General features: G+C 42.4%; 66 protein-coding genes and 5 tRNA genes (2 of these 71 only partly in view). 64 read left to right on the top strand and 7 right to left on the bottom strand.

From position 1 onward, the window contains the following. The 4 genes from R3O62_RS03370 to R3O62_RS03355 all read left to right on the top strand — a co-directional run. Positions 1–357, top strand: the 3' portion of a protein-coding gene (locus R3O62_RS03370; protein WP_005782143.1) for a porin family protein. The gene continues 222 nt to the left of window position 1, outside the view; 357 of the gene's 579 nt are visible here — the last part of the coding sequence; its start codon lies beyond the left edge, outside the window; its stop codon occupies positions 355–357. Between the two features lie 75 nt (positions 358–432). Continuing rightward, the gene (priA, locus tag R3O62_RS03365) at positions 433–2892 is read left to right on the top strand and encodes a replication restart helicase PriA (protein WP_044300984.1); all 2460 of its coding nucleotides are present in this window, start codon (positions 433–435) and stop codon (positions 2890–2892) included. Between the two features lie 40 nt (positions 2893–2932). Further along, on the top strand, positions 2933–4732 hold the full coding sequence (locus R3O62_RS03360; RefSeq protein ID WP_032539197.1) for a DUF4091 domain-containing protein: 1800 nt from the start codon (positions 2933–2935) through the stop codon (positions 4730–4732). Positions 4733–4844: 112 nt separating this feature from the next. Next, a complete protein-coding gene (locus R3O62_RS03355; RefSeq protein ID WP_005782146.1) occupies positions 4845–5318 on the top strand; it encodes a low molecular weight protein-tyrosine-phosphatase in 474 nt (157 codons plus the stop codon). Here the strand turns inward: R3O62_RS03355 and R3O62_RS03350 are convergent. Beyond that, positions 5293–7350 (bottom strand): HD family phosphohydrolase, encoded by a 2058-nt coding sequence (locus tag R3O62_RS03350; RefSeq protein ID WP_005822149.1) that lies wholly within the window; start codon positions 7348–7350, stop codon positions 5293–5295. The two genes, R3O62_RS03355 and R3O62_RS03350, sit on opposite strands and share 26 nt — an antisense overlap. Before the next feature lie 94 nt (positions 7351–7444). Between R3O62_RS03350 and gltX the strand changes: the two genes are divergently transcribed. Together gltX and R3O62_RS03340 are read left to right on the top strand one after the other, a co-directional pair. Then, positions 7445–8962 carry a glutamate--tRNA ligase gene (gltX, locus tag R3O62_RS03345; RefSeq protein ID WP_005782148.1) on the top strand — a complete coding sequence of 506 codons (1518 nt, stop codon included), beginning with the start codon at positions 7445–7447 and terminating at the stop codon, positions 8960–8962. A gap of 12 nt (positions 8963–8974) precedes the next feature. After that, a complete protein-coding gene (locus tag R3O62_RS03340) occupies positions 8975–10195 on the top strand; it encodes a 3-deoxy-D-manno-octulosonic acid transferase (RefSeq protein ID WP_005782149.1) in 1221 nt (406 codons plus the stop codon). A gap of 80 nt (positions 10196–10275) precedes the next feature. Here R3O62_RS03340 and R3O62_RS03335 read toward each other — a convergent pair whose 3' ends face one another. Together R3O62_RS03335 and R3O62_RS03330 are read right to left on the bottom strand one after the other, a co-directional pair. Next, on the bottom strand, positions 10276–10788 hold the full coding sequence (locus R3O62_RS03335; protein WP_005782150.1) for a gamma carbonic anhydrase family protein: 513 nt from the start codon (positions 10786–10788) through the stop codon (positions 10276–10278). A gap of 114 nt (positions 10789–10902) precedes the next feature. Continuing rightward, positions 10903–12681: an aminopeptidase P family protein gene (locus R3O62_RS03330; RefSeq protein WP_032536178.1), complete on the bottom strand. Its 1779-nt coding sequence runs from the start codon at positions 12679–12681 to the stop codon at positions 10903–10905. Positions 12682–12853: 172 nt separating this feature from the next. Here R3O62_RS03330 and rpsU point away from each other — a divergent pair, with 172 nt between their 5' ends. From rpsU to rpoC, 17 genes are all read left to right on the top strand, one after another. Continuing rightward, a complete protein-coding gene (gene rpsU, locus R3O62_RS03325) occupies positions 12854–13045 on the top strand; it encodes a 30S ribosomal protein S21 (RefSeq protein WP_005782152.1) in 192 nt (63 codons plus the stop codon). A gap of 73 nt (positions 13046–13118) precedes the next feature. After that, entirely contained in the window at positions 13119–14000 is an 882-nt protein-coding gene (gene xerC, locus R3O62_RS03320) for a tyrosine recombinase XerC (RefSeq protein WP_005811400.1), read from the top strand. Positions 14001–14014: 14 nt separating this feature from the next. Then, a complete protein-coding gene (gene hpf, locus R3O62_RS03315; protein WP_122143405.1) occupies positions 14015–14314 on the top strand; it encodes a ribosome hibernation-promoting factor, HPF/YfiA family in 300 nt (99 codons plus the stop codon). 98 nt (positions 14315–14412) lie between these two features. Further along, a tRNA-Thr gene (locus R3O62_RS03310) sits at positions 14413–14486 on the top strand. A gap of 71 nt (positions 14487–14557) precedes the next feature. Next, a tRNA-Tyr gene (locus R3O62_RS03305) sits at positions 14558–14640 on the top strand. Positions 14641–14672: 32 nt separating this feature from the next. Further along, positions 14673–14745: transfer RNA gene (locus R3O62_RS03300), tRNA-Gly, on the top strand. Between the two features lie 11 nt (positions 14746–14756). Beyond that, positions 14757–14828: transfer RNA gene (locus tag R3O62_RS03295), tRNA-Thr, on the top strand. 50 nt (positions 14829–14878) lie between these two features. Further along, positions 14879–16063, top strand: coding sequence for an elongation factor Tu (gene tuf, locus R3O62_RS03290; protein ID WP_005782155.1), 1185 nt, complete (start codon positions 14879–14881; stop codon positions 16061–16063). Positions 16064–16116: 53 nt separating this feature from the next. Next, positions 16117–16189, top strand: a tRNA-Trp gene (locus R3O62_RS03285). Positions 16190–16203: 14 nt separating this feature from the next. Beyond that, a complete protein-coding gene (secE, locus tag R3O62_RS03280) occupies positions 16204–16395 on the top strand; it encodes a preprotein translocase subunit SecE (RefSeq protein WP_005782157.1) in 192 nt (63 codons plus the stop codon). 16 nt (positions 16396–16411) lie between these two features. Beyond that, entirely contained in the window at positions 16412–16954 is a 543-nt protein-coding gene (nusG, locus tag R3O62_RS03275) for a transcription termination/antitermination protein NusG (RefSeq protein WP_005782159.1), read from the top strand. Positions 16955–17014: 60 nt separating this feature from the next. Beyond that, a complete protein-coding gene (gene rplK / locus R3O62_RS03270; RefSeq protein ID WP_004291286.1) occupies positions 17015–17458 on the top strand; it encodes a 50S ribosomal protein L11 in 444 nt (147 codons plus the stop codon). Between the two features lie 15 nt (positions 17459–17473). Further along, complete coding sequence (gene rplA, locus R3O62_RS03265) at positions 17474–18172, top strand: 50S ribosomal protein L1 (protein WP_005782161.1); 699 nt, start codon at positions 17474–17476, stop codon at positions 18170–18172. A gap of 15 nt (positions 18173–18187) precedes the next feature. After that, a complete protein-coding gene (gene rplJ, locus R3O62_RS03260; RefSeq protein WP_005782163.1) occupies positions 18188–18700 on the top strand; it encodes a 50S ribosomal protein L10 in 513 nt (170 codons plus the stop codon). Between the two features lie 48 nt (positions 18701–18748). Continuing rightward, entirely contained in the window at positions 18749–19123 is a 375-nt protein-coding gene (gene rplL, locus R3O62_RS03255; protein WP_005782165.1) for a 50S ribosomal protein L7/L12, read from the top strand. Between the two features lie 104 nt (positions 19124–19227). Then, on the top strand, positions 19228–23037 hold the full coding sequence (rpoB, locus tag R3O62_RS03250) for a DNA-directed RNA polymerase subunit beta (protein ID WP_317472983.1): 3810 nt from the start codon (positions 19228–19230) through the stop codon (positions 23035–23037). 146 nt (positions 23038–23183) lie between these two features. Continuing rightward, entirely contained in the window at positions 23184–27467 is a 4284-nt protein-coding gene (gene rpoC, locus R3O62_RS03245) for a DNA-directed RNA polymerase subunit beta' (protein ID WP_005811389.1), read from the top strand. A gap of 69 nt (positions 27468–27536) precedes the next feature. Here the strand turns inward: rpoC and R3O62_RS03240 are convergent, their stop codons facing one another. Together R3O62_RS03240 and R3O62_RS03235 are read right to left on the bottom strand one after the other, a co-directional pair. Further along, positions 27537–28673, bottom strand: a complete 1137-nt coding sequence (locus tag R3O62_RS03240; protein ID WP_005782172.1) for an acyltransferase — start codon at positions 28671–28673, stop codon at positions 27537–27539. A 76-nt stretch (positions 28674–28749) separates the two neighbouring features. Then, positions 28750–29313 (bottom strand): Crp/Fnr family transcriptional regulator, encoded by a 564-nt coding sequence (locus R3O62_RS03235; RefSeq protein ID WP_317472984.1) that lies wholly within the window; start codon positions 29311–29313, stop codon positions 28750–28752. Between the two features lie 191 nt (positions 29314–29504). Between R3O62_RS03235 and R3O62_RS03230 the strand changes: the two genes are divergently transcribed. The 38 genes from R3O62_RS03230 to R3O62_RS03045 all read left to right on the top strand — a co-directional run bounded on the left by R3O62_RS03230 (position 29505) and on the right by R3O62_RS03045 (position 50263). Next, entirely contained in the window at positions 29505–29750 is a 246-nt protein-coding gene (locus tag R3O62_RS03230; protein ID WP_005791529.1) for a GlsB/YeaQ/YmgE family stress response membrane protein, read from the top strand. A gap of 62 nt (positions 29751–29812) precedes the next feature. Further along, positions 29813–30073, top strand: coding sequence for a YtxH domain-containing protein (locus tag R3O62_RS03225; RefSeq protein WP_005782178.1), 261 nt, complete (start codon positions 29813–29815; stop codon positions 30071–30073). Positions 30074–30411: 338 nt separating this feature from the next. Then, positions 30412–30717 (top strand): DUF3467 domain-containing protein, encoded by a 306-nt coding sequence (locus tag R3O62_RS03220; RefSeq protein ID WP_005811382.1) that lies wholly within the window; start codon positions 30412–30414, stop codon positions 30715–30717. 250 nt (positions 30718–30967) lie between these two features. Then, on the top strand, positions 30968–31369 hold the full coding sequence (gene rpsL / locus R3O62_RS03215; protein WP_005675419.1) for a 30S ribosomal protein S12: 402 nt from the start codon (positions 30968–30970) through the stop codon (positions 31367–31369). A gap of 160 nt (positions 31370–31529) precedes the next feature. Next, entirely contained in the window at positions 31530–32006 is a 477-nt protein-coding gene (rpsG, locus tag R3O62_RS03210) for a 30S ribosomal protein S7 (RefSeq protein WP_005782183.1), read from the top strand. Positions 32007–32060: 54 nt separating this feature from the next. Continuing rightward, positions 32061–34178: an elongation factor G gene (gene fusA / locus R3O62_RS03205; RefSeq protein ID WP_005782185.1), complete on the top strand. Its 2118-nt coding sequence runs from the start codon at positions 32061–32063 to the stop codon at positions 34176–34178. Positions 34179–34260: 82 nt separating this feature from the next. Beyond that, the gene (gene rpsJ / locus R3O62_RS03200; protein WP_005782187.1) at positions 34261–34566 is read left to right on the top strand and encodes a 30S ribosomal protein S10; all 306 of its coding nucleotides are present in this window, start codon (positions 34261–34263) and stop codon (positions 34564–34566) included. Positions 34567–34584: 18 nt separating this feature from the next. Continuing rightward, positions 34585–35202 (top strand): 50S ribosomal protein L3, encoded by a 618-nt coding sequence (gene rplC / locus R3O62_RS03195; RefSeq protein ID WP_005782189.1) that lies wholly within the window; start codon positions 34585–34587, stop codon positions 35200–35202. Next, positions 35202–35828, top strand: coding sequence for a 50S ribosomal protein L4 (gene rplD / locus R3O62_RS03190; RefSeq protein ID WP_005782191.1), 627 nt, complete (start codon positions 35202–35204; stop codon positions 35826–35828). The genes rplC and rplD overlap by 1 nt, the downstream gene beginning before the upstream one ends. A gap of 16 nt (positions 35829–35844) precedes the next feature. Beyond that, complete coding sequence (gene rplW / locus R3O62_RS03185; RefSeq protein WP_005782193.1) at positions 35845–36135, top strand: 50S ribosomal protein L23; 291 nt, start codon at positions 35845–35847, stop codon at positions 36133–36135. Between the two features lie 5 nt (positions 36136–36140). After that, positions 36141–36965 carry a 50S ribosomal protein L2 gene (rplB, locus tag R3O62_RS03180; RefSeq protein WP_005782195.1) on the top strand — a complete coding sequence of 275 codons (825 nt, stop codon included), beginning with the start codon at positions 36141–36143 and terminating at the stop codon, positions 36963–36965. A gap of 20 nt (positions 36966–36985) precedes the next feature. Next, positions 36986–37255, top strand: a complete 270-nt coding sequence (rpsS, locus tag R3O62_RS03175; RefSeq protein ID WP_005782197.1) for a 30S ribosomal protein S19 — start codon at positions 36986–36988, stop codon at positions 37253–37255. A 35-nt stretch (positions 37256–37290) separates the two neighbouring features. After that, complete coding sequence (rplV, locus tag R3O62_RS03170) at positions 37291–37701, top strand: 50S ribosomal protein L22 (RefSeq protein WP_004291236.1); 411 nt, start codon at positions 37291–37293, stop codon at positions 37699–37701. 5 nt (positions 37702–37706) lie between these two features. Further along, positions 37707–38441, top strand: a complete 735-nt coding sequence (gene rpsC / locus R3O62_RS03165) for a 30S ribosomal protein S3 (RefSeq protein ID WP_005782201.1) — start codon at positions 37707–37709, stop codon at positions 38439–38441. A gap of 23 nt (positions 38442–38464) precedes the next feature. Next, positions 38465–38899, top strand: coding sequence for a 50S ribosomal protein L16 (gene rplP, locus R3O62_RS03160; RefSeq protein ID WP_005791549.1), 435 nt, complete (start codon positions 38465–38467; stop codon positions 38897–38899). Positions 38900–38904: 5 nt separating this feature from the next. After that, positions 38905–39102 carry a 50S ribosomal protein L29 gene (gene rpmC, locus R3O62_RS03155; protein ID WP_005782204.1) on the top strand — a complete coding sequence of 66 codons (198 nt, stop codon included), beginning with the start codon at positions 38905–38907 and terminating at the stop codon, positions 39100–39102. After that, a complete protein-coding gene (gene rpsQ, locus R3O62_RS03150; protein WP_005782206.1) occupies positions 39099–39368 on the top strand; it encodes a 30S ribosomal protein S17 in 270 nt (89 codons plus the stop codon). Before rpmC ends, rpsQ begins: the two co-directional genes overlap by 4 nt. 2 nt (positions 39369–39370) lie before the next feature. Next, a complete protein-coding gene (gene rplN / locus R3O62_RS03145; protein WP_004296340.1) occupies positions 39371–39736 on the top strand; it encodes a 50S ribosomal protein L14 in 366 nt (121 codons plus the stop codon). A 20-nt stretch (positions 39737–39756) separates the two neighbouring features. Next, positions 39757–40077, top strand: coding sequence for a 50S ribosomal protein L24 (gene rplX / locus R3O62_RS03140; protein ID WP_005782208.1), 321 nt, complete (start codon positions 39757–39759; stop codon positions 40075–40077). Next, positions 40077–40634 carry a 50S ribosomal protein L5 gene (rplE, locus tag R3O62_RS03135; protein ID WP_005782210.1) on the top strand — a complete coding sequence of 186 codons (558 nt, stop codon included), beginning with the start codon at positions 40077–40079 and terminating at the stop codon, positions 40632–40634. The genes rplX and rplE overlap by 1 nt, the downstream gene beginning before the upstream one ends. A gap of 6 nt (positions 40635–40640) precedes the next feature. After that, positions 40641–40940: a 30S ribosomal protein S14 gene (gene rpsN / locus R3O62_RS03130; RefSeq protein WP_005782211.1), complete on the top strand. Its 300-nt coding sequence runs from the start codon at positions 40641–40643 to the stop codon at positions 40938–40940. 54 nt (positions 40941–40994) lie between these two features. After that, positions 40995–41390 carry a 30S ribosomal protein S8 gene (rpsH, locus tag R3O62_RS03125; protein ID WP_005782213.1) on the top strand — a complete coding sequence of 132 codons (396 nt, stop codon included), beginning with the start codon at positions 40995–40997 and terminating at the stop codon, positions 41388–41390. 15 nt (positions 41391–41405) lie between these two features. Further along, complete coding sequence (gene rplF, locus R3O62_RS03120) at positions 41406–41975, top strand: 50S ribosomal protein L6 (protein ID WP_005782214.1); 570 nt, start codon at positions 41406–41408, stop codon at positions 41973–41975. Positions 41976–41996: 21 nt separating this feature from the next. After that, complete coding sequence (rplR, locus tag R3O62_RS03115) at positions 41997–42341, top strand: 50S ribosomal protein L18 (protein WP_005782216.1); 345 nt, start codon at positions 41997–41999, stop codon at positions 42339–42341. Between the two features lie 5 nt (positions 42342–42346). After that, positions 42347–42865: a 30S ribosomal protein S5 gene (gene rpsE / locus R3O62_RS03110; RefSeq protein ID WP_005782218.1), complete on the top strand. Its 519-nt coding sequence runs from the start codon at positions 42347–42349 to the stop codon at positions 42863–42865. A 10-nt stretch (positions 42866–42875) separates the two neighbouring features. Beyond that, a complete protein-coding gene (gene rpmD / locus R3O62_RS03105) occupies positions 42876–43052 on the top strand; it encodes a 50S ribosomal protein L30 (RefSeq protein ID WP_005782220.1) in 177 nt (58 codons plus the stop codon). A 30-nt stretch (positions 43053–43082) separates the two neighbouring features. After that, positions 43083–43529 (top strand): 50S ribosomal protein L15, encoded by a 447-nt coding sequence (gene rplO / locus R3O62_RS03100; protein ID WP_005782221.1) that lies wholly within the window; start codon positions 43083–43085, stop codon positions 43527–43529. Between the two features lie 4 nt (positions 43530–43533). Further along, a complete protein-coding gene (secY, locus tag R3O62_RS03095) occupies positions 43534–44880 on the top strand; it encodes a preprotein translocase subunit SecY (protein WP_005782223.1) in 1347 nt (448 codons plus the stop codon). Between the two features lie 14 nt (positions 44881–44894). Beyond that, the gene (gene map, locus R3O62_RS03090) at positions 44895–45692 is read left to right on the top strand and encodes a type I methionyl aminopeptidase (protein WP_005782225.1); all 798 of its coding nucleotides are present in this window, start codon (positions 44895–44897) and stop codon (positions 45690–45692) included. Between the two features lie 3 nt (positions 45693–45695). Then, complete coding sequence (infA, locus tag R3O62_RS03085; RefSeq protein WP_002558052.1) at positions 45696–45914, top strand: translation initiation factor IF-1; 219 nt, start codon at positions 45696–45698, stop codon at positions 45912–45914. Positions 45915–45922: 8 nt separating this feature from the next. Further along, the gene (gene ykgO / locus R3O62_RS03080; RefSeq protein ID WP_002558051.1) at positions 45923–46039 is read left to right on the top strand and encodes a type B 50S ribosomal protein L36; all 117 of its coding nucleotides are present in this window, start codon (positions 45923–45925) and stop codon (positions 46037–46039) included. Between the two features lie 33 nt (positions 46040–46072). Then, a complete protein-coding gene (gene rpsM / locus R3O62_RS03075; RefSeq protein ID WP_002558050.1) occupies positions 46073–46453 on the top strand; it encodes a 30S ribosomal protein S13 in 381 nt (126 codons plus the stop codon). 11 nt (positions 46454–46464) lie between these two features. After that, complete coding sequence (gene rpsK, locus R3O62_RS03070) at positions 46465–46854, top strand: 30S ribosomal protein S11 (protein WP_004296327.1); 390 nt, start codon at positions 46465–46467, stop codon at positions 46852–46854. Between the two features lie 119 nt (positions 46855–46973). Then, positions 46974–47579: a 30S ribosomal protein S4 gene (gene rpsD / locus R3O62_RS03065; RefSeq protein ID WP_005782227.1), complete on the top strand. Its 606-nt coding sequence runs from the start codon at positions 46974–46976 to the stop codon at positions 47577–47579. An 11-nt stretch (positions 47580–47590) separates the two neighbouring features. Next, a complete protein-coding gene (locus tag R3O62_RS03060; RefSeq protein WP_005782229.1) occupies positions 47591–48583 on the top strand; it encodes a DNA-directed RNA polymerase subunit alpha in 993 nt (330 codons plus the stop codon). A gap of 3 nt (positions 48584–48586) precedes the next feature. Beyond that, on the top strand, positions 48587–49072 hold the full coding sequence (gene rplQ, locus R3O62_RS03055; RefSeq protein ID WP_005811343.1) for a 50S ribosomal protein L17: 486 nt from the start codon (positions 48587–48589) through the stop codon (positions 49070–49072). A gap of 136 nt (positions 49073–49208) precedes the next feature. Further along, positions 49209–49616 (top strand): hypothetical protein, encoded by a 408-nt coding sequence (locus R3O62_RS03050; RefSeq protein ID WP_005782232.1) that lies wholly within the window; start codon positions 49209–49211, stop codon positions 49614–49616. A gap of 107 nt (positions 49617–49723) precedes the next feature. After that, a complete protein-coding gene (locus R3O62_RS03045) occupies positions 49724–50263 on the top strand; it encodes a hypothetical protein (protein WP_005782234.1) in 540 nt (179 codons plus the stop codon). 33 nt (positions 50264–50296) lie between these two features. Here the strand turns inward: R3O62_RS03045 and R3O62_RS03040 are convergent, their stop codons facing one another. Both R3O62_RS03040 and R3O62_RS03035 read right to left on the bottom strand, forming a co-directional pair. Beyond that, entirely contained in the window at positions 50297–52111 is a 1815-nt protein-coding gene (locus R3O62_RS03040; protein WP_032539207.1) for a MutS family DNA mismatch repair protein, read from the bottom strand. A 168-nt stretch (positions 52112–52279) separates the two neighbouring features. Next, positions 52280–52444, bottom strand: coding sequence for a hypothetical protein (locus R3O62_RS03035; RefSeq protein WP_157173565.1), 165 nt, complete (start codon positions 52442–52444; stop codon positions 52280–52282). 226 nt (positions 52445–52670) lie between these two features. Between R3O62_RS03035 and R3O62_RS03030 the strand changes: the two genes are divergently transcribed. The 3 genes from R3O62_RS03030 to ftcD all read left to right on the top strand — a co-directional run. Continuing rightward, positions 52671–53303: a DUF6563 family protein gene (locus R3O62_RS03030; protein ID WP_005782237.1), complete on the top strand. Its 633-nt coding sequence runs from the start codon at positions 52671–52673 to the stop codon at positions 53301–53303. Between the two features lie 148 nt (positions 53304–53451). Beyond that, a complete protein-coding gene (locus R3O62_RS03025) occupies positions 53452–55434 on the top strand; it encodes a urocanate hydratase (RefSeq protein WP_032539208.1) in 1983 nt (660 codons plus the stop codon). Between the two features lie 125 nt (positions 55435–55559). Beyond that, positions 55560–55709, top strand: partial view of a glutamate formimidoyltransferase gene (gene ftcD / locus R3O62_RS03020; protein WP_032539209.1) — the start only. It continues 753 nt past the right edge of the window; the window shows 150 of its 903 coding nt (coding positions 1–150); the start codon lies at positions 55560–55562; the stop codon falls past the right edge of the window.

Here is a 55709-nt window from a genome sequence, read left to right as displayed (position 1 = left end):
TTGTTCTCTCAGAGAGGTGTCAAAGTAGGTGATGAGTCTATCAGACAGAATGGTCTCGATATTCCAATTAACTTGAAGTATACTATTGGCTTGGGTAGTGCATTGGGTATCTACGTGGCAGCCGGTCCGGATTTTTATTTTAACTTCTCAGGCGATAAGAATTACGAGGACCTTGGTCGGTTGAATAAAAAGAACGCACAGATAGGTATTAATGTAGGTGCCGGTGTGAAATTACTGAGGCATTTGCAGATAGGAGCCAATTATAATATCCCGTTGAATAAAACAGCGGAATGGAAAGAGGCTGATTTTTCTTATAAGACTAAAATGTGGCAGATATCTGCTGCTTATATTTTCTAAGAAATCAGAATCATCTGATGATATACAAATCCCCGGCGTTTGCGTCGGGGATTTTTTTGTATCTTTGTCCTCACGATGAAAAAGTATGTAGATGTCATATTACCTTTGCCTCTTCCCCGTTGCTTCACTTATTCCCTTCCGGACGAAGGAGCAGAAGAGGTACAAATCGGTTGTCGGGTAGTCGTATCTTTCGGGCGGAAAAAGTATTATACAGCCATTGTTTGCAATGTTCACTATTATGCGCCGACTGAATATGAAGTCAAAGAGATTTCCGCCGTACTTGATACCTCTCCGATACTGCTCCCTGTACAATTCCGGTTTTGGGAATGGTTATCCGATTATTATCTCTGTACACAGGGCGATGTCTACAAAGCGGCGTTACCTTCCGGTTTAAAACTGGAAAGCGAGACAATTGTTGAATACAACCCTGACTTTGAAGCCGATGCTCCCCTTCCCGAACGGGAACAACGGATACTTGACTTGCTTGCAAAAGATCCTGAGCAGTGCGTCACCAAACTTGAAAAGGAGAGTGGTCTGAAAAACATACTTACTGTTATTAAATCCTTGCTCGATAAGGAAGCCCTTTTTGTAAAAGAGGAACTTCGCCGTACCTATAAACCTAAAACAGAAGTCCGGGTCCGGCTGACGGCCGACGCTTCGGGCGAGGAGAATCTCCGGCGACATTTTGATAAATTAGAACGCGTCCCGAAGCAACTGGCACTGTTGATGAAGTACGTCGAGCTTTCCGGGGTATTGGGAGACGGCACGTTGAAGGAAGTATCGAAAAAGGAATTGTTGCAGCGTGCTTCCGCTTCTCCTGCCGTTTTTAACGGATTGGTAGAAAAGCGGGTCTTTGAAGTCTATCAACGGGAAATCGGCCGGTTGAACCGTATCTCGGGACAAACGGTGGAACTGAACGTTCTGAACGAACATCAGCAGCGGGCTTATGATGAAATTGTGCGGAGCTTTCAAGAGAAGAATGTCTGCTTGCTCCACGGTGTGACTTCCAGCGGAAAGACTGAAGTGTATATCCATCTAATAGAAGATGCTTTACGTCAGGGGAAACAGGTGCTTTACCTGTTACCCGAAATTGCGTTGACCACTCAGATTACCGAACGTCTGAAACGGGTGTTCGGCTCCCGGTTGGGGATCTATCACTCCAAGTTTCCCGATGCCGAACGGGTTGAGATCTGGCAGAAGCAATTGACGGAAGAAGGATATGACATTATTCTGGGGGTGCGCTCTTCGGTATTCCTCCCGTTCCGGAATCTCGGACTGGTCATTGTGGACGAAGAGCACGAGAACACTTATAAACAGCAGGACCCCGCGCCACGCTATCATGCCCGCAATGCCGCTATCGTACTGGCTTCGATGTATGGGGCAAAGACGTTGTTAGGCACTGCCACTCCTTCGGTGGAGACCTGGCAGAATGCCACTACCGGTAAATTCGGATGGGTGGAGTTGAAAGAACGATATAAAGAAATTCAACTTCCGGAAATTATTCCGGTAGATATCAAGGAGTTACACCGCAAAAAGCGGATGACGGGGCAATTCTCCCCCTTGTTATTGCAATACGTCCGTGAGGCGCTTGATAATAAACAGCAGGTGATTCTATTTCAGAACCGGCGCGGTTTTGCCCCGATGATAGAGTGCCGCACTTGCGGATGGGTGCCTAAATGCAAAAACTGTGATGTCAGCCTGACTTATCATAAAGGCATCAATCAGCTGACTTGCCATTATTGCGGGTATACCTACCAGTTGCCCCGTTCGTGTCCGGCTTGCGAGGGAGTCGAACTTATGCACAGGGGCTTTGGTACGGAGAAGATAGAAGATGACGTAAAACTGATTTTTCCGGAAGCTTCTGTGGCACGTATGGACTTGGATACTACCCGTACCCGGTCGGCCTATGAAAAGATTATTGCAGATTTTGAGCAAGGGAAGACTGATATACTGATCGGTACCCAGATGGTATCAAAAGGACTCGACTTCGATCATGTCAGTGTAGTGGGCATCCTCAATGCGGATACGATGTTGAATTATCCCGATTTCCGTTCGTACGAACGTGCCTTCCAGTTGATGGCACAGGTTGCCGGACGTGCCGGGCGAAAAAATAAACGGGGCAGGGTTGTGCTGCAAACCAAAAGTATAGATCACCCCATCATCCGTCAGGTGATGACGAACGATTACGAGGATATGGTAGCGGGACAATTGGCCGAACGACAGATGTTCCATTATCCTCCCTACTACCGGATGGTGTATGTTTATCTGAAGAACCGGAACGAGACATTGCTGGATGTGATGGCACATACCATGGCCGAAAAGCTGCGCGCATTGTTCGGAAACCGTATACTGGGGCCGGATAAGCCTCCCGTTGCCCGTATCCAGACTTTGTTTATACGGAAAATAGTTGTTAAAATAGAACAAAATGCGCCAATGAGTCGCGCCCGTGAATTACTTTTGCGTGTACAACGGGAAATGATAGAAGACGAACGGTTTAAATCGTTGATTGTCTATTATGATGTAGATCCTATGTAATGAAAACCAATCTTAATATATACCTTTAAAAAATGAAACCATGAAGCGAATCACGACACTTTTGCTTTCTTGCCTGGTTAGTACAGGCCCGCTTCTTGCACAGCAAGGAGTGACACAATGTGGAACACCGACCGGACAGGCTCCGTTCCCACTTCAATCTTACAAAGAGTTACCCGATCCGGTTACTCCTTCCGGGAAGGAGTGGGCGGCAGTCAAAACTCCTCAGGTGCAATGGGGAAATACCGATACCCGGTATGCAAAACATGTTGTCCCCATGATTCAATCACAGAAAAGCGTCACACTGGAAGGCTGGCGTGGCGAGAAACTCCATGCTCAGGCTGTTGTCTGGACAGGTACCGATCTGGAAGGGTTGAATTATTCTCTTTCCGAATTTAAAAACTCCAAGGGCGACGTGCTTCCGGCAAGTGCCTTCAGCGGAGGTTTTGTCCGCTATGTGATGACGGATGAACTGAATAAGGATGGACGCGGTGCCTGTGGCTATCGTCCGGATCATTCTATTTATGACTCTCTGTTGGTGGCCGATCCGATTGACCACTTGCTGACTTCCATGCCTATGGAGGCTAAGAGTACCCAAGCTATCTGGATCAATTGCCAGATACCCCAGACCGTGTCTCCGGGAGTTTATCGCGGCACCGTTGAGGTGAAAGACGGAGACCAGAGGCTGTCTACCCTCAAGATGGACATTAAAGTCTCTTCCCGCGTATTGCCCGCTCCGTCCGAATGGGCTTATCATCTGGATTTGTGGCAGAGCCCGTTTGCCGTGGCACGCTATTATCAGGTTCCGCTTTGGAGTCAGGAACATATGGATGCCATGCGTCCGTTGATGAAGATGCTGGCGGATGCCGGACAGAAGATTATTACGGCTACCATCATGCACAAACCTTGGAACGGACAGACTTATGACTATTTTGAATCGATGGTTACCTGGACGAAAAAGGTTGATGGCACATGGGCTTTCGACTATGGTGTGTTCGACAAGTGGGTGGAGATGATGATGAGCGTAGGCATTGACAAGCAAATCAACTGCTATTCAATGGTTCCGTGGAAATTGTCATTCCAGTACTTCGATCAGGCTACAAACAGTATGCAATACGCCAAGACTGCTCCGGGCGAGAAAGCTTACGAAGAGATGTGGGTGGCTATGCTGAAGTCATTCTCTAAACATTTGCGTGAAAAAGGCTGGTTCGACATTTGTGCCATCGCCATGGACGAACGCCCGATGGAGGTAATGCAGAAAACATTGCAGGTGATCCGTAAAGCTGATCCGGAATTTAAAGTTTCGCTGGCCGGAAATTTCCATAAAGAATTGGAGGCTGATATTTACGATTACTGTATTCCTATCGGCGCTTCTTATCCGAAAGAGGTATTGGCACGCCGTGCACAAAAGCAGTTGCCTACAACTTATTACACCTGTTGTACAGAAGCTTTCCCGAATACCTTTACTTTCTCCGATCCTGCCGAGGCTGCCTGGATGAGCTATTATTCTGCTAAAGATCACCTCGACGGTTACCTGCGTTGGGCATATAACAGTTGGCCGAAAGAGCCGTTGCTCGACTCACGTTTTGAGGCTTGGGCCGGTGGTGATACTTATCTGGTTTATCCGGGAGCACGTTCTTCCATCCGTTTCGAGAAACTTATCGAGGGCGTTCAGGCTCATGAGAAGATAACAATCTTACGTAAAGAGTTTACGGATAAGAAAAACAAGAACGGATTTAAGAAGCTGGAAAAAATGCTATCCACCTTTAAACTGAAGGACTTCCCGGAAGTGCCGGCTGCTGAAACGGTGAATAAGGCGAACAAAATATTGAATTCGTTGTAGAGTTATCGACAATACCTTTTTATACCGCATGCAGAAACGTGTAGCAGGGGAGATCCATGTAGCGTGTTCCTGCATGCGGATTTTTATACCTTATTAATTAAAATAAGAAAGAATGAAAAAGAAAATACTTTTTGTTTGCTTAGGCAACATTTGCCGCTCTTCTACGGCAGAAGGCGTGATGCTTCATCTGATCAGAGAGGCCGGATTGGAAGATCAGTTCATGATTGATTCGGCCGGTATCTTGGCCTATCATCAGGGAGAGCTGCCCGACAGCCGCATGCGTGCTCATGCAGCTCGCAGAGGATATGAACTGGTTCATCGTTCGCGTCCGGTCCGTACAGAGGACTTTTATGACTTTGACCTTATAATCGGCATGGACGATCGGAATATCGATGACCTGAGGGAGAAAGCTCCCTCTCCGGCAGAATGGGAAAAGATTCACCGGATGACGGAATACTGCACCCGCATCCCCGCCGATCACGTGCCCGACCCCTATTATGGAGGTGCGGAAGGCTTTGAATACGTGCTCGATATACTCGAGGATGCTTGTGCCGGACTCCTTACTTCTTTAACTCAGGATAGCTGATACGCGTGTGGTAAATCGTTTTCAGCTTTTCTTTAAATACCGCTTTGATCGTCGCAATGTCTTTGAAGGTAATCGGACATTCTTTGAAATATCCTTCCTGCACTTGTGAGTCGATAATTTTATCTACCAGGTTGCTGATGCTCTCTTCGGTATACTCAGGTAAACTGCGTGAAGCGGCTTCTACGGAGTCTGCCATCATCAGTATGGCTGTTTCTTTTGAGAACGGGTTAGGTCCCGGATATGTGAATACTTCTTCATCCGGTTCCTCACCCGGATGTTCGTTCTTCCAGGATATGTAGAAGAATTTGGTCTTTCCGCGCCCGTGGTGGGTGCTGATGAAATCCTTGATCACTTTGGGTAAGTTATGCTTGTCGGCCAGTTTTAATCCGTCTGTTACGTGACTGATAACTACCTGGGCACTCTGTTCATAACTCAGGTTCTTATGGGGGTTCACCCCCGACTGGTTTTCGGTAAAGAAAGCCGGATTCTCCATTTTTCCGATATCATGATACAGTGCTCCGGTACGTACCAACTGGCTTTTGGCACCGATACGTATTGCAGCTTCGGCGGCCAGATTAGCCACCTGCATCGAGTGCTGGAAAGTACCAGGAACGGTTTCGGACATTCTTCGCAGCAGATCGTTGTTGATGTTCGACAACTCTACAAGCGTTACATTCGATGTAAAACCAAAAGTCTTTTCGAGCAGGAATAATAAAGGATAAGCAAACAGTAATAGCACTCCATTGATGATGAAGTATATGTACATACTGACATTCAGCTTTGAAAGATCGTTTTCGCTGATCAGTTCAAAAGCGAAATATATGGCTGCATACGTCAGTATCACCAGGAGGGCGGTGCGGAACAGTTGTGAGCGTTGCGACAATTCTCTCAGGCTGAAGATAGCCACGAGTCCGGCTGCTAATTGTGTCAGGATGAACTCGTGGGGGTATCGCAGGGTGATGGAACAGATCAGTATGGTGATGACATGTGTCAGGAATGCCGTGCGTGAATCGAGAAAAACCCGGATGATAATCGGAAGCATGGCATAAGGCAGGATGTACACATTAAATATATTGTTTGTCACCATCAATGCCGTGATGACGCAATAGAATACAATTAAGGCGAAAAGTAGCGACAGACTGCCTTTACGCTCATAATAGTCTTTGCGGAAGAGTTCCAGATATAGCATAAAGCAAAGTACCAGAATACCGACAAATAAGATTTGTCCGGCGAGTATCAGCCGCTTTTGTCCAAGAGATTCACTCCGCTTAATAGACTCTTTACGTAAAGATTCCAGAATGTTGTATGTCTGTTTGCTGACAATCTCTCCACGGTCGATGATCTTTTGTCCGCTTTGTACGACTCCATTTGCCCAGGAATAGTTGTCGAGCAGCTCTTTCCGGGCAGTCTCTGTACGTACGGAGTCATAAATCAGATTGGGAGTTATATACTCGTTGAGTGCGCATTGACGCAGGATGTCTTTGTTATAATGGGCGGTGTCACTCGATATAAGATACTCGTAGGCTCTCTTTACGGTATATATTCCGTCAGTCATTCGCTGGTTGGCTAATTTGTCGTCAATCACCATGATAGAAGAGAGACTGTCATGGAGGAGGGTTCGCATCTCCTCTGTCGATACGACTCCCGATTGATAAATGGTCTTCAGCCCTTTCTCAATATAACGGATGTAATCTGTTGAGGGGAGTATCCCTTTCAGATGTGTATGGTAGTTCTCCTTAAGCTTGGCGAGCGCGTTCTTTTCCACCTCTTTATTCAATTCAAAGTAGGGTTGAAAAGAGGCCAGAAGACTGTCTTGCTCCCTTTTTACCACTGCTTCGTCTTTGTAAATCGGGAAGTCGAAAGTAGCCATTAACTGACCGTACTTCCACGGCTTGTTTATGTCAAACTGATAGTTAAACTTCCCATCCCGTGGTAGGAAATAAACAATGAAGGCCACAGTACCGACGAAAATCAGTGCTTTATATAACAAATCTTTGTATGAGAAACTATTTTTCTTCTTCCAGTGTTCCATAACCCTTGAATTTTTTGCGAAAAGTACAAAAAAAAACAATAGTGTGGAAAAAAAGGTTTAATTTTGCCACGATTTACCTATACTAACGCAAATTATGGCAGAAAGAAAAGTAAGAGTTCGTTTTGCTCCGAGCCCAACAGGAGCATTGCATATAGGTGGTGTGCGTACCGCTTTGTATAATTATCTGTTTGCCCGCCAGCATGGGGGAGATTTGATTTTCCGTATCGAGGATACTGACTCAAACCGTTTTGTCCCGGGTGCGGAAGAATATATCCTGGAATCATTTAAGTGGTTAGGGATTCAGTTTGACGAGGGTGTCAGCTTTGGAGGTGAATATGGACCGTACCGCCAGTCAGAACGTCGCGAAATATACAAGAAGTATGTACAAGTGTTGCTTGACAACGGAAAAGCCTATATTGCTTTCGATACTCCGGAGGAGCTGGATGCCAAACGTGCTGAAATAGCCAATTTCCAATATGACGCATCTACCCGTGTGGGAATGCGCAATTCGCTGACCCTTTCACAGGAAGAGGTGAAGGCGTTGATTGCTGACGGAAAGCAATATGTGGTACGTTTTAAAATTGAGCCGAACGAAGACATTCATGTGAATGACCTGATTCGTGGAGAAGTGATTATTAACTCATCTATCCTTGACGACAAGGTTCTATATAAATCGGCCGATGAACTGCCTACTTACCACTTGGCTAATATTGTTGATGACCATCTGATGGAGGTATCACACGTGATCCGTGGTGAGGAGTGGTTGCCTTCCGCTCCGTTGCACGTATTGTTGTATCGCGCATTTGGTTGGGAAGACACAATGCCTGCTTTTGCTCATTTACCTCTGTTGTTGAAACCCGAGGGCAATGGTAAGCTGAGTAAACGTGATGGTGACCGTCTGGGATTTCCTGTATTTCCGCTTGAATGGCATGATCCGAAGAGTGGAGAAGTTTCTTCAGGTTATCGTGAATCGGGTTATCTGCCTGAGGCTGTCATTAACTTCCTCGCCTTGTTGGGATGGAATCCGGGTAACGATCAGGAGGTAATGTCCATGGATGAGTTGATTCGTCTGTTCGACTTGCACCGTTGCAGTAAATCGGGTGCTAAATTTGACTATAAGAAAGGGATTTGGTTTAATCATACTTACATTCAACAGAAGTCTGACGAAGAAATAGCCGAACTGTTTGTGCCTGTTCTGAAAGAACATGGTGTGGAAGCTCCTTTCGAAAAAGTAGTAACAGTGGTTGGGATGATGAAGGACCGTGTCAGCTTTGTCAAAGAACTGTGGGATGTATGCAGTTTCTTCTTTGTAGCCCCGGCAGAATATGATGAAAAGACGGTTAAAAAACGCTGGAAAGAAGATTCGGCTAAATGTATGGCCGAACTGGCTGAAGTATTGGCCGGAATAGAAGATTTCAGTATTGAAGGTCAAGAGAAAATTGTAATGGATTGGATTGCTGAGAAAGGTTATCATACAGGTAATATTATGAATGCTTTCCGCTTGACGCTGGTAGGCGAGGGCAAAGGTCCCCATATGTTTGACATTTCCTGGGTATTGGGAAAAGAAGAAACACTGGCTCGTATGAAACGTGCCGTAGAGGTTTTGAAATAAGAATCCGGAGGTATGTTTTACGATCTGGCAATAGGAATTTACGACCTTCTGGTGCATCTGGCTGCACCATTCAGCCGTAAGCCCCGAAAGATGATGAAGGGGCATTGGGTAGTGTACGACCTTCTTCGTCAACAGGTAGAGAAGGACGCGCGCTATATCTGGTTTCATGCTGCTTCTTTGGGAGAGTTTGAGCAGGGGCGTCCCTTGATTGAGAAAATACGGGAGAGGTATCCGGATTATAAAATACTGCAAACGTTTTTTTCTCCTTCGGGATATGAGGTCCGGAAGAACTACCGTGGAGCCGACATTGTCTGCTATTTGCCGTTTGATAAACCTCGTAATGTGAAGAAGTTTCTGGATATTGTGAATCCTTGTATGGCTTTCTTCATCAAATACGAATTTTGGAAGAACTATCTGGATGAATTACACAAGCGTCGTATCCCCGTGTATAGTGTTTCGTCCATTTTCCGTAAAGATCAGATATTCTTTAAGTGGTATGGAGGTACTTACAGAAATGTGCTGAAGGATTTTGATCACTTGTTTGTGCAGAACGAAGCATCGAAGCGTTTCCTTGCCAAGATTGGAATTACAAGGGTTACGGTAGTGGGAGATACGCGTTTTGACCGTGTTTTGCAGATTCGTGAGCAGGCCAAGGAGTTGCCGCTGGTGGAACAGTTCAAGGATGGCGCATTTACTTTTGTGGCCGGAAGTTCATGGGGACCGGATGAGGATCTTTTCATTGAGTATTTTAATAATCATCCTGAGATGAAGTTGATTATAGCACCACATGTAATCGATGAGAATCATTTGGTAGAGATTATTGGTAAGTTGAAACGTCCTTCTGTGCGTTATACCCGTGCCGATGAAAAGAATGTCCGGAAGGCGGACTGCCTGATAATCGATTGTTTCGGTTTACTGTCTTCTATTTATCGTTATGGAGAGATTGCTTATATCGGAGGTGGTTTCGGAGTAGGAATTCATAATACTCTTGAAGCGGCAGTTTATGGTATTCCGGTAATTTTCGGACCCAAATATCAGAAGTTTATGGAGGCGGTACAATTGATTGAAGCCAAAGGGGCTTATTCGATTAAGGATTACGAGGAGCTGAAGACGTTGCTTGACAGGCTTCTGTCCGATGAAAAGTTCCTGAAAGAAACGGGAACTAACGCCGGTAATTATGTGATTGGCAACTCCGGAGCGACGGACAAGGTACTACACATGATAAATTTTTAAGGCTTTGAACCTGATAAACAAAAATATCCTTCGGGGAACCCAGTCCCTCCGGAGGATATTTTTGTTTATCAGGTCGGGTCTTATTTATACCAATCAGAGTACATCAGGTAATTATGAGCTATTTTTTGGTTTAACTCTTTGGCTTGTTCCGGATCAACCTTTTTTATAAATTTTGCCGGTACTCCTCCCCAAATACTTCCCGGTTCGATGATGGTGTTGCTGAGTACAAGTGAGCCTGCTGCTACAATCGCTCCCTCACCGATAACAGCATGATCGAGTAGGGTCGATCCCATACCGATCAATGCGTAATCTTTAATTGTCGCACCATGAATGGTTACATTATGTCCTACCGATACATGATTACCTATTTCAATCGTCGATTTTTGATAGAGAGTGTGTAATACACTCCCGTCTTGTATATTCACTCCGTCGCCAATGCGGATGGAGTTTACATCCCCTCTCAGCACGGTGCTGAACCAAATGCTACAATCGCGCCCCATCTTTACATCGCCGATGATGGTGGCATTGTCGGCCAGAAAACAGTTTTCTCCGAATTCAGGAGTAAAACCTCTTACTGATTTTATTAAAGCCATAGGTTATTGATTAAAACATGTTTGAGAAATAGATGGAATCAGCATCCTATAAGATGCTGATTCACACTAATAATGATTTTGGTGACCTATAAAGGCGGTCCTTCCTTTGGTTTGTCAGATTGCGGCTGTTGCCTCTTTCAACCATATTTTTTCTTCTTCATTCAGACCGGGGGATAACTTTTCATATACTTGCCGGTGATAATCATTCAGCCAGTCTGTTTCTTCTGCGGTTAGCAACTCCTTGATTATACCCTTTTTACAAATAGGACAAAGCGTGATGGTTTCGAACCTCAGGTATTCGCCAAACAAGCCTTCACCAGCCTTGCATACCAGTGTCAGATTCTCGATTCGTATGCCGTGGCTGCCACCTTTATATACTCCGGGTTCGTTTGAGGTGACCATGCCGGGTTGTAATACAACCGGATTCTCGTTCATACGAATGCTTTGTGGACCTTCGTGCACGCTGAGGAAATGACCTACGCCATGACCGGTGCCATGCAGGAAATTCATTTTGTGGCTCCATAATGGCATACGTGCCAGTACATCCAGTTGTGCTCCTCTGGTTCCTGCCGGAAAAACGGCCATCGCCAATGCGATGTGTCCTTTGAGGACCAGTGTATAGTCTGTCTTTTCTTCCTCTGTTAGCTCACCTAATGCAATGGTACGTGTGATGTCAGTGGTGCCATCTATGTATTGAGCTCCTGAGTCGAGTAAAAGAAAGCCTTTGGGTTGCAATGTCGCGTTGCTTTCTTCGGTTGCTGAATAATGTACAATAGCCCCGTGTTCTTTGTAACCCGCAATGGTATCAAAACTTTCGCCTACGTACAAATTCTGTGCAGCACGAAACTCGTGCAGTTTGTGATCGATGCTTAATTCTGTTTCTATTCCGGAAGGGACGGCAGACTCCAGCCATTTAAGGAATTTGACTAAGGCGACACCGTCACGCTGCATGGCTGCATGGACTCCTGCTATTTCTTGATTGTTACGGACAGCTTTCAGTAAGGCTACCGGTGCTTCTCCTCGTATGATCCGGCATTTGGGGTTTACGGAGGAAAAAATAGCATAATTGGTTTTTGCCGGATTCATCAGGATGCTGGTGCTCTTGAGATCTGATAAGTAAATTTCTGTTTCTGCGTAGTTCCGTATCTCTACTTGCTGCTCTTTTAAGTAGTTCCGTACTTCTTCAGTTACTTTCTCCGGAGCAATGAATAATATCGTGCTGTCTTCTGTAATAAGTAAATAGCTTATTACTACGGGGTTGCAATGTACATCGTTTCCACGTAGGTTTAGGGTCCAGGCTATTTCATCTAAAGCTGATAACATAACACTTTCTGCGCCCTTTTTCTTTAGCTCCGTACGAATGGATGCGATTTTTTCTGTGCAACTTTTTCCCGCATATTCAATGTCGTATACAAAGGCAGGTGATTCCGGCATAGGCGGTCGATTTGTCCATATCTCCTGCATAGGATCAGGGCAGAATATGATTTGAAGATTACTTGATGAAAGTTCGGCTTGCATATACTCCACTTGTTCCACTGAGAACATTTTTCCATCGATACCTACTGCCTCTCCCGGTTTTAATTGGGTAGACAAGAATTCTGTGATACTTGGAGTGTCCGGCAGCATCTCTTTATATAAGTCTATGCCACTTCCTTGTAACTGTTCTGCTGCTTGTAAAAAATATCTTGAGTCGGTCCAGAGTCCTGCTTTCTTTTCTGTAATCACTACCGTACCGGCTGATCCGGTAAATCCGGAAATCCATTCTCGTGATTTCCAGTGTGGTGCAACGTATTCACTGAGATGAGGGTCTGTGCTGGGGATGATGAATGCTTGAATGTTTGGTTTAAACCACATGCGTAATGCATGTATTCGTTCACTGATAGACTGTTTCATACATTATATATATTATATGTTATACTCTCCAAAGATAACTACTTTCTGTTCCTTTTGCATTGATTTTGAGAAATAATTGCCGAAAGTTTTGTGAATAAAGAAAGTATGTGTAATTTTGCGGCGCAATTTGACTGCGGAAATTTTAAACCATAACATATTTAATAGTAACAAAATGATTGTAGTACCTGTAAAAGAAGGCGAAAACATTGAAAAAGCGCTGAAGAAGTTTAAGAGAAAATTTGAAAAAACTGGCATCGTTAAAGAGTTGAGAAGCAGACAACAGTTCGACAAACCGTCTGTAACTAAAAGACTTAAGAAAGAACGTGCAGTTTACGTACAAAAACTTCAGCAAGTAGAAGATTAATAATTCGTAATTTCCTTTGAATTATTGAATTCTTTTCATACATTCGTTGCAGAATTATAGATGTAGCGATATTATGTTAGCAGATTCTTTTCTTGATTACCTCCGGTACGAACGGAATTATTCTGAGAAGACCGTACTGGCTTACGGCGAGGATATTTCGCAGTTGCAGGAGTTTGCTCAAGAGGAGATTGGGGAGTTTAATCCGTTGGAAGTGAAGCCCGAACTGATTCGTGAGTGGATTGTTTCACTGATGGATCGGGGGTATACTTCAACTTCTGTGAATCGTAAGCTGAGTTCGCTCCGGTCGTTTTATAAATATCTCCTCAGACAAGGAGAGGTGAGTGTTGATCCGTTACGTAAAATAACGGGGCCAAAAAATAAAAAGCCACTTCCTTCTTTCTTGAAAGAGAGTGAAATGAATAAATTGCTGGATGACACGGATTTTGGTGAAGGGTTTAAGGGGTGTCGGGATCGTTTGATTATTGAGGTGTTTTATGCCACAGGCATGCGTCTCTCTGAATTGATAGGTTTGGATGATAAGGATGTAGATTTCTCAGCCTCTCTTCTGAAAGTAACGGGAAAGAGAAATAAGCAGCGCTTGATCCCTTTTGGGGATGAATTGAAAGAAGCGATGTTTGAGTATGTTGATGTAAGGAACAAAGTGATTTCAGTGAAGTCTGATGCTTTTTTTGTTAGAGAGAATGGCGAACGACTTTATAAGAATCTGGTCTATAATTTGGTGAAACGGAACCTTTCGAAGGTGGTAACGCTTAAGAAGCGCAGTCCTCACGTGTTGAGGCATACCTTTGCCACAACAATGCTGAATAATGATGCGGAGTTGGGTGCGGTGAAAGAGCTTTTAGGTCATAGTAGTCTGGCGACTACGGAGATTTATACGCATACCACTTTTGAAGAACTTAAAAAAGTGTATAAACAAGCTCATCCACGAGCCTAAAAAAGGAGGTAAGTATGGAAATTAGAATTCAATCGATTCACTTTGATGCAACAGAACAATTGCAGGCTTTCATTCAGAAGAAAGTGTCTAAGTTGGAAAAATATTACGAAGATATAAAGAAAGTAGAGGTGTCATTAAAGGTGGTTAAACCAGAAACTGCGGAGAATAAGGAGGTCGGAATTACGGTGTTGGTTCCAAACAATGATTTTCATGCAAGCAAAATCTGTGATACGTTTGAAGAAGCGGTTGATTTGTGTGTGGAAGCATTGGAGAAGCAGCTGGTTAAGTACAAGGAAAAACAACGAAATAAATAAAAATACCGCAAATATTTTGCGGGAAAGAAATAAATAACTAAATTTGCAGCCGTTTCGCTCGCGTTAGGACGTGACGGTTGCATTTTTTAAGTAAAAACGCCTCTTTAGCTCAGTTGGCCAGAGCACGTGATTTGTAATCTCGGGGTCGTTGGTTCGAATCCGACAAGAGGCTCAAGAATAAATCAGAATAGAAAAAGTTTGGGCGTTCTTACGCTTACTTCGAAATTCGATTTCTGTAATGAAGGGCAAATACCAGAGTGGCCAAATGGGGCAGACTGTAAATCTGCTGGCTTACGCCTTCGGTGGTTCGAATCCATCTTTGCCCACGGAGAAGACAGAGTGAAAACTTTGGCAAATTGCGGAAGTAGCTCAGTTGATAGAGCATTAGCCTTCCAAGCTGAGGGTCGCGGGTTTGAGCCCCGTCTTCCGCTCTCTCTATTTCGCTGTTATAGCTCAGTGGTAGAGCACTTCCTTGGTAAGGAAGAGGTCCCGGGTTCAAATCCCGGTAACAGCTCTGTAAGATGTAAATGCTGATTATTAATCAAATAAATAACAAGTAAAGCTATGGCTAAAGAGAAATTTGAACGTACCAAACCGCACGTAAACATTGGTACAATCGGTCACGTTGACCACGGTAAAACCACTTTGACTGCTGCTATCACTACAGTGTTGGCAAAAAAAGGTCTTTCTGAACTCCGCTCTTTCGATTCTATCGACAACGCTCCTGAAGAAAAGGAAAGAGGTATTACTATCAATACTTCACACGTTGAGTACGAAACAGCTAACCGTCACTACGCACACGTTGACTGTCCGGGTCACGCTGACTACGTAAAGAACATGGTTACTGGTGCTGCTCAGATGGACGGTGCTATCATCGTAGTTGCTGCTACTGATGGTCCGATGCCTCAGACTCGTGAGCACATCCTTTTGGCTCGTCAGGTAAACGTTCCGAAGCTGGTTGTATTCATGAACAAGTGCGATATGGTTGAAGATGCTGAAATGTTGGAACTGGTTGAAATGGAAATGAGAGAACTTCTTTCTTTCTATGATTTCGACGGTGACAATACTCCGATCATTCAGGGTTCTGCTCTTGGTGCATTGAACGGTGTAGAAAAATGGGAAGACAAAGTAATGGAGTTGATGGAAGCTGTTGATACTTGGATTCCGTTGCCTCCGCGCGATGTTGATAAACCTTTCTTGATGCCGGTAGAAGACGTGTTCTCTATCACAGGTCGTGGTACTGTAGCTACAGGTCGTATCGAAACTGGTGTTATCCACGTAGGTGATGAAATCGAAATCCTTGGTTTGGGTGAAGATAAGAAATCAGTTGTAACAGGTGTTGAAATGTTCCGCAAACTTTTGGATCAGGGTGAGGCTGGTGACAACGTAGGTCTGTTGCTTCGTGGTGTTGACAAGAACGAAATCAAACGTGGTATGGTTCTTTGTAAACCAGGTCAGATCAAACCTCACTCTAAGTTTAAAGCTGAGGTCTATATCCTGAAGAAAGAAGAAGGTGGTCGTCACACTCCATTCCACAACAAATACCGTCCTCAGTTCTATCTGCGTACTATGGACTGTACAGGTGAAATCACTCTTCCGGAAGGAACTGAAATGGTGATGCCGGGTGATAATGTAACTATCACTGTAGAGTTGATCTACCCGGTTGCATTGAACATCGGTCTTCGTTTCGCTATCCGCGAGGGTGGTCGTACAGTAGGTGCTGGTCAGATTACTGAAATTATCGACTAAAATTAAATATTAATCAGTTCCCGGTAGTATTATCGGGAACTGATTATGTACAAACGGGAGTAGCTCAGTTGGTAGAGCACCGGTCTCCAAAACCGGGTGTCGGGAGTTCGAGCCTCTCCTCCCGTGCTAATATTTATGAAATGAAAAAAGTAGTAGCTTATATTAAAGAATCTTACGACGAACTTGTTCATAAAGTGTCGTGGCCTACGTATTCAGAACTAACTAACAGTGCGGTAGTTGTTTTATATGCTTCCCTGCTTATTGCATTGGTAGTGTTCGCGATGGACTTCTGTTTCCAGAATTTTATGGAAAAAATAATTTATCCACATTAAAAAAAGAGGAATTACGATGTCTGAGATTGAAAAGAAATGGTACGTTTTGCGTGCTATTAGCGGAAAAGAAGCTAAGGTAAAAGAGTATCTTGAAGCTGATATTAAAAACAGCGACCTTGGCGAATATGTGTCTCAGGTATTGATTCCTACCGAAAAGGTATACCAGGTTCGCAATGGTAAAAAAATTGTGAAAGAAAGAAGTTATCTTCCTGGTTACGTTTTGGTGGAGGCTGCTTTGGTTGGTGAGGTTTCTCACCATCTGAGAAATACTCCTAATGTGATAGGTTTCTTGGGAGGTTCCGATAAACCGGTTCCCCTCAGACAGTCGGAAGTGAATCGTATACTTGGTACAGTGGACGAATTGCAAGAAACGGGTGAAGACTTAAATGTTCCGTATATTGTAGGTGAAACTGTAAAGGTTACTTTTGGTCCTTTTAGCGGATTCAGTGGTATCATTGAAGAAGTGAATAGTGAAAAGAAGAAACTAAAGGTCATGGTAAAGATATTCGGGCGTAAAACACCGCTTGAATTAGGCTTTATGCAAGTGGAAAAGGAATAACGCAGAATTGTTACGCTGTAGTTGTCCTTCGTTTAATGTTATATATAAATCAATAAAAAAATGGCTAAAGAAGTTGCTGGACTAATCAAATTACAGATTAAAGGAGGCGCGGCAAACCCATCACCTCCCGTTGGACCTGCATTAGGTTCTAAGGGAATCAACATCATGGAGTTTTGCAAGCAATTCAACGCCAGAACCCAAGACAAGGCAGGTAAGATTTTGCCTGTTATCATTACTTACTACGCAGATAAGTCTTTCGATTTTGTAATCAAGACTCCTCCCGTTGCCATTCAGTTGCTTGAAGTGGCTAAGGTAAAGAGTGGTTCTGCTGAGCCTAACCGTAAGAAAGTTGCCGAGATCACTTGGGAACAGGTTCGTACGATTGCTCAGGACAAAATGGTTGACTTGAACTGTTTTACTGTGGAAGCTGCCATGAAAATGGTTGCAGGTACAGCTAGAAGTATGGGTATCGCTGTAAAAGGGGAGTTCCCGGTTAATAATTAATAAACTTCAATTGTAATGGGTAAACTGACAAAAAATCAAAAGTTAGCTGCAGGAAAAATTGAAGCAGGGAAAGCATACTCACTGAAAGAAGCTGCATCTTTGGTAAAGGAAATCACTTTTACTAAGTTTGATGCTTCATTAGATATTGATGTACGTTTAGGTGTTGATCCACGTAAAGCAAACCAAATGGTGAGAGGTGTTGTTTCACTTCCTCATGGAACTGGAAAGCAAGTACGTGTGTTGGTACTTTGTACACCGGATGCTGAAGCTGCTGCAAAAGAAGCTGGTGCTGACTATGTTGGTCTTGACGAATATATTGAAAAGATCAAAGGTGGATGGACTGATATTGATGTGATTATCACTATGCCATCTATCATGGGTAAAATTGGTGCACTCGGTCGTGTGCTTGGTCCTCGTGGATTGATGCCTAACCCGAAGAGTGGTACCGTAACTATGGATGTTGCTAAAGCTGTAAGAGAAGTAAAACAAGGTAAGATCGACTTCAAAGTTGATAAGAGCGGTATTGTTCATACTTCAATTGGTAAGGTTTCATTCACTGCAGAGCAGATTCGCGATAATGCAAAAGAATTTATCTCTACATTGAACAAGTTGAAACCGACTGCAGCCAAGGGTACATATATTAAGAGTATTTATCTTTCTAGTACAATGAGTGCGGGTATCAAAATTGACCCGAAATCAGTAGAGGAAATCTAATAAAACAGAGTAACAATGAGAAAGGAAGATAAAAATACGATTATTGAGCAGATTGCTGCTACAGTACAGGAATATGGTCACTTCTATTTGGTAGATACAACAGCTATGAACGCTGCTGCAACAAGTGAATTGAGAAGAGCTTGTTTCAAGGCTGACATCAAATTGATGGTAGTTAAGAACACACTCCTCCACAAAGCGCTTGAAAGCATTGAAGGTGATTTCTCTCCTCTTTATGGTTCTTTGAAAGGTACGACAGCTGTGATGTTCTGCAACGTTGCAAACGCACCTGCAAAACTGATCAAAGACAAATCTAAAGATGGCATTCCGGGACTGAAAGCTGCATATGCAGAAGAAAGCTTCTATGTTGGTGCTGACCAGTTGGATGCTCTCGTAGCTATTAAGAGTAAAAATGAAGTTATTGCCGATATCGTTGCCCTGTTGCAATCACCGGCCAAGAATGTTATTTCTGCTCTTCAATCAGGTGGCAACACCCTTCACGGAGTTCTCAAAACTCTTGGTGAAAGATAATTATAACACATTTTATTTAGTAAATTAAACATTAAAATCATACAAAAAATGGCAGATTTGAAAGCTTTTGCAGAACAATTAGTTAACTTGACAGTAAAAGAAGTTAATGAACTTGCAACTATCCTTAAAGAAGAATATGGTATTGAACCTGCTGCTGCAGCTGTAGCTGTTGCTGCTGGTCCTGCAGCTGGTGCTGCTGCCGCAGAAGAAAAGTCTTCTTTCGACGTAGTATTGAAGAGCGCTGGTGCAGCTAAACTTCAGGTTGTTAAAGCCGTTAAAGAAGCTTGTGGTCTTGGCTTGAAAGAAGCTAAGGACATGGTAGACGGTGCTCCTAGTGTAGTAAAAGAAGGTTTGGCTAAAGACGAAGCAGAATCATTGAAGAAAACATTGGAAGAAGCTGGAGCTGAAGTTGAACTTAAATAACATTAGCCTGGTAATCAGGTAATTCGGTTAAGAATCCTTCACAAGAGGATTCTTAACCTTTTTGTGTATATATTTAAAATTAAGTTCTCCAAATTCATTGACAGATGTCTTCAAATACTGTAAATCAAAGAGTTAATTTTGCTTCGACTAAGAATCCGCTTGAATATCCGGATTTCCTGGAAGTACAATTGAAGTCATTCCAAGACTTTCTACAACTAGATACCCCACCTGAGAAGCGTAAAAAAGAGGGATTGTATAAAGTATTTGCCGAAAACTTCCCAATTGCCGACACAAGAAACAATTTTGTTCTTGAGTTTCTGGACTATTATATTGATCCGCCGCGCTATACCATTGATGATTGTATAGAGCGTGGGCTTACATATAGTGTCCCATTGAAAGCGAAACTCAAGCTTTACTGTACAGACCCCGATCATGAGGATTTCGATACAGTGATTCAGGATGTGTTCCTTGGTCCTATCCCTTACATGACTGATAAGGCAACTTTCGTCATCAATGGTGCTGAACGTGTAGTTGTGTCGCAGCTTCACCGTTCTCCGGGCGTATTCTTCGGTCAGAGTGTACATGCCAATGGTACAAAATTGTACTCGGCCCGTATCATCCCGTTCAAGGGATCATGGATTGAGTTTGCTACCGACATCAACAATGTGATGTATGCTTATATCGATCGTAAGAAGAAGTTACCTGTTACTACGCTGTTAAGAGCTATTGGCTTTGAGAATGACAAAGACATTCTTGAGATTTTTAACTTGGCTGAAGATGTAAAGGTTAACAAAACAAATCTCAAGAAGGTAGTAGGTCGTAAATTGGCTGCACGTGTCTTGAAAACCTGGATTGAAGATTTCGTTGATGAAGATACCGGTGAAGTTGTTTCTATCGAGCGTAATGAAGTCATTATCGACCGTGAAACAGTGATCGAACCGGAACATATAGATGAAATAATTGACTCGGGCGTTCAAAACATCCTTATTCATAAGGAAGAGCCGAATCAGTCCGACTACTCTATTATATATAATACCCTTCAGAAAGATCCGAGTAACTCGGAAAAGGAAGCTGTGCTGTATATCTATCGCCAATTGCGTAATGCAGATCCGGCTGATGATGCCAGTGCCCGTGAGGTTATCAATAACCTGTTCTTTTCTGAAAAGCGGTATGACCTTGGTGATGTAGGGCGTTACAGAATCAACAAAAAGTTGAATTTGACGACAGACATGGATGTGCGTGTCCTCACCAAAGAAGATATTATTGAGATCATTAAATATCTGATTGAGTTGATTAACTCTAAAGCAGATGTGGATGATATTGACCACTTAAGTAACCGTCGTGTACGTACTGTAGGCGAGCAGCTGTCTAATCAGTTTGCTGTCGGTTTGGCACGTATGTCGCGTACTATTCGTGAACGTATGAACGTTCGTGATAACGAGGTGTTTACTCCGATTGATTTGATCAACGCAAAGACTATTTCTTCAGTGATCAATTCGTTCTTCGGAACTAATGCATTGTCTCAGTTTATGGACCAGACAAACCCGTTGGCTGAGATTACTCACAAGCGCCGTATGTCTGCCCTTGGTCCTGGTGGTCTGTCTCGTGAACGTGCCGGATTTGAGGTTCGTGACGTTCACTATACGCACTATGGACGTCTTTGTCCGATTGAGACACCGGAAGGTCCGAACATCGGTTTGATTTCATCACTTTGCGTGTTTGCTAAGATCAATGACCTTGGTTTCATTGAAACTCCTTACCGTAAAGTAGATAATGGTAAAGTAGACCTTTCTGAAAACGGACTTGTCTACCTGACAGCTGAAGAAGAAGCCAAGATCATTGCACAGGGTAATGCTCCGCTGAATGATGATGGAACATTTATTCGCAATAAGGTTAAGTCTCGTCAGGATGCCGATTATCCGGTTGTAGAACCTTCAGAAGTAGAGTTGATGGACGTTGCTCCTCAGCAGATTGCTTCTATTGCTGCATCTTTGATCCCATTTCTTGAACATGATGACGCTAACCGTGCTTTGATGGGATCGAACATGATGCGCCAGGCAGTTCCGTTGTTGAGAAGCGAAGCCCCGATCGTAGGTACAGGTATCGAGCGCCAGTTGGTGCGTGATTCACGTACTCAGATTGCTGCTGAGGGTGATGGTGTAATTGATTTTGTTGATGCTACTACTATTCGTATTCTGTACGATCGTACTGAAGATGAAGAGTTTGTAAGCTTCGAACCTGCATTGAAAGAATACAGGATTCCGAAGTTCCGCAAAACGAACCAAAATATGACTATTGACCTTCGTCCGATCTGCAATAAAGGTGATCGTGTGACAAAAGGTCAGATTTTGACAGAAGGTTATTCTACCGAGAATGGTGAGCTTGCTTTGGGGAAGAACCTGCTTGTAGCCTACATGCCTTGGAAAGGTTATAACTATGAGGATGCTATCGTGTTGAACGAACGTGTAGTTCGCGAGGACTTGCTGACTTCAGTTCACGTAGAAGAGTATTCACTCGAAGTTCGTGAAACCAAGCGTGGTATGGAAGAGTTGACTTCCGATATCCCTAATGTTAGTGAAGAAGCCACTAAGGATCTTGATGAGAACGGTATTGTACGTGTTGGTGCACGCATTCAGCCGGGTGATATACTAATTGGCAAGATCACTCCGAAAGGTGAATCTGATCCTTCTCCGGAAGAAAAATTGCTTCGTGCCATTTTTGGAGATAAAGCGGGTGATGTGAAAGACGCTTCTTTGAAAGCATCCCCTTCATTGAAGGGTGTGATCATTGACAAGAAGTTATTCTCTCGTGTCATTAAAAACCGTAGTTCTAAGTTGGCCGATAAGGCATTGCTTCCAAAGATTGATGATGAATTTGAATCTAAGGTAGCAGACTTGAAACGCATTCTGGTGAAGAAACTGATGGCATTGACCGAAGGTAAAGTATCTCAAGGCGTGAAAGACTATCTGGGTGCCGAAGTTATTGCCAAAGGTTCTAAGTTCAGTGCATCAGATTTCGATTCACTTGATTTCACCGCAATACAGTTGAGCGACTGGACTAATGATGATCATGCGAACGGTATGATTCGTGATTTGATCCTGAACTTCATCAAGAAGTACAAAGAGCTCGATGCAGAACTGAAACGTAAGAAGTTTGCTATCACAATTGGTGATGAACTGCCTGCAGGAATCATCCAGATGGCGAAAGTATATATTGCTAAGAAACGTAAGATTGGTGTAGGTGATAAGATGGCAGGTCGTCACGGTAATAAAGGTATCGTGTCACGTGTTGTTCGCCAGGAAGACATGCCATTCCTGGAAGATGGTACTCCGGTGGATATTGTATTGAACCCGTTGGGTGTACCTTCACGTATGAACATTGGTCAGATTTTTGAGGCTGTCCTCGGACGTGCCGGAAAGAATTTGGGTGTAAAGTTCGCTACACCGATTTTTGATGGTGCAACTCTTGACGACTTGAACGAATGGACAGATAAAGCTGGCTTGCCTCGCTATTGCAAGACTTATCTTTGCGACGGTGGTACAGGAGAACGCTTTGACCAACCAGCAACTGTAGGTGTTACTTATATGTTGAAACTCGGTCACATGGTTGAAGACAAGATGCACGCACGTTCTATCGGTCCATACTCATTGATTACTCAGCAACCTCTTGGTGGTAAAGCTCAATTTGGTGGTCAGCGTTTCGGAGAGATGGAGGTTTGGGCACTCGAAGGTTTCGGTGCATCACATATTCTCCAGGAAATCTTGACAATTAAGTCGGATGATGTTGTAGGACGTTCTAAGGCTTATGAAGCAATTGTGAAGGGCGAACCTATGCCGCAGCCGGGTATCCCTGAATCTTTGAACGTGTTGTTGCACGAGTTAAGAGGATTGGGGCTGAGCATCAATTTGGAATAATGAACTAATGTGCCAATATGCCAATGTACCGATTAAGGTACATTGGCTGTGGCATTTCATAATTAGCATGTTTTCTTATTGGCACATTGGCATTAGCCAATCGGCACATTATTTAGTTAATTAGCATATCATATAATTATAAAAGTATGGCTTTTAGAAAAGAAAATAAGATCAAGAGCAATTTCTCGAAAATCTCTATCGGTTTGGCTTCTCCGGAAGAAATCCTTGAGAATTCGAGTGGTGAAGTATTAAAGCCTGAAACCATCAACTATCGTACGTACAAACCCGAGCGTGACGGTTTGTTCTGCGAACGTATCTTCGGCCCGATCAAAGACTACGAATGCCATTGCGGTAAATACAAACGTATCCGTTATAAAGGTATTGTCTGCGACCGTTGTGGTGTAGAAGTTACTGAAAAGAAAGTACGTCGCGAACGTATGGGACATATTCAGCTTGTTGTGCCTGTGGCTCACATCTGGTATTTCCGTTCGCTGCCCAATAAGATCGGTTACTTACTGGGTCTTCCCACTAAGAAACTTGATTCTATCATTTACTACGAACGTTATGTTGTCATTCAGCCAGGTGTGAAAGCTGAAGACGGCATTGCCGAATTCGATTTGCTATCGGAAGAAGAATATCTCGATATTCTTGATACTCTTCCCAAAGACAACCAGTATCTGGAAGATACGGATCCTAACAAGTTCATCGCTAAGATGGGTGCCGAAGCGATCTATGATTTGCTTGCACGTCTTGATCTTGATGCGTTGTCATACGAACTGCGCCACCGCGCCGGCAATGATGCTTCGCAACAACGTAAGAACGAGGCTCTGAAACGTCTTCAGGTGGTAGAGTCGTTCCGTGCATCACGCGGACGCAACAAGCCGGAATGGATGATCGTACGAATTGTACCGGTGATCCCGCCTGAACTTCGTCCATTGGTTCCGTTGGATGGTGGTCGTTTTGCTACATCCGATTTGAATGACCTTTATCGTCGTGTGATTATCCGTAACAACCGTTTGAAACGTTTGATTGAAATTAAGGCTCCTGAAGTGATTCTCCGCAACGAGAAACGTATGCTCCAGGAATCTGTCGATTCATTGTTTGATAACTCACGTAAGTCAAGTGCAGTTAAGACTGATGCCAACCGTCCGTTGAAATCATTGTCAGACAGTTTGAAAGGTAAGCAAGGACGTTTCCGTCAGAACTTGCTGGGTAAACGTGTTGACTATTCAGCCCGTTCGGTAATTGTTGTTGGTCCGGAATTGAGAATGCACGAGTGTGGTATTCCTAAGCTGATGGCTGCCGAGTTGTACAAACCGTTCATTATTCGTAAACTGATTGAGCGCGGTATCGTAAAGACTGTGAAGTCTGCTAAGAAAATTGTAGACCGTAAGGAGCCGGTGATTTGGGATATCCTTGAACACGTAATGAAAGGTCATCCGGTATTGCTGAACCGTGCTCCGACACTTCACCGTTTGGGTATCCAGGCTTTCCAACCCAAAATGATCGAGGGTAAAGCTATCCAGTTACACCCATTGGCATGTACAGCGTTTAATGCCGACTTTGACGGTGACCAAATGGCGGTTCACTTGCCTTTGAGTAACGAAGCAGTGCTTGAAGCCCAAATGTTGATGTTGGCTTCTCACAATATTCTGAATCCTGCTAATGGTGCTCCTATTACTGTTCCTTCACAGGATATGGTGCTTGGTCTGTATTATATTACTAAGCTCCGTAAAGGCGCGAAAGGTGAAGGGCTCACATTCTATGGTCCGGAAGAAGCGTTGATCGCTTATAATGAAGGTAAGGTAGACATCCATGCTCCGGTGAAGGTTATTGTGAAAGACCTTGACGAAAATGGAAACATTGTTGATGTAATGCGTGAAACTTCAGTAGGTCGTGTAATCGTGAACGAGATCGTTCCGCCTGAAGTAGGATATATCAATACTATTATCTCTAAGAAGTCGTTGCGTGACATTATTAGTGCCGTAATCAAGGCTTGCGGTGTTGCTAAAACTGCTGATTTCCTTGACGGAATCAAGAATTTGGGTTACAAGATGGCCTTCCAAGGCGGTCTGTCATTCAACTTGGGTGATATTATCATTCCAGAAGAGAAAGAGACACTTGTTCAGAGAGGTTACGATGAAGTTGAGCAAGTGATCAATAACTATAACATGGGTTTCATTACCAATAACGAACGTTACAATCAGGTGATTGATATCTGGACACATGTTAACTCTGAGTTGTCTAACATTTTGATGAAGACTATTTCTTCTGATGATCAGGGTTTCAATTCTGTGTACATGATGCTTGATTCCGGTGCCCGTGGTTCTAAAGAGCAGATTCGTCAGCTTTCCGGTATGCGTGGTTTGATGGCTAAGCCGCAGAAAGCAGGTGCCGAAGGTGGCCAGATCATCGAAAACCCGATTTTGTCGAACTTTAAAGAAGGACTTTCCGTATTGGAGTATTTTATCTCTACCCACGGTGCCCGTAAAGGTTTGGCTGATACCGCATTGAAGACTGCCGATGCCGGATATCTGACTCGTCGTCTGGTAGACGTTTCGCATGATGTTATTATTAATGAAGAGGATTGCGGTACGCTCCGCGGATTGGTTTGTACAGACCTTAAGAACAACGATGAAGTTATCGCTACCTTGTACGAACGCATCCTTGGTCGTGTATCCGTACATGATATCATACATCCCCAGACCGGAGAACTGTTGGTTGCTGGTGGTGAAGAAATTACAGAAGATATCGCTAAGAAGATACAGGAGTCTCCGATCGAAAGTGTTGAAATCCGTTCGGTATTGACTTGCGAATCGAAGAAGGGAGTTTGCGCGAAATGTTACGGCCGTAATCTGGCTACGAACCATATGGTTCAGAAAGGTGAGGCTGTCGGTGTAATTGCTGCCCAGTCTATTGGTGAACCGGGTACACAGTTGACACTGCGTACATTCCATGCCGGTGGTACGGCTGCCAATATCGCAGCTAATGCAAGTATCGTTGCCAAGAACAATGCTCGTTTGGAATTCGAAGAACTTCGTACGGTAGATATTGTCGACGAAACAGGTGAAGCTGCCAAAGTGGTAGTAGGCCGTTTGGCTGAAGTTCGTTTCATCGACGTCAATACGGGTATTGTACTTTCTACACACAACGTTCCTTACGGTTCTACACTTTATGTAGCCGATGGTGAAATAGTAGAAAAAGGTAAGCTGATTGCGAAGTGGGACCCGTTCAACGCTGTTATCATAACGGAGGCTACTGGTAAGATCGAATTCGAGGGCGTTATTGAAAACGTTACTTATAAGATTGAGTCGGATGAAGCAACCGGACTTCGTGAAATTATCATTATCGAATCTAAGGATAAAACTAAAGTTCCTTCTGCCCATATTCTGACGGAAGATGGTGACTTGATTCGTACATACAATTTACCTGTGGGTGGACACGTTGTGATCGAAAATGGTCAGAAGGTGAAAGCTGGTGAGGTAATCGTTAAGATTCCGCGTGCCGTAGGTAAGGCTGGTGATATTACCGGTGGTCTTCCTCGTGTTACAGAGTTGTTTGAAGCACGTAACCCGTCGAACCCTGCTGTTGTATCTGAAATAGATGGTGAGGTAACTATGGGTAAGGTGAAACGTGGTAATCGTGAGATCATCGTTACTTCTAAGACTGGTGAAGTGAAGAAATATCTTGTTCCGCTGTCTAAACAGATTCTTGTACAGGAGAACGATTATGTTCGTGCCGGTACTCCGCTGTCTGATGGTGCTACCACTCCGGCTGATATTTTGGCGATCAAAGGTCCTACGGCTGTACAGGAATATATCGTGAATGAAGTTCAGGACGTATACCGTTTGCAGGGTGTGAAGATTAATGATAAGCATTTTGAAATTATCGTTCGTCAGATGATGCGTAAAGTAACTATTGACGAGCCGGGCGATACTCGTTTCCTTGAACAACAGGTTGTCGATAAACTGGAATTCATGGAAGAAAATGATCGTATCTGGGGTAAGAAGGTAGTTGTAGATGCTGGTGATTCTGAAAACTTGAAAGCAGGTCAGATTGTTACTGCCCGTAAGTTGCGTGATGAAAACAGTATGTTGAAACGCCGTGACCTTAAACCGGTTGAAGTGCGTGATGCTGTTGCCGCTACTTCTACTCAGATTCTTCAGGGTATCACTCGTGCTGCATTGCAGACTTCAAGCTTTATGTCAGCTGCTTCCTTCCAGGAAACAACTAAAGTCTTGAACGAAGCTGCCATCAACGGTAAGATAGATAAATTGGAAGGTATGAAGGAGAACGTAATTTGCGGTCACCTCATTCCGGCAGGTACAGGACTGCGCGAATTTGATAAGATCATTGTAGGTTCTAAAGAAGAGTACGATCGTATTTTGGCTAACAAAAAGACTGTGCTTGACTATAATGAAGTAGAATAATACAATTCAATTGACTATAACTGAAAAAGAGCAATTGCCGTAAAGGTGATTGCTCTTTTTTATAGGATGTTATCGTATGAAACGATCGGTTAGTTTACTTTTCGACATTAACCAGACGATAGCGTAGCATGTCAGGAATACGAGACAGGCCATACTGATGATACGTACGATATATGGTAACTGTTCCTTATCCAACAAGTCGTAGGCGACAAATACAAATACGTAGTGGCTCAGGTAAATGCCGAATGTGAGTGATGCCATATGGGATAACCATCGGTTTGAAGGAACCTTTATTTTCTGCACGATTACAAATACTGGGAAGGTCATCATAAACACGTTGATGCCCGCAAAGTACCATACAATTTCCAAATAGGCATAATTGCCCGGGAAGTGGTTCTGTGTGATGACATATCCGTATGAAGTAATCAGATAGCCTACCAGAAACATCGGAATGGTGACGCCCAAGAGTTTCTTCCAACTCCACTTTAGTGGATACCTCGTAAGATAATAGGCCAGTAAAAGATAGCCGATAAATCCTGAGAAATAATAGAAAGTTCCGTAGTCATTCCAATCACATATTCCCCATAAACCCATATTGCCATAGTTGCCTTGATAGCCCAGCATCGGAGCGAACATTTTAACGTAAGGTGCTATTAGACTCACGCCCCAAATGCTTAGGAATAGCTTCAGTTCCTTTTTCGACGCTTTTTCCAACCAACCACTGACAATAGGCATCACCAAATACAGGCCAATCAGCATATAGAGATACCATAATGGAACTGTATCGAAATTGAAGTTAAAGATAAATGTATACAGTTTGATCCACAAAGCCTCCAAACTATGATCCGGCATGGAAATCAATGGATTTTGAGTATTAGGGTTGATGTAGTTCAGATATACGAAATACAGTACAGGTAAGACCAGTGACCAAAAGATTATCGGAGGAATCAGTCTCCCGATCCTCTTCTTGTAAAATGTCCCCATGTCGGTTCGTACGGGAAATAGCAATACACCGGTCATCATAACAAAAATGGGTACACATGGGCGCATCAAGCTACCTAAAAATGTTCCTGTCAGAAACGACTCCCGATTGGCGTCAAATTGCCCGATGAACGCATCGCAGCAGTGCGAAAAAACAACGAAGAAGCAGGCGAGCACCCTCAGCAGGTCAATCCAACCTATATTCTCTCTTTTCTTTAATTCCATGATATAATTGATTTAAATGTGTTAAGCGACAAATGTACAACCTATTTTGCTGTCAGCATTTGCTCTACATTAAAAATCACTCTTCCGCCCTTATTTTACTCAGGGTAGGCAAAGTAATGCCCAGATAGGCGGCAATATAACCCAGATTGACCCGGCTGCAGACATCGGGAAGTCTTTCTTTAAGTTTTGCATACCTCTCTCGGGCCGACAATGTCAGCCGTTCTTTATGTTTGCGATGGAGTTCCCGATATCTATTCTGATGAATGACTCTTCCCCAATTAGCCAATTCTATATTTGTTTCGTACAGTTCGATCAGTGTCTTGATGGGGATGGCATAGAGCAGTACATCTTCCAGTGTTTCCACAAACTCTTCACTGGGTTTACCGTAGTATAACTCATCCATGCTGAACACGATATCTCCTTCACACGAAAAAGAAGTCGTAACCTTTTTTCCGTCTACCAGCCAGTACGACCGTGTGATTCCTTTTTCTATGAAATAAGCGTATTTGTGATAGACTCCCTCCCGTATCAGCAGATACCTTTTAGGGAATCGGCACGGAGTCAGCTGTTTCGTCAGTAAATCTATTGTTTTATCAGACATCTCAGACTGCTTTTTTATGTTGTAAATTATATTTTTCATAGAACCTAAGATTATCTTTTCGGCAAAGATAACCCCTTTTTAGTAAGCGCCACAATTTGTTACCCGAAAATCCGATCTGTCTGTACTGCTTGCTTAGGCAGGTTTCTCAATAGTCGTTAATTCCTTCTTTGACTCCCGAACATTTCAGTGCCTATAGCGTTCCTATAACAAAACAATATAAATCAAGCATTATGAATTTTATCTGGTACATTTTGATAGGTATCCTTGCCGGTTATTTTGCCGGTAAGATAATGCGCGGAGGAGGTTTCGGCCTCTTAGTCAATCTCCTGTTAGGGATTATAGGTGGTGTGTTGGGTGGCTGGGTATTTGCCCTTCTCGGGCTGGCAGCAACCGGAATCATCGGTAGTTTGATTACTTCCGTTGTCGGTGCCATTTTATTTCTTTGGATAGCCTCTTTTTTCAGTCGTTCCCGATAGGGAAAACGAGCTTTATTATAGAATGATATTGTTTATTGTGGTTATATAAAAATTAATAGTTTATGGGAAGTGGAAATGCAAAATTCCTGGTGGGACTTGGAATCGGTTCTGCCATCGGTGCGCTGGTTTATCATTTTTCGCGCACAGCGAAAGCTAAGAAATTGAAAAATGATGTGTTCAATGCTCTTCATGAAATAGAGGCAGATGCCGAATTGGCAGTCGTTGAAGCAAAAGAGAAGGCCGTGAAGACAGGTGCTAAAGTGGCCGAAAAGGTGGCTGATAAAGCGACTGAGGTGAAAGATAAGTTGACATCTAACTCTTAATAATGGGTGGTGGTTTATGAACGGTGAACAATGAATAAGATAGCACTATCAAAGTGTACGGAGGTTATTGTTCGCCGTTTATGATTTATAACTGTTCCAGAAATTATTCAGATATCGTTTGAGAACTATATAAGTCTGTTCTTCCTTTCTTTACAATCCGGATGTTCCTGATCTGGCTTCAGGTATTGGATAAAGAAAGAGGGGGAGTTGTTAATAATGGTCTGTTATTGCATGCCTTGCATTCTGTTGAAAAGAGTGTAAGGCATTTGTCTTTACTATAAAACATTATCTGTATATTTGTGCCAGAAGAATTTAGAATAATCAATAATAATTAAAGTATGGAAAATCAGAATCCCGATAATCAGTTGCAAATAGAATTGAAAGAAGAAGTGGCACAGGGCACATATGCTAATTTAGCCATTATCACTCATTCAAGTTCAGAATTTGTGCTCGATTTTGTACGGGTATTACCCGGATTGCCCAAAGCGGGAGTGCAGTCGCGTATTATTCTTGCTCCCGAACATGCCAAACGTTTACAACGGGCGCTTGAAGAAAATATAGCCAAATACGAGCGTGCGTTCGGTCCGATCCGGTTGCAGGAAGAAGATACTCCACCTATATTGGATATAAAGGGAGAAGCCTGAAGAAAGCAGAAAGGGTGTAGCCATCCGAGGCAATGGGTGTAGCTATCCGGTGGAAAAGGTGTAGCCTTGGTGAGCGGATGGCTACACCCAAATTTCTTTCCATTGAAATGATTTCCGGGAAATAAGCTCTTAAAAATTAAAAAAAAGATGTAGTGCATTGATTATTCAAATATTATTCGTATTTTTGCAGCCCAAAATGTATAGTTACGAAATTAATATAACAATAATATAAATTAAAAAACAATTTAAAATGCCTACAATTCAGCAATTAGTAAGAAAAGGACGCGAAGTGCTGGTGGAGAAAAGTAAATCTCCAGCCTTGGATTCTTGTCCTCAAAGACGTGGCGTTTGCGTGAGAGTATATACAACTACTCCGAAGAAGCCGAACTCTGCAATGCGTAAAGTAGCTCGTGTACGTTTGACTAACCAGAAAGAGGTGAACTCTTACATTCCGGGAGAAGGACACAACTTGCAGGAACACTCAATCGTACTGGTTCGCGGTGGTCGTGTAAAAGACCTTCCGGGTGTACGTTACCACATCGTTCGCGGTACACTCGATACAGCAGGTGTAGCCGGACGTACTCAGAGACGTTCTAAATATGGAGCTAAACGTCCGAAACCGGGACAAGCAGCACCGGCTAAGAAGAAATAATCCGGAGTGATTCCGAATTTGATTTTTTAAATTAAAAGTAATAACTTTCGTTTTAGTTTGTTGGAATAAGCTATAAAAAGGTTGAGTAAATTCCCCGGAGGGGGAGTTGAAGACGTCAAGAAATAGACAACCAAAAACAAAAACATTATTTTTCAAACAAATGAGAAAAGCAAAACCAAAAAAACGCGTAATCCTTCCGGATCCCGTGTTCAATGACCAGAAGGTTTCTAAATTTGTAAACCATCTGATGTATGACGGAAAGAAGAATACTTCTTATGAAATCTTTTACGCCGCACTGGAAACAGTAAAAACAAAACTTCCTAACGAAGAAAAATCAGCTCTTGAAATCTGGAAAAAAGCGTTGGATAACGTAACTCCTCAAGTAGAAGTAAAATCACGCCGTGTGGGTGGTGCAACTTTCCAGGTTCCTACTGAAATCCGTCCGGATCGTAAAGAATCAATCTCAATGAAGAACTTGATTCTGTTCGCTCGTAAGAGAGGTGGTAAATCTATGGCTGATAAATTGGCTGCTGAAATCATGGATGCATTCAATGAACAAGGCGGTGCTTTCAAACGTAAAGAAGATATGCACAGAATGGCTGAAGCTAACCGTGCATTTGCTCATTTCAGATTCTAATTACTATAAGAAATACCTATTTGATTAAAAAACTTAAAGTAAAGGAAAAAGAAAATGGCAAAGAATGATTTACATTTGACTCGTAATATCGGTATCATGGCTCACATTGATGCCGGAAAGACAACAACTTCTGAACGTATCCTGTTCTACACCGGTTTAACTCACAAAATCGGTGAGGTACACGACGGTGCCGCAACAATGGACTGGATGGAGCAGGAGCAGGAACGTGGTATCACTATCACTTCTGCTGCTACAACTACTCGTTGGAAGTATGCTGGTGATACTTATAAAATCAACTTGATTGACACTCCGGGACACGTTGACTTCACTGCTGAAGTAGAACGTTCACTTCGTATTCTTGATGGTGCTGTCGCTGCTTACTGTGCAGTAGGTGGTGTAGAACCTCAGTCAGAGACTGTGTGGCGTCAGGCTGACAAATATAACGTACCGCGTATCGCTTACGTTAACAAAATGGACCGTTCGGGTGCCGACTTCTTTGAAGTAGTTCGCCAGATGAAGGCTGTTTTGGGTGCAAATCCGTGTCCGGTTGTTATTCCTATCGGTGCAGAAGAAAGCTTCAAAGGATTGGTTGACCTGATCAAGATGAAAGCTATCTATTGGCATGATGAAACAATGGGTGCTGACTACACTGTGGAAGAGATCCCGGCTAACCTCGTTGACGAAGCTAACGAATGGAGAGATAAGATGCTTGAAAAAGTTGCTGAATTTGACGATGCTTTGATGGAGAAATATTTCGACGATCCTTCTACTATCACAGAAGAAGAAGTGTTGAGAGCCCTTCGCAATGCAACTGTTCAGATGGCAGTAGTTCCGATGTTGTGCGGTTCTTCATTCAAGAATAAAGGTGTACAGACTTTGCTTGACTATGTTTGTGCTTTCTTGCCTTCTCCGTTGGATACTGAAAATGTAGTTGGTACAAACCCTGATACCGGTGCTGAGGAAGATCGTAAACCGAGCGAAGACGATAAAACTTCAGCTTTGGCATTTAAGATCGCTACTGACCCGTATGTAGGACGTCTGACTTTCTTCCGTGTATACTCTGGTAAGATTGAAGCAGGTTCTTATATCTACAACTCTCGTTCAGGTAAGAAGGAACGTGTTTCTCGTCTGTTCCAGATGCATTCAAACAAGCAGAACCCGGTAGAAGTTATCGGTGCAGGTGATATTGGTGCCGGTGTAGGTTTCAAAGATATTCACACTGGTGATACGCTGTGCGATGAAACAGCTCCGATCGTTCTTGAATCAATGGACTTCCCGGAACCGGTAATCGGTATCGCAGTTGAGCCTAAGACTCAGAAAGATATGGATAAGCTGTCTAACGGTTTGGCTAAATTGGCTGAAGAAGACCCGACATTTACAGTGAAAACTGACGAACAAACAGGTCAGACAGTTATTTCCGGTATGGGTGAGCTTCACTTGGATATCATCATCGACCGTCTGAAACGTGAGTTTAAAGTGGAATGTAACCAGGGTAAACCTCAGGTTAACTACAAAGAAGCTATCACGAAGACAGTTAATTTGCGTGAGGTCTATAAGAAACAGTCTGGTGGTCGTGGTAAGTTCGCTGATATTATTGTGAACATCGGCCCGGTTGATGAAGACTTTACTCAAGGTGGCCTGCAATTCGTTGATGAAGTGAAGGGTGGTAACATTCCTAAGGAATTCATTCCTTCAGTTCAGAAAGGTTTCCAGACTGCGATGAAGAATGGTGTATTGGCCGGCTATCCGCTGGATTCATTGAAAGTGACTTTGGTCGATGGTTCATTCCACCCGGTTGACTCTGACCAGTTGTCTTTCGAAATCTGTGCTATCCAGGCATATAAGAATGCTTGTGCTAAGGCAGGTCCTGTATTGATGGAACCTATCATGAAACTGGAAGTCGTTACTCCGGAAGAAAACATGGGTGATGTTATCGGTGACTTGAACAAACGCCGTGGCCAAGTTGAAGGTATGGAGTCAAGCCGTTCAGGAGCCCGTATCGTGAAAGCAATGGTTCCGTTGGCTGAAATGTTCGGTTATGTAACTGCGTTGCGTACCATCACTTCTGGTCGTGCAACTTCATCAATGGTTTACTCTCACCACGCTCAGGTTTCTAACTCTATTGCTAAGGCAGTATTGGAAGAAGTAAAAGGACGTGCTGATTTACTCTAAAAATATCTTAAGCAGCAGGCTAGCGAATGACTCTTAGCCTGCCGCTTTATCTTATTTATAAATTTATTAATTAAAAGAACTAATGAGTCAGAAAATTAGAATTAAACTGAAATCTTACGACCACAACTTGGTTGACAAATCAGCTGAGAAGATCGTTAGAACAGTGAAGGCTACCGGTGCTATTGTTAGCGGACCGATTCCCCTTCCGACGCACAAGCGTATCTTTACAGTGAACCGCTCTACTTTCGTTAACAAAAAATCAAGAGAGCAGTTTGAACTTTCTTCATTCAAGAGACTGATTGATATCTATAGCTCAACAGCTAAGACTGTAGATGCTCTGATGAAGTTGGAGTTACCGAGTGGTGTAGAAGTAGAAATTAAAGTGTAGTATTTAAAAATTAGTGAAATGCCAGGATTATTAGGAAAAAAAATCGGAATGACATCCGTTTTCAGTGCCGATGGTAAGAATGTACCATGCACTGTTATCGAAGCAGGTCCTTGTGTTGTTACTCAGGTAAAGACCGTAGAAAAAGATGGCTATGCAGCCGTTCAGTTGGGTTTCCAGGACAAAAAGGAAAAACATACAACTAAACCGTTGATGGGTCACTTTAAAAAGGCTGGAGTAACACCGAAGAGACACTTGGCCGAGTTCAAGGAATTTGAAAACGAGTTAAATCTGGGTGATACTGTTACAGTAGAACTGTTCGACGGCGCAGACTATGTAGACGTTGTTGGTACTTCTAAAGGTAAAGGCTTCCAGGGTGTAGTTAAAAGACATGGCTTTGGTGGTGTAGGTCAATCTACTCACGGTCAGCACAACCGTGCCCGTAAACCGGGTTCTATCGGTGCATGTTCGTATCCTGCAAAAGTATTCAAAGGAATGCGCATGGGCGGACAAATGGGTGGCGACAGAGTTACTGTTCAAAACTTACAGGTATTAAAAGTAATCGCGGAACACAATCTTCTTTTGATCAAGGGTTCTGTACCGGGTTGCAAAGGTTCAATCGTATTAATTGAAAAATAATGGAAGTTAACGTATATAACATTAAAGGTGAAGACACTGGAAGAAAGGTTACGTTAAACGAATCTATCTTCGGAATTGAGCCCAATGACCACGCTATCTATCTGGACGTAAAGCAATTTATGGCTAACCAGCGTCAGGGTACTCACAAGTCAAAAGAGAGAAGCGAAATCAGCGGATCTACTCGTAAAATCGGTCGTCAGAAAGGTGGTGGCGGTGCTCGTCGTGGTGACATGAATTCACCGGTGCTCGTAGGTGGTGGACGTGTATTTGGTCCGAAACCGAGAGACTACTACTTCAAACTGAATAAAAAAGTTAAGACATTAGCTCGTAAGTCAGCTTTGTCGTATAAAGCTCAAGACAACGCAATCGTAGTGGTGGAAGACTTCAACTTTGAGGCTCCAAAGACTAAGGTTTTCGTTGAAATGACAAAAAATCTTAAAGTTTCTGACAAAAAACTGCTTGTAGTTTTACCAGAAGCAAATAAAAATGTATATTTGTCAGCTCGTAACATCGAAGGTGCTAACGTTCAGACTATCTCAGGATTAAATACTTACAGAGTATTGAATGCTGGGGTTGTTGTGCTTACCGAAAGCTCTTTGAAGGCTATTGACAATATCTTAATCTAAAAAGGAGGCTTAAATAATGGGAATTATTATTAAACCGTTGGTGACAGAGAAAATGACTGCGATAACTGATAAGCTGAATCGTTTCGGCTTTATCGTGCGTCCTGAAGCTAATAAATTGGAAATTAAGAGTGAAGTTGAAGCCCTTTATAATGTTACGGTAGTTGATGTAAATACTGTGAAGTATGCTGGCAAAAATAAGAGCCGTTATACAAAAGCAGGTATCATCAATGGTCGTACGAATGCTTACAAAAAAGCAATCGTGACATTGAAAGAAGGAGATACTATTGATTTTTATAGCAATATTTAATAAAAATGGCAGTACGTAAATTTAAGCCCACTACACCGGGGCAAAGACATAAGATTATTGGTACTTTCGAGGAAATTACTGCATCAGTACCAGAAAAGTCGCTTGTATATGGTAAAAAATCATCTGGCGGTCGTAACAGCGAAGGTAAGATGACAATGCGCTACATGGGTGGTGGCCATAGAAAAGTGATCAGAATTGTCGATTTCAAAAGAAATAAAGACGGTGTTCCGGCAGTTGTAAAAACGATCGAATACGATCCGAACCGTTCGGCTCGTATCGCTTTGTTGTTTTATGCTGATGGTGAAAAAAGATATATTATTGCTCCCAATGGATTGCAAGTTGGTGCGACTTTGATGTCCGGAGAGAATGCGGCGCCTGAGATTGGTAATGCACTTCCGCTTCAGAATATCCCGGTCGGTACAGTAATTCATAATATTGAATTGCGTCCGGGTCAGGGTGCTGCTCTGGTTAGATCAGCAGGAAACTTCGCTCAGCTGACTTCAAGAGAAGGTAAATACTGTGTAATTAAATTGCCTTCAGGTGAAGTAAGACAAATACTTAGCACTTGTAAAGCTACTATCGGTAGCGTTGGTAACTCAGATCATGGATTGGAAAGCTCAGGTAAGGCTGGACGCTCTCGTTGGCAAGGCCGTCGTCCTCGTAACCGTGGTGTTGTTATGAACCCGGTTGATCACCCGATGGGTGGTGGTGAAGGACGTGCTTCCGGAGGTCACCCAAGATCTCGTAAGGGATTGTATGCTAAGGGACTTAAGACTAGAGCTCCGAAGAAACAATCGTCTAAGTACATTATTGAGAGAAGAAAAAAGTAATCTGATTAATTGAGTAAACTATGAGTCGTTCATTAAAAAAAGGTCCATATATTAACGTAAAACTCGAAAAGAAAGTGCTTGCTATGAATGAATCAGGCAAGAAAGTTGTCGTTAAGACTTGGTCCAGAGCTTCAATGATTTCGCCTGATTTTGTAGGCCATACAGTTGCAGTTCACAACGGAAATAAATTTATTCCTGTATATGTTACCGAAAATATGGTAGGTCACAAGTTGGGTGAATTCGCTCCAACTCGTACATTCAGAGGACACGCTGGTAACAAGAAAAAATAACAGGATTTATCTGAAATAATAAAGTAATAAATATAATGGGAGCAAGAAAAAAAATATCGGCTGAAAAGAGAAAAGAAGCCCTTAAAACCATGTATTTTGCTAAATTGCAAAATGTTCCTACTTCTCCTCGCAAAATGCGTCTCGTGGCTGACATGATTCGTGGGATGGAAGTGAACAGAGCACTTGGCGTTTTGAAGTTTTCTTCAAAAGAAGCAGCTGCAAGAGTGGAAAAATTATTGCGCTCTGCAATTGCTAACTGGGAGCAGAAAAACGAACGTAAAGCTGAAAGTGGCGAATTATTCGTAACGAAGATTTTTGTTGATGGTGGTGCTACACTCAAAAGAATGAGACCGGCTCCGCAGGGAAGAGGATACAGAATTCGCAAACGTTCAAATCACGTAACATTGTTCGTTGGTTCTAAAAGTAATAACGAAGATCAAAATTAAGGTAGATGGGACAAAAAGTTAATCCAATAAGCAACCGTTTAGGAATTATCAGAGGATGGGATTCTAACTGGTATGGTGGAAATGATTACGGTGACTCTTTGCTGGAAGATAGCAAGATCCGTAAATATCTTAATGCAAGACTTGCGAAAGCAAGTGTATCAAGAATCGTAATTGAACGTACGCTGAAGCTCGTTACTATTACTGTTTGCACTGCTCGTCCGGGTATTATTATCGGTAAAGGTGGCCAGGAAGTTGATAAGTTAAAAGAAGAGTTGAAGAAGGTTACCGACAAAGATATTCAAATCAATATCTTTGAAGTGAAAAGACCGGAACTGGATGCTGTGATTGTTGCTAATAACATCGCTCGTCAGGTAGAAGGTAAAATTGCCTATCGCCGCGCCATTAAGATGGCTATCGCAAATACTATGCGTATGGGTGCTGAAGGTATCAAAATTCAGATTTCAGGACGTTTGAATGGAGCTGAAATGGCCCGTTCTGAAATGTATAAGGAAGGAAGAACTCCGTTACACACTTTCAGAGCAGATATCGACTATTGCCATGCTGAAGCATTGACAAAAGTAGGTCTTCTCGGTATTAAAGTTTGGATTTGTAGAGGTGAAGTTTTTGGTAAGAGAGAATTGGCTCCGAACTTTACACAAAGCAAAGAAAGTGGTCGTGGAAACAATGGTGGAAACAACGGCGGCGGAAAGAACTTCAAAAGAAAGAAAAATAATCGCTAAACGAATTTGAATTTTAGGAAACTATGTTACAACCGAAAAAGACAAAATTCAGAAGACAACAAAAAGGTCGCGCTAAAGGTAATGCACAAAGAGGCAACCAGCTCGCTTTTGGTTCTTTTGGTATTAAGGCTTTAGAAACTAAATGGATCACAGGCCGACAGATTGAAGCTGCTCGTATTGCAGTGACAAGATATATGCAACGTCAGGGACAGATTTGGATTCGTATTTTCCCGGATAAACCGATTACTAGAAAACCTGCTGATGTACGTATGGGTAAAGGTAAGGGTAGCCCCGAAGGATTCGTGGCTCCGGTTACACCAGGTAGAATTATTATTGAAGCTGAAGGAGTATCTTACGAGATCGCGAAAGAAGCATTGCGTTTGGCAGCTCAGAAACTTCCGATTACTACGAAGTTTGTCGTGAGACGTGATTATGATATTCAAAATCAAAATGCGTAAGGTTTATGAAAATTGCAGAAATTAAAGAAATGTCTACCAATGATTTGGTAGAAAGAGTAGAAGCAGAAGTGGTTAATTACAACCAAATGGTTATCAATCATTCTATTTCTCCTTTGGAAAATCCTGCGCAGATCAAACAATTACGCAGGACGATTGCGCGTATGAGAACAGAGTTACGCCAAAGAGAACTTAACAATAAATGATCAGCTTGATGGAAGCAAGAAATTTAAGAAAAGAAAGAACAGGGGTTGTGCTGAGCAATAAAATGGATAAAACCGTTACAGTTGCTGCTAAGTTCAAGGAAAAACACCCTATATATGGTAAGTTCGTTAGCAAAACGAAGAAGTACCATGCTCACGATGAAAAGAATGAATGCAATGTAGGTGATACTGTACGCATCATGGAAACTCGTCCTTTGAGCAAGACTAAAAGATGGAGATTAGTAGAAATAATTGAAAGAGCTAAGTAATTATGATACAAGTAGAATCCAGACTTACAGTATGTGACAACAGTGGAGCTAAAGAAGCCCTGTGTATCCGTGTATTGGGCGGAACAGGTCGTCGCTACGCTTCAGTGGGGGATGTTATTGTCGTTTCTGTAAAGAGCGTCATCCCTTCAAGTGATGTTAAAAAGGGTGCAGTGTCAAAAGCTTTGATCGTACGTACTAAGAAAGAAATCCGTCGTCCCGATGGTTCTTATATACGTTTTGATGATAATGCTTGCGTGTTGTTGAATAATGCAGGTGAAATTAGAGGTAGTCGTATTTTCGGTCCTGTAGCAAGAGAACTTCGTGCTACAAACATGAAAGTTGTGTCACTTGCGCCTGAGGTACTTTAATTTTGTAAAAGATTTAAGTAATGAGTAAATTACATATTAAAAAAGGCGATACAGTTTACGTAAATGCTGGTGAAGACAAAGGTAAAACTGGTCGTGTATTGAAGGTTCTTGTTAAAGAAGGACGTGCAATAGTTGAAGGTATCAACATGGTATCTAAAAGCACAAAACCGAATGCAAAGAACCCGCAGGGTGGTATAGTTAAGCAGGAAGCTCCTATCCACATTTCAAACTTGAATCCGGTTGATCCAAAAACTGGTAAAGCAACGCGTGTTGGTAGAAAAATAAGTTCTGAAGGAACTTTAGTGCGTTATTCTAAAAAATCAGGAGAGGAGATTAAGTAATGAGTAATACTGCAAGCCTTAAGAAAGAATATGCAGAGCGCATTGCTCCTGCATTAAAGTCACAATTCCAGTATTCTTCTACAATGCAGGTACCCGTACTTAAGAAGATTGTTATCAATCAGGGTTTGGGTATGGCTGTTGCTGACAAGAAGATTATCGAAGTGGCAATCAACGAAATGACAGCTATCACCGGTCAGAAGGCCGTAGCTACTATTTCGCGTAAAGATATCGCTAACTTTAAGTTGCGTAAGAAAATGCCGATCGGAGTTATGGTAACTCTGCGTCGTGAAAGAATGTACGAATTCCTGGAAAAATTGGTTCGCGTGGCTCTGCCGCGTATCCGTGACTTCAAAGGTATTGAAACTAAGTTCGATGGTAAGGGCAACTATACCCTTGGTATTCAGGAGCAAATCATTTTCCCTGAAATTAATATCGATAGTATTACCAGAATTCTCGGAATGAATATTACCTTTGTAACCTCTGCGCAAACAGATGAAGAAGGTTATGCCTTATTGAAAGAATTCGGTTTACCGTTTAAAAACGCTAAAAAAGACTGATAAATTATGGCAAAGGAATCAATGAAAGCACGCGAAGTAAAGCGTGCTAAATTAGTAGCCAAATATGCCGAAAAGAGAGCTGCCTTGAAGCAGATTGTGAGAACCGGAGATCCTGCTGAAGCTTTCGAAGCTGCACAGAAATTACAGGAGCTTCCTAAGAATTCTAATCCGATTCGTATGCACAATCGCTGTAAATTGACTGGTCGTCCTAAAGGATATATCCGTCAGTTCGGTGTTTCAAGAATCCAGTTCCGTGAAATGGCATCTAATGGGCTGATCCCAGGTGTAAAGAAAGCAAGCTGGTAAATATATTGTTTAAATATTGTCAGGGTAGTCCTGATTAATTTAATTATTTTTTATATGACTGATCCAATAGCAGATTATTTGACGAGGTTAAGGAACGCAATTAATGCAAAGCACAGAGTTGTAGAAGTTCCTGCTTCAAATTTGAAAAAAGAAATCACTAAGATTCTTTTTGAAAAAGGCTACATTCTTAATTATAAGTTTGTAGAAGACGGTCCTCAAGGAACGATTAAAGTTGCCTTGAAGTATGATTCGGTTAACAAAGTTAACGCAATCAAAAAACTTGAAAGAATATCTTCTCCGGGTATGCGTCAGTATACTGGTTACAAAGATATGCCGCGTGTTATTAATGGTTTGGGTATTGCTATAATATCTACTTCCAAAGGTGTAATGACAAACAAAGAAGCTGCTGAACTCAAGATCGGTGGTGAAGTATTGTGTTATGTATATTAATAGGAGGAAAAAGCAATGTCAAGAATAGGAAAATTACCCATTAGTATTCCCGCTGGAGTAACAGTTACTCTGAACGGTGAAGTGGTTACTGTTAAAGGACCTAAAGGTGAACTTAGCCAGTATGTGAACCCGGCTATCAATATTGCTATTGAAGATGGACACATCACTTTAACTGAAAACGAAAATGCAATGCTGGATAATCCCAAGCAGAAACATGCATTTCACGGTTTGTATCGTTCATTAGTACACAACATGGTTGTTGGTGTCTCTGAAGGATATAAGAAAGAATTGGAGCTTGTTGGTGTTGGTTACCGTGCTTCTAATCAAGGAAATATCATTGAATTAGCATTAGGATATACACACAATATCTTTATACAGTTGCCTCCTGAAGTCAAAGTAGAGACAAAGTCAGAAAGAAATAAGAATCCTCTTATTCTTTTAGAGTCTTGTGACAAACAATTGCTTGGTCAAGTTTGCTCTAAGATACGTTCTTTCCGTAAGCCCGAACCGTATAAAGGTAAAGGTATTAAGTTTGTTGGCGAGGTAATTCGCAGAAAGTCTGGTAAATCAGCCGGTGCTAAGTAATTTACGTAAATTTGTATTATTATGACAACAAAAATAGAAAGACGAATTAAGATCAAATATAGAGTACGCAATAAAGTGTCAGGTACTGCTGCACGTCCGCGTATGAGTGTATTTAGAAGTAACAAGCAAATCTATGTCCAGATTATCGACGATTTGTCAGGTAAGACATTGGCTGCTGCCTCTTCACTGGGTATGACTGAGAAGTTGCCTAAGAAAGAAGTTGCTGCTAAAGTAGGTGAGATGATTGCAAAAAAGGCTCAGGAAGCAGGTATTACGACTGTTGTTTTCGACCGTAATGGTTACTTGTATCATGGGAGAGTAAAAGAAGTAGCTGATGCTGCTCGTAACGGTGGACTTAAATTTTAATCATTATGGCAGGAGTTAATAATAGAGTTAAGATTACTAACGATATAGAACTGAAAGACAGATTAGTTGCTATTAATCGTGTTACTAAAGTAACCAAAGGTGGTAGAACTTTTAGTTTCTCTGCAATTGTAGTTGTAGGTAACGAAGAAGGTATTATCGGTTGGGGACTTGGTAAAGCTGGTGAAGTAACAGCAGCTATCGCTAAAGGTGTTGAGTCGGCTAAGAAAAACCTGACAAGAGTACCTGTACTGAAAGGTACTGTTCCTCACGAACAGACAGCTAAGTTTGGTGGTGCCGAGGTATTCATCAAACCTGCTTCTCATGGTACTGGCGTTGTAGCCGGTGGTGCTATGCGTGCCGTATTGGAAAGTGTTGGTGTAACTGACGTTTTGGCTAAATCAAAAGGTTCTTCAAATCCGCATAACCTCGTGAAGGCTACTATCATGGCTTTGGGCGAAATGCGTGATGCAAGAATGATTGCTCAAAACAGAGGAATTAGTGTTGAAAAAGTATTTAGAGGATAAGGAGGGAGATATGTCAATTATAAAGATCAAACAAGTTAAAAGTAGAATTGGTGCTCCGGCTGATCAGAAAAGAACTCTTGATGCACTGGGACTTCGCAAATTGAACCGTGTGGTTGAACACGAAAGCACTCCTTCAATTCTTGGAATGGTAGATAAGGTTAAACACTTGGTTGCCATTGTTAAGTAATTATTTGTTGAATATAAAACGAATTACAATATGAACTTAAGTAATTTAAAACCTGCAGAAGGCTCTACTAAAACAAGAAAAAGAATCGGACGTGGTCCGGGTTCTGGCTTAGGAGGTACTTCTACAAGAGGTCATAAAGGTGCTAAATCAAGATCTGGATACTCTAAAAAAATCGGTTTTGAAGGTGGTCAGATGCCTCTTCAACGTCGAGTACCTAAATTTGGTTTTAAGAACATTAATAGAGTGGAATATAAAGCTATTAACTTAGAAACAATCCAGAAATTGGCTGAAGCTAAGAAGTTGGAAAAAATAGGAGTTAATGACTTTATTGAAGCTGGATTCATTTCTTCAAGCCAGTTGGTAAAAGTATTGGGTAACGGAACTTTGACTGCTAAGCTGAGTGTAGAAGCTCATGCATTCTCTAAGAGTGCTGTTGCTGCTATTGAGGCTGCTGGTGGAAATGTAGTAAAACTCTGATTCAATGAGAAAAGCTATTGAAACATTAAAGAATATATGGAAAATTGAGGATCTGAGACAACGGATCCTCATTACCATATTGTTTGTGGCGATTTACCGTTTCGGTTCGTACGTTGTGCTGCCTGGAATCAACCCGGGTATGCTGACACAATTGCACCAACAAACAAGCGAGGGCCTTTTAGCCTTATTAAACATGTTCTCAGGAGGAGCATTTTCTAATGCGTCTATTTTCGCATTAGGAATTATGCCTTATATCTCTGCATCAATCGTTATTCAGTTGTTGGGAATCGCTGTGCCGTATTTCCAGAAACTTCAGCGAGAAGGAGAAAGTGGCAGAAGAAAGATGAATCAATATACTCGTTATTTGACGATTGCTATTTTATTGGTTCAGGCCCCTTCTTATTTGCTCAATCTTAAAATGCAGGCTGGACCTTCCTTAAATGCTTCATTAGATTGGACTCTTTTCATGGTTACTTCTACCATTATTTTGGCAGCTGGAAGTATGTTTATCCTGTGGCTTGGTGAAAGAATCACGGATAAAGGTATTGGTAATGGTATTTCATTTATCATCTTGATTGGTATTATTGCTCGTCTTCCGCAGTCATTGTTCCAGGAGTTGATTTCCCGTATGACTGATAAGACTGGTGGTTTAATCATGTTCTTATTTGAAATAGTATTCCTGCTGATAGTAATTGCAGGAGCAATTCTTTTGGTACAAGGCACAAGAAAAATTCCTGTACAGTATGCAAAAAGAATTGTCGGTAATAAACAGTACGGCGGTGCAAGACAGTACATTCCTTTAAAAGTGAATGCTGCTGGTGTGATGCCTATCATTTTTGCTCAGGCAATCATGTTTATTCCGATCACTTTCATTGGCTTTTCTAACACGAACAATGTAAGTGGTTTCGTACATGCATTTACTGACCATACGAGTTTCTGGTATAATTTTGTTTTTGCAGTAATGATTATCTTATTTACGTATTTCTATACTGCGATAACCATTAACCCGACTCAAATGGCCGAGGATATGAAGAGAAATAATGGTTTCATTCCGGGAATTAAGCCAGGTAAGAAAACTGCTGAGTATATCGATGACATCATGTCACGTATTACTTTGCCAGGTTCTTTCTTTTTGGCTTTCATTGCTATTATGCCCGCATTTGCCGGTATCTTTGGTGTGAAGGCTGAGTTTGCTCAATTCTTCGGTGGTACGTCTCTGTTAATTCTTGTAGGTGTTGTTTTAGATACGCTGCAACAGGTTGAAAGTCATTTGTTGATGAGACATTATGATGGCTTGTTGAAGTCAGGTCGTATCAAAGGACGCACTGGTAGTAGTGTAGCTGCATATTAATTCTTTGAGTAGAAATGATATTTCTTAAAACAGAAGATGAAATAGAGCTGCTCCGTCAGAGTAACTTGCTTGTTGGGAGAACGTTGGCTGAAGTTGCCAAATTAGTGAAACCGGGAGTTACCACAAAAGAACTGGATAAGGTAGCGGAAGAGTTTATCAGAGATCATGGTGCTGTCCCTACTTTTAAAGGCTTTCCTAATCAATATGGAGATCCGTTTCCAGCTTCATTATGCACATCGGTTAATGAAGAGGTCGTGCATGGAATTCCGGGAGATATCGTGTTGAAAGACGGTGATATTGTTTCGGTGGATTGTGGGACATACATGAATGGTTTCTGTGGTGATTCGGCTTATACCTTTTGCGTTGGTGAGGTGGACGAAGAAGTTCGTCAATTGTTGAAGGTAACTAAAGAGGCGTTGTATATTGGTATTCAGAATGCTGTACAAGGGAAGAGAATCGGTGATATCGGATATGCTATCCAGCACTATTGTGAATCCCATTCTTATGGTGTAGTGCGTGAGTTTGTCGGTCACGGGATTGGTAAAGACATGCACGAAGATCCTCAAGTTCCGAATTATGGTAAAAGAGGATACGGAACACTTTTGAAAAAAGGTCTTTGTATTGCAATTGAGCCGATGATTACGCAAGGTGACCGACAAGTGATTATGGAACGTGACGGATGGACAGTGAGAACAAGAGATCGGAAATGTGCCGCACACTTTGAGCATACCATTGCGGTAGGTGCAGGCGAGGCTGATATTCTGTCATCATTTAAATTCATAGAAGAAGTTTTAGGAGATAAAGCGATATAATATATGGCAAAGCAATCTGCAATAGAACAAGATGGAGTTATAGTTGAAGCATTGTCTAATGCAATGTTTCGTGTTGAATTAGAAAACGGACATGAGATTACTGCTCATATTTCTGGTAAGATGAGAATGCATTACATTAAGATCTTGCCGGGTGATAAAGTAAGAGTCGAAATGTCTCCTTACGACTTATCGAAAGGAAGAATTGTATTTAGATATAAATAAAATAAGATATGAAAGTAAGAGCATCATTAAAGAAACGTACGCCAGAATGTAAGATCGTTAGACGTAATGGCCGTTTGTATGTTATTAACAAGAAAAATCCTAAGTATAAACAACGTCAAGGATAATTTATTATTTTTGCAAAAAAAATAATTTAGTATATGGCTATAAGAATAGTTGGTGTAGATTTACCTCAAAATAAGAGAGGTGAGATTGCGTTGACCTATGTATATGGAATAGGTCGTAGTAGTTCAGCAAAAATTTTAGATAAAGCTGGTGTAGACAAAGATCTGAAGGTGAAAGACTGGACAGATGATCAGGCTGCAAAGATTCGTGAGATCATCGGTGCAGAGTATAAAGTTGAAGGTGATCTTCGTTCTGAAGTACAATTGAACATTAAGCGATTAATGGATATTGGTTGCTACCGTGGTGTACGTCACCGTATTGGTCTGCCTGTAAGAGGTCAGAGCACTAAAAACAATGCACGTACTCGTAAGGGTAGAAAGAAAACCGTTGCAAATAAGAAAAAAGCTACTAAATAATAATTGTTGATATGGCAAAAAAAACAGTCGCAGCTAAGAAGAGAAATGTTAAGGTAGATGCTAATGGACAATTGCATGTTCATTCATCTTTCAACAATATTATTGTTTCTCTTGCAAATAGTGAAGGGCAGATTATCTCTTGGTCGTCTGCAGGAAAGATGGGATTTAGAGGTTCTAAAAAGAATACTCCTTATGCAGCTCAGATGGCTGCCCAGGATTGTGCTAAAATTGCATTTGATCTTGGCCTGAGAAAGGTAAAAGCATATGTTAAAGGTCCGGGTAACGGACGCGAGTCTGCTATCAGAACGATTCATGGTGCAGGTATTGAGGTTACAGAAATTATTGACGTAACTCCGCTTCCGCATAACGGCTGTCGTCCTCCGAAAAGACGTAGAGTTTAAGATTTACCTTTAATAAAAATGATACTTGATTTTGTTTTTGGATTGCATTAATTTCTTCTCTGTAATCGCGGCTGCAACAAATTGAGTTCATGAATAAACAATTAAATATTTAAAAAGAAATGGCTAGATATACTGGACCAAAATCAAGAATAGCCCGTAAATTCGGTGAAGGTATCTTTGGAGCTGATAAAGTTTTGTCGAAGAAAAACTATCCTCCCGGACAGCACGGAAATTCAAGAAAAAGAAAAACTTCTGAATATGGTATTCAGCTTCGTGAGAAACAGAAAGCTAAATATACTTATGGAGTATTAGAAAAACAATTCCGCAATTTGTTCGAAAAGGCAGCTACAGCTAAAGGTATTACCGGTGAGGTACTTCTCCAGATGCTTGAAGGTCGTCTTGACAACCTTGTGTTCCGTTTGGGTATTGCTCCTACACGTGCAGCTGCTCGTCAGTTGGTAAGCCACAGACACATTACGGTTGACGGACAGGTAGTGAACATTCCTTCATACGCAGTTAAACCGGGTCAGTTGATTGGCGTTCGTGAAAGATCTAAATCTTTGGAAGTAATTGCTAATTCTCTCGCTGGTTTCAATCACAGCAAATATGCTTGGTTGGAATGGGATGAAGCTTCAAAGGTAGGCAAATTGTTGCACATTCCTGAAAGAGCAGACATTCCTGAAAACATTAAAGAGCATTTGATTGTTGAATTGTATTCTAAATAATAATTAATTTCATGGCGATATTAGCATTTCAAAAACCTGATAAAGTATTAATGTTGGAAGCGGATGCCAAATTCGGTAAATTCGAATTTCGTCCCTTGGAACCCGGTTTTGGTATTACCGTTGGTAATGCTTTGCGCCGTATCCTCCTTTCTTCATTAGAAGGTTTTGCTATCACCACTATCCGCATAGAAGGTGTTGAGCACGAATTTTCTAGTGTTCCTGGAGTAAAAGAGGATGTTACCAACATTATCTTGAATCTGAAACAAGTGAGATTCAAGCAAGTAGTTGAAGAATTCGAGAGCGAAAAAGTGAGCATCACTATCGAGAATTCTAGTGAATTTAAAGCAGGTGACATAGGTAAGTATTTGACTGGATTTGAAGTGTTAAATCCGGAATTAGTTATTTGTCATTTAGATTCTAAAGCAACTATGCAGATTGACATTACGATTAACAAAGGTCGTGGTTACGTCCCCGCTGATGAAAACCGCGAATATTGTACCGATGTTAATGTAATTCCAATCGATTCAATCTATACGCCGATACGTAACGTTAAGTACGCTGTAGAAAACTTCCGCGTTGAGCAGAAGACTGACTACGAGAAGTTGGTACTTGAAATTACTACCGACGGTTCCATTCACCCGAAAGAAGCTCTGAAAGAAGCTGCTAAAATTCTGATTTATCACTTCATGTTATTCTCTGACGAAAAGATTACTCTTGAAAGTAATGACGTTGATGGTAACGAAGAGTTCGATGAAGAAGTATTGCATATGCGTCAGCTGTTGAAGACTAAGCTTGTCGATATGGATCTGTCAGTACGTGCCCTCAATTGTTTGAAGGCAGCTGATGTTGAAACATTGGGCGACTTGGTACAGTTCAACAAAACTGACTTGCTGAAATTCAGAAATTTCGGAAAGAAATCGCTTACCGAGCTTGATGATTTGCTGGAAAGTCTGAATCTGTCGTTTGGAACCGATATTTCTAAATATAAATTAGATAAAGAATAAAAAATGAGACATAATAAAAAATTCAATCATTTAGGTCGTACTGCTTCTCACAGAAGTGCTATGTTATCTAACATGGCTTGTTCTTTGATCAAGCACAAAAGAATCACTACGACTGTAGCAAAGGCAAAAGCTTTGAAGAAATTCGTTGAGCCTTTGATCACAAAGTCTAAAGAAGACACAACAAACTCTCGTCGTGTTGTATTTAGCAACTTGCAGGATAAATTTGCTGTAACAGAATTGTTCAAAGAAATCTCTGTGAAGATTGCTGACCGTCCGGGCGGTTACACTCGCATCATCAAGACAGGAAACCGTTTGGGTGACAATGCTGAAATGTGCTTCATCGAACTCGTTGACTACAACGAAAACATGGCTAAAGAGAAAGTTGCTAAGAAAGCTACTCGTACTCGTCGTTCAAAGAAAGCTACTGAAGCTGCTCCTGCTGCTGAAGCTCCCGCTACTGAAGAACCGAAAGCTGAATCAGCAGAATAATTCAACAATTATTCTTATAGATATAAAAAAGGCTACTCGAAAGAGTGGCCTTTTTTGTTGATTTTACTAAAGATACTTTAAAATGATTTGAAGATGAACAGTTTGACTGAATAATCTGTTATATTTGCAGGTAGATATGGCAAAGTTCATTAAAATTATATTGTTCATGTTGTTCGCTGTAGCGCTTCATTGTGTAGCCAACAACTATTTCGCAGGAGAACAGGCGGAACAAGATACCTATATGGCTATGTCAGTGCTTAAAGGAGATACGCACGAAACTGTTAGCAATCCCCAGGCTCCTTACTTTCCTGATGCTGAATTGGCCGGAGCAGGTATTCAGGTTCATCAAATTGCGATGTCACGTATACAGCGCATTCAAGCAGCCGAATATGTTTTCTCTTTAAAAGGTCTTGCCCAAAGGTTGGCAGACCGGGATGCTGCCTTGTCTCAGCAGTGGGGAAAACTCTATGATACCACTACTTCTTATTGTTGTCATCCAGTAAGCGAATACTATGTTTTCGCTCTAAGGCGCATTATCGTATAGGAGTTTAATTTATTAGTTCTATTATTATTTTGATTTACTGTACCTGCTAAAAATAGGTATGGTACTATTTTCAGCTATTATCCACTAATAATTTAAACTTAGATATTATGACAACCCAAGCTATTGATGCAACTATTTTTGCATCTTCACACCCAGATATTGCAAAACGTACAAGTATTTCAGGACTTATCTTCTCTTGCGTCATGTTATTGGCGGGAGTGATCGCGTTTGTGTCCACCTTTGAAATGGAAGACCGTTCGTCTACTGTCAGTATGGGGCTTATGGTGCTCGGTACTGCCTTATTCCTGGTTGGAGTCTTCCGGCTGTTCTGGAAATCCAAAGAGATTGTTTATTTACCGACAGGTAGTGTCGCCAAAGAGCAGAGCATCTTTTTTGATCTGAAGCATCTGGATGAATTGACAGATATGGTGAAGTCGGGTGATTTCTCTTTGCAGTCCACAGCTAAAGGAGGTACCAGTGGAAATTTGCGTTTAGACGTAATGCTTTCTGAAGATAAGAAGTTTGCTGCCGTACAACTGTTCCAGTTTGTGCCCTATACTTATAACCCGATAACTTCCGTGCGTTATTTCACTAATGGGGAAGCAGCTTCCATCGCAGCTTTTTTGACTAAGATCAAAGGGCATTGATCCTTTAATTCAAGTTTCAATATATCATGGGGATCAGTCGTTGATGACGGCTATCCCCATTTTCTTCATCAGGAAACAAGCATTCATATTCTGTGCTACGCCGTCTCTGAGTTTGTATGAGAAAGTAAGTTCGTTGTTAGTGATGTCCGCTTCAAAACAATAGTTATGGATGTCTTCAGGAAATAAATCGATAAGTGAACCGAGCAAGAGGTCGTGAGTGGCTATGATCCCATTTGCTTGCAGAGCCATAAACTGTTTGATCAATGCGAAAGACCCTTTTTGTTTGTCCATGGAATTCGTTCCCTTCAGAATCTCGTCGAGTATAATGAAAAGTTCTTCTCCCGAGTTTAGTTTATCGATAATAAGTTTCAGTCGTTTCAACTCTGCAAAGAAGTATGATTCATTTTCTGTCAAAGAGTCGGTTGTGCGTAGACTTGTGATAAGCTGTGCCGGATATAGCTTCATCTTTTCCGCCCAGACAGGGGCCCCTATACACGCCAGCAGATAGCTTACCCCTATGGTTCTCAGATAGGTGCTTTTTCCTGCCATATTTGCTCCTGTGATAATAACAAAGAAAGGTCGTTTTGCAATCTGAATATCATTGCGTACACATTTATCTCGATCCATCAACGGATGGCCCAGTGCTCCGGCCTCCATACAGAATGGTTTGGATGCGATTTCTGGAAATACATATCCGGGGTGATTGTAGGCGAAAGTGGCCAATGAGCAATAGGCGTCCATTTCTCCGATTGCTTCAAGCCAATGCGGGAGGTTGGCTGCGAAACTTTCTTTCCAGGTTTCTATCTTCATTACCTGACGCAATTCCCAGAAGAAGAGTCCGTTCAGGACAAATTGCATTAGCATATTATTCCGTTGGTCCAGGGCGTTCATCAAGGCAGTGAGGCGTTTCACTGCTTGCGAAGCTGTTTGCTTTTCACCTCCCACCAGTCCTTTCACCCGCTTCAGTGCGCTGCTTTCCATCTCTTTTTCCTCGATTATATGAATCAGGTGTGCATAAGTTGTCAGTATCTGCATCTTTTTGCCGTATACGGACTGCATCTGGCTGACACCTTTTGAGAAAGAGGAGCTGAGGAGACCTATACCTGCGAAGACAATTCCCCATGTGGTGAACGAGATGACACCGGCTATAGCCAGTCCGAGGCAGACGGCATTGGCCAACGGAACAAGGATGGCTAAGGTCCGGAAATACCATTTTTTTCGGTAATATTCCGGGCTTGTTGCCCAGTTCCTGATCTCTTCTTCATCGGCCGTTTTGCCTTTATGCAGCAACCCGAGTATACGGAAGTGCTGACGCATTTCCAATTCCGGAGCCAGTTCCTTTACAGCCTCTTGTCGTTTCTCTATTTCTGCTTTATTTTTCAAGTGTGTGTTCATCCATTCGGCCAGTCTCTTTTTGCCCGGTTGCGTAGCGGTACGGTTTATATACTGAAAGAGTGAATGCTCACCAAAAACATCCAGGTCATAGGTATAAAGATGTGCCGGATCGATAAACTCCTTTCCGTTGTCGAAAGCAGACGTATCGTATGCAATGGCCTGCAGTTCTTGGCGGTTGATTTCTATCTTCTTTTCAAGATAATCTTTCTGGCGGAACAAACGGTTATGCAGTTTCACCAGCAGCAGGAAAGGGATAAAGGTGATTGCCGCGATGCCGCTGATCACCAGTCTGCCTTCACTCCAGAAGTAGATAATACCCGCAACTCCGGCTGCAAAAAGTATCAACCGTAGTGTACCGATACGATAGATGTGTCGTTTAACTTTTGCCAGTTGTGATTCCGATTCAAGGATGATTCGTTGATAAGTGTCTATGATGAGATTCAATTGTTCCATGTTCTCCTGTTGTTTGAATGCAAAAATAATATATTTAGTGTGAGTACGCCATTCTCTTGCCCGGAGCTTGTTTTTGTCAAGAGCAGATTTACTGATTATTAACGTAAGAGTCGGTTTCCGGTCTAATCTTCAGTGTTTTTCCTGTTCCTTCCGGAGAAGTTCACTTATCTACCCACGTTCTCTCCGGATGCTACCGGCATTGCGGTCCGTTGCTACCGGGAAGAGAGGGCGGAGAGCCTTGCTTTGAATGGAACAGAGCCGGTGTTTCACTTCTGAAGAGCCTTGCTTCAAGATAGATAGAGCCTCCGTCCATGTTTCATATAAGTTTTTCAAGTCGGGTTTTACAAGGCGAATCATAAAAAAAGGGAAGCAACGGCCTCCCTTTTTCATCCCTAATATAAATTGAACGTACTTTATGATTCTGTCAGTAAAGATACGACATTACTAAGCAAAAGTCAAGTGTTTCTCTCCTTTTTCTTAAACTTTTCTTCTGAAAACTTGCTCCGGTTCGTTAAAAGGTGTACCTTTCCGCCGTGAAAATCTTTAATAGGGTGCGTTTATGAAGAAATTGTGTTTCCTGCTGTTGATGAGTTGGCTGGTGATGGAAGTTACTGCGCAGAATGTCGTATATTCCAATCTGAAAGGGCTGCTCGCTTGTGAAGGAGATACGGTTACTTCGCTGAAAGTGGAAAAACGTACAAAGAATCATATTCTGATGACCGGTGGCGCTGACTATAAGATCAGTGTCGGGTCAGACGACTCCATGTGCAAATATCTGAAGTCCCGTTGTTATGCCGTACAGGCAGATACCTCCCTTTACATCAATTGTAAACGGTTGCGTTATAAAAAGTTTCGTTTCGGAGGTTGGTATGCTCCCGCCCTGCGTATAGGAGATCATATCTATTTTAGTGCCATTCCCCTTGGTTCTGTGGCCGCAGGTAGCGATGCTACAATGGATGTAATGCTCGGCGGTAAGTTTGGTGATGCCATTGCCGCTTCCGCTTTAATATCCAAACGGGTATATTATGAGATAGATCCTGAAACCAATAAAGTGGGATTTGTCGGGAAAGAGAGGATGGAGGAGTTGCTCGAAGGCCATCCGGACTGGAAGACTGCCTATCTGAATGAAAATAGCGAATCGGCCAAAGTCACCGATAAATATCTGCGTCTGTTGAAGGCAGAAGAGAAATAGCGGCCGTTAGCTATCCGGTTTCTTTTATTCTTCTAACCTTTTGTTAATAAACCTACCGAAATCTTTGTAGATTCTTTCCTTTTTTCTATATTGCGAAGAGTTATCAAATTGTAACGCTGACAGTTTGCAATCCTTAATTCCATTTATTATGAAAATGACTCTCAGCAATCAGTTGCCCGAATATCCGGCATTCGTAGAAGGTATTCGCCGGGCACCCGACCGTGGATACACCCTTTCTCCGGCGCAGACCGTCACGGCCTTGAAGAATGCATTACGTTATATCCCTGTAGACTTGCACGAAAAACTGGCTCCTGAGTTTCTGGAGGAGTTACGAACACGCGGACGTATTTATGGATACCGTTTTCGTCCGGCCGGTGATCTCAAGGCTAAACCCATTGACGAATACCGGGGGAACTGTATCGAGGGCAAAGCTTTTCAGGTGATGATTGACAATAATCTCTGTTTTGATATTGCTCTTTATCCCTACGAACTTGTTACTTATGGTGAGACCGGGCAGGTGTGTCAGAACTGGATGCAATATCGGCTGATAAAGCAATACCTTGAAGTGATGACCCGTGAACAGACCCTTGTCATTGAGTCCGGACATCCGTTAGGGCTTTTCCATTCCCGTCCGGATGCACCCCGTGTTATCATTACCAACTCGATGATGGTAGGCATGTTCGACAATCAGCATGATTGGCACGAAGCAGCCCAGATGGGAGTTGCCAATTATGGGCAGATGACGGCCGGTGGATGGATGTATATCGGTCCGCAGGGCATCGTGCATGGTACATTCAATACATTGCTGAATGCCGGTCGGCTCAAGTTGGGTATTCCTCAGGATAAGGATCTGAGCGGACATTTGTTTGTCTCTTCCGGTTTGGGAGGTATGAGCGGTGCACAACCCAAGGCAGCCGAAATAGCCGGTGCTGTTTCAATTATAGCCGAAGTGGATCGTTCCCGCATCGAGACCCGCTACAATCAAGGATGGGTGGGGTATATCACTACTGATCTTCATGCAGCTTTCCGGATGGCATTGAGTGCTGCCGAACGGCACGAACCTTGTTCTGTGGCCTATCATGGTAATGTAGTTGACCTGCTTGAATATGCCGCCCAGGAAGATATTCCGATCGATCTTTTGTCCGATCAGACTTCTTGTCATGCCGTCTACGAAGGAGGGTATTGCCCCGCCGGAGTCACATTTGAAGATCGTACCCGGTTGTTGCACGAATCTCCTGAAACGTTCCGCCGATTGGTCAACGAATCCCTGCACCGTCATTTTGCGGTGATAAAGAAGCTTGTTTCCCGTGGTACTTACTTTTTCGATTACGGTAACTCTTTTATGAAAGCCATCTATGATGCCGGGGTCAAAGAGATTTCACGGAATGGAGTGGATGAAAAAGACGGCTTCATCTGGCCGAGCTATGTGGAAGACATTATGGGGCCGGAACTTTTTGACTATGGATATGGTCCGTTTCGTTGGGTATGCCTGAGTGGTAAGCCCGAAGATCTTGCCAAGACTGACCGTGCTGCAATGGAGTGCATTGATGTGAAGCGCCGCGGACAAGATCTTGATAATTATAACTGGATAAAGGATGCCGGTAAGAATCAACTGGTGGTGGGCACACAAGCCCGCATTCTGTATCAGGATGCTGCCGGACGTTTAAAGATCGCCCTCCGGTTTAACGAAATGGTGCGTAACGGTGAAGTCGGTCCCATCATGCTGGGACGCGACCATCATGACGTGAGCGGGACAGACTCACCCTTCCGTGAAACTTCCAATATAAAAGACGGCAGCAACGTGATGGCCGATATGGCTGTGCAATGCTTTGCCGGAAATTGTGCCCGGGGCATGAGTCTGGTGGCGCTGCATAATGGTGGAGGTGTGGGTATCGGCAAAGCTGTCAACGGTGGTTTCGGCATGGTATGTGACGGAAGTTCGAGGGTAGACGAGATTCTCCGTTCTTCTATGCTTTGGGATGTGATGGGAGGAGTAGCCCGCCGTTCGTGGGCACGCAATGAACATGCGATGGAAACCAGTGAGGCCTTCAATCTGTCGCATGGAGATACTTATCACATTACGATGCCCTATCTGGTGGATGAAGAGCTGATAAAGAGAATAATTATTTAGAAATGAATATAACTCACCACAGATTACACGGATTCTCACAGATTAATAATTTATTTTACTGAGAGTTAAATTGAAATATCTGTGTTAATCCGTGTAATCTGTGGTGAACCCAAAACCGTATAGTTATGAATTGGAATAAAATCGTGGAATGCGTTCCCAACTTCAGTGAAGGGCGTGATCTTAAAAAAATAGATCGTATTGTTGCTCCGTTTCGTGCCCGTGCAGGAGTAAAGTTGCTCGACTATAGCAATGATGAAGATCATAACCGGCTGGTG

The organism is Bacteroides hominis, from assembly GCF_033042785.2.
Classification (GTDB): domain Bacteria; phylum Bacteroidota; class Bacteroidia; order Bacteroidales; family Bacteroidaceae; genus Bacteroides; species Bacteroides hominis.
The sequence above is the reverse complement of the archived record's forward strand: the minus strand, read 5'-3'. Positions and strand labels throughout refer to the sequence as shown.

Bases quoted from the DNA above. Each gene is read 5' to 3' on its own strand.
- priA (WP_044300984.1), top strand. From the start codon at position 433: ATGAAAAAGTATGTAGATGTCATATTACCTTTGCCTCTTCCCCGTTGC.
- R3O62_RS03360 (WP_032539197.1), top strand. From the start codon at position 2,933: ATGAAGCGAATCACGACACTTTTGCTTTCTTGCCTGGTTAGTACAGGC.
- R3O62_RS03355 (WP_005782146.1), top strand. From the start codon at position 4,845: ATGAAAAAGAAAATACTTTTTGTTTGCTTAGGCAACATTTGCCGCTCT.
- R3O62_RS03350 (WP_005822149.1), bottom strand. From the start codon at position 7,350: ATGGAACACTGGAAGAAGAAAAATAGTTTCTCATACAAAGATTTGTTA.
- gltX (WP_005782148.1), top strand. From the start codon at position 7,445: ATGGCAGAAAGAAAAGTAAGAGTTCGTTTTGCTCCGAGCCCAACAGGA.
- R3O62_RS03340 (WP_005782149.1), top strand. From the start codon at position 8,975: ATGTTTTACGATCTGGCAATAGGAATTTACGACCTTCTGGTGCATCTG.
- R3O62_RS03335 (WP_005782150.1), bottom strand. From the start codon at position 10,788: ATGGCTTTAATAAAATCAGTAAGAGGTTTTACTCCTGAATTCGGAGAA.
- R3O62_RS03330 (WP_032536178.1), bottom strand. From the start codon at position 12,681: ATGAAACAGTCTATCAGTGAACGAATACATGCATTACGCATGTGGTTT.
- rpsU (WP_005782152.1), top strand. From the start codon at position 12,854: ATGATTGTAGTACCTGTAAAAGAAGGCGAAAACATTGAAAAAGCGCTG.
- xerC (WP_005811400.1), top strand. From the start codon at position 13,119: ATGTTAGCAGATTCTTTTCTTGATTACCTCCGGTACGAACGGAATTAT.
- hpf (WP_122143405.1), top strand. From the start codon at position 14,015: ATGGAAATTAGAATTCAATCGATTCACTTTGATGCAACAGAACAATTG.
- tuf (WP_005782155.1), top strand. From the start codon at position 14,879: ATGGCTAAAGAGAAATTTGAACGTACCAAACCGCACGTAAACATTGGT.
- secE (WP_005782157.1), top strand. From the start codon at position 16,204: ATGAAAAAAGTAGTAGCTTATATTAAAGAATCTTACGACGAACTTGTT.
- nusG (WP_005782159.1), top strand. From the start codon at position 16,412: ATGTCTGAGATTGAAAAGAAATGGTACGTTTTGCGTGCTATTAGCGGA.
- rplK (WP_004291286.1), top strand. From the start codon at position 17,015: ATGGCTAAAGAAGTTGCTGGACTAATCAAATTACAGATTAAAGGAGGC.
- rplA (WP_005782161.1), top strand. From the start codon at position 17,474: ATGGGTAAACTGACAAAAAATCAAAAGTTAGCTGCAGGAAAAATTGAA.
- rplJ (WP_005782163.1), top strand. From the start codon at position 18,188: ATGAGAAAGGAAGATAAAAATACGATTATTGAGCAGATTGCTGCTACA.
- rplL (WP_005782165.1), top strand. From the start codon at position 18,749: ATGGCAGATTTGAAAGCTTTTGCAGAACAATTAGTTAACTTGACAGTA.
- rpoB (WP_317472983.1), top strand. From the start codon at position 19,228: ATGTCTTCAAATACTGTAAATCAAAGAGTTAATTTTGCTTCGACTAAG.
- rpoC (WP_005811389.1), top strand. From the start codon at position 23,184: ATGGCTTTTAGAAAAGAAAATAAGATCAAGAGCAATTTCTCGAAAATC.
- R3O62_RS03240 (WP_005782172.1), bottom strand. From the start codon at position 28,673: ATGGAATTAAAGAAAAGAGAGAATATAGGTTGGATTGACCTGCTGAGG.
- R3O62_RS03235 (WP_317472984.1), bottom strand. From the start codon at position 29,313: ATGAAAAATATAATTTACAACATAAAAAAGCAGTCTGAGATGTCTGAT.
- R3O62_RS03230 (WP_005791529.1), top strand. From the start codon at position 29,505: ATGAATTTTATCTGGTACATTTTGATAGGTATCCTTGCCGGTTATTTT.
- R3O62_RS03225 (WP_005782178.1), top strand. From the start codon at position 29,813: ATGGGAAGTGGAAATGCAAAATTCCTGGTGGGACTTGGAATCGGTTCT.
- R3O62_RS03220 (WP_005811382.1), top strand. From the start codon at position 30,412: ATGGAAAATCAGAATCCCGATAATCAGTTGCAAATAGAATTGAAAGAA.
- rpsL (WP_005675419.1), top strand. From the start codon at position 30,968: ATGCCTACAATTCAGCAATTAGTAAGAAAAGGACGCGAAGTGCTGGTG.
- rpsG (WP_005782183.1), top strand. From the start codon at position 31,530: ATGAGAAAAGCAAAACCAAAAAAACGCGTAATCCTTCCGGATCCCGTG.
- fusA (WP_005782185.1), top strand. From the start codon at position 32,061: ATGGCAAAGAATGATTTACATTTGACTCGTAATATCGGTATCATGGCT.
- rpsJ (WP_005782187.1), top strand. From the start codon at position 34,261: ATGAGTCAGAAAATTAGAATTAAACTGAAATCTTACGACCACAACTTG.
- rplC (WP_005782189.1), top strand. From the start codon at position 34,585: ATGCCAGGATTATTAGGAAAAAAAATCGGAATGACATCCGTTTTCAGT.
- rplD (WP_005782191.1), top strand. From the start codon at position 35,202: ATGGAAGTTAACGTATATAACATTAAAGGTGAAGACACTGGAAGAAAG.
- rplW (WP_005782193.1), top strand. From the start codon at position 35,845: ATGGGAATTATTATTAAACCGTTGGTGACAGAGAAAATGACTGCGATA.
- rplB (WP_005782195.1), top strand. From the start codon at position 36,141: ATGGCAGTACGTAAATTTAAGCCCACTACACCGGGGCAAAGACATAAG.
- rpsS (WP_005782197.1), top strand. From the start codon at position 36,986: ATGAGTCGTTCATTAAAAAAAGGTCCATATATTAACGTAAAACTCGAA.
- rplV (WP_004291236.1), top strand. From the start codon at position 37,291: ATGGGAGCAAGAAAAAAAATATCGGCTGAAAAGAGAAAAGAAGCCCTT.
- rpsC (WP_005782201.1), top strand. From the start codon at position 37,707: ATGGGACAAAAAGTTAATCCAATAAGCAACCGTTTAGGAATTATCAGA.
- rplP (WP_005791549.1), top strand. From the start codon at position 38,465: ATGTTACAACCGAAAAAGACAAAATTCAGAAGACAACAAAAAGGTCGC.
- rpmC (WP_005782204.1), top strand. From the start codon at position 38,905: ATGAAAATTGCAGAAATTAAAGAAATGTCTACCAATGATTTGGTAGAA.
- rpsQ (WP_005782206.1), top strand. From the start codon at position 39,099: ATGATCAGCTTGATGGAAGCAAGAAATTTAAGAAAAGAAAGAACAGGG.
- rplN (WP_004296340.1), top strand. From the start codon at position 39,371: ATGATACAAGTAGAATCCAGACTTACAGTATGTGACAACAGTGGAGCT.
- rplX (WP_005782208.1), top strand. From the start codon at position 39,757: ATGAGTAAATTACATATTAAAAAAGGCGATACAGTTTACGTAAATGCT.
- rplE (WP_005782210.1), top strand. From the start codon at position 40,077: ATGAGTAATACTGCAAGCCTTAAGAAAGAATATGCAGAGCGCATTGCT.
- rpsN (WP_005782211.1), top strand. From the start codon at position 40,641: ATGGCAAAGGAATCAATGAAAGCACGCGAAGTAAAGCGTGCTAAATTA.
- rpsH (WP_005782213.1), top strand. From the start codon at position 40,995: ATGACTGATCCAATAGCAGATTATTTGACGAGGTTAAGGAACGCAATT.
- rplF (WP_005782214.1), top strand. From the start codon at position 41,406: ATGTCAAGAATAGGAAAATTACCCATTAGTATTCCCGCTGGAGTAACA.
- rplR (WP_005782216.1), top strand. From the start codon at position 41,997: ATGACAACAAAAATAGAAAGACGAATTAAGATCAAATATAGAGTACGC.
- rpsE (WP_005782218.1), top strand. From the start codon at position 42,347: ATGGCAGGAGTTAATAATAGAGTTAAGATTACTAACGATATAGAACTG.
- rpmD (WP_005782220.1), top strand. From the start codon at position 42,876: ATGTCAATTATAAAGATCAAACAAGTTAAAAGTAGAATTGGTGCTCCG.
- rplO (WP_005782221.1), top strand. From the start codon at position 43,083: ATGAACTTAAGTAATTTAAAACCTGCAGAAGGCTCTACTAAAACAAGA.
- secY (WP_005782223.1), top strand. From the start codon at position 43,534: ATGAGAAAAGCTATTGAAACATTAAAGAATATATGGAAAATTGAGGAT.
- map (WP_005782225.1), top strand. From the start codon at position 44,895: ATGATATTTCTTAAAACAGAAGATGAAATAGAGCTGCTCCGTCAGAGT.
- infA (WP_002558052.1), top strand. From the start codon at position 45,696: ATGGCAAAGCAATCTGCAATAGAACAAGATGGAGTTATAGTTGAAGCA.
- ykgO (WP_002558051.1), top strand. From the start codon at position 45,923: ATGAAAGTAAGAGCATCATTAAAGAAACGTACGCCAGAATGTAAGATC.
- rpsM (WP_002558050.1), top strand. From the start codon at position 46,073: ATGGCTATAAGAATAGTTGGTGTAGATTTACCTCAAAATAAGAGAGGT.
- rpsK (WP_004296327.1), top strand. From the start codon at position 46,465: ATGGCAAAAAAAACAGTCGCAGCTAAGAAGAGAAATGTTAAGGTAGAT.
- rpsD (WP_005782227.1), top strand. From the start codon at position 46,974: ATGGCTAGATATACTGGACCAAAATCAAGAATAGCCCGTAAATTCGGT.
- R3O62_RS03060 (WP_005782229.1), top strand. From the start codon at position 47,591: ATGGCGATATTAGCATTTCAAAAACCTGATAAAGTATTAATGTTGGAA.
- rplQ (WP_005811343.1), top strand. From the start codon at position 48,587: ATGAGACATAATAAAAAATTCAATCATTTAGGTCGTACTGCTTCTCAC.
- R3O62_RS03050 (WP_005782232.1), top strand. From the start codon at position 49,209: ATGGCAAAGTTCATTAAAATTATATTGTTCATGTTGTTCGCTGTAGCG.
- R3O62_RS03045 (WP_005782234.1), top strand. From the start codon at position 49,724: ATGACAACCCAAGCTATTGATGCAACTATTTTTGCATCTTCACACCCA.
- R3O62_RS03040 (WP_032539207.1), bottom strand. From the start codon at position 52,111: ATGGAACAATTGAATCTCATCATAGACACTTATCAACGAATCATCCTT.
- R3O62_RS03030 (WP_005782237.1), top strand. From the start codon at position 52,671: ATGAAGAAATTGTGTTTCCTGCTGTTGATGAGTTGGCTGGTGATGGAA.
- R3O62_RS03025 (WP_032539208.1), top strand. From the start codon at position 53,452: ATGAAAATGACTCTCAGCAATCAGTTGCCCGAATATCCGGCATTCGTA.